The following is a 57,671-nucleotide window of genomic DNA, read 5'->3' as shown; positions in this document are numbered from 1 at the left end:
TTCATGATTCATTATGGTCCAACCATAAAGAAGGAACTCCAGAATATGATCGAGATGTAAGGCAAGGTATGGAATATGCAAAAGAAACAGTAGCTGCAGAAACTGGAGTAAAAGCTGATGCAGTAGTAGCAGTCACAAATGTGGGATTAGATGCAATTTTAGATTCAATTAGACCATTTAAAGTTAATGGAGAAGTTTCTGATCTTGATTCAACAAGCATTATAAGAGAAAATGACAATTATTCAGGTTATAAAGGTAGTAGTAACAGTAAAGGAACAATGTCAAGAGGAGATGCAGTAATGGTATTAATAAAAGCTATTACACAAGCTGCAACAGACCCTTCAAAAAAGAATACAATGATTAAGGCTGCTTTAGATGAATATAATAAAGGAACAATAATCATGGAGCCTCAAGGATCTTTTATGGGTTTATTAGCTTCAAAAGGTCTTGAATCTCTAACAAGTTAGAATACATAAACATAGAAAAATAAAATAAACCTATAAAAATAAAACAAATATACAATAACAAAACAAACAAATCACAATAAATAAACAAACTAAAAAAACAAAACGAACATAAAAGAATAAAACAAATACTTAAAAATAAAATAAACACATAAAAATGAATAAATATATAAAAAAGGTTAATAAAATCAATTTAACCTTTTATTCATTTATTTTTATTTAAATAATATTATTAAAATAAAATTTGGATCTATGATAATATTCAAAGATCTTTATAGAATTAATATTGTATTAGTTAATATTAAATTAATTCAAAATATGACTAAATTAAACCCCATATCTTCTTTCTCTTTGTTGATAATCACGAATAGCTCTTAAAAAGTCAACTTTTCTTAGTTCAGGCCATAAACTATCACAAAAATAAAGTTCAGAATATGAAGATTGCCATAAAAGGAACCCACTAAGACGTTCTTCACCACTAGTACGAATAATTAAGTTAGGGTCTTCAAGTCCTGCAGTATAAAGGTTATCACTTACTAATTTTTCATCAATTTGATCTTCAGTAATTTTTCCATCTTTAACATCTTTAGCTATCTTTTTTATAGCATCTACTATTTCAAGACGACCATCATAACCAATAGCTAAATTAAATAATTTTTTATTATAATGTGCAGTTGATTCTTCTGCTTCTAAAATAGCTTCCCTAACGGTTTCGGGTAAAAGATCAAGTCTACCAACTACTTTAACTTTTACTTCATTTTTATGAATTTTTTCATGAGAAACAATTCTTTTAAAGTTTTTTACAAATAAATTCATCAAACCTTCAACTTCTTCAGCTGGTCGATTAAAATTCTCAGTTGAAAAAGCATAAGCAGTTACTATCTCAATTCCAAGATCAATACTCCAATCAAGAACTTTTTCAAGTGTATCTACTCCAATTTCATGCCCTTTAATAACATTTATATTTCCCTGAACACGAGAATATCTTCTATTACCATCCATGATAATAGCTATGTGTTTAGGCATACTATTTGGATCCAATCCTCTTGAAATCCGCCATTCATATAGTTGATAGATTGGTTTCAGTATATCCATTATTTTCTCCTTAAAATATTTTAATTTATGTAATTTCTTATAATAATTAATTTTTTAAAACAATTTTACAATTAATTTAAATAATTTTAAAATAATTTATATTTTACAATAATTTATAATTATAAAATTATATTTATAAAATTTATATGATTATATTTTAAATGATTATATTCCAAACGATTATAATTATATCTATAAAATTTATATGATTATATTTTAAATAATTATATTCCAAACGATTATAAAATTATATTTATAAAATTTATATGATTATATTTTAAATGATTATAAAAATAATATTTATAAATTTAATTAATAATATATGATAATCTATATTAGATTTATATTAGATTACATTATTATGATTATTTTAATTATTTTAACATCCTATTTTATATAAGTATATGTTAGCATATAAACTTAAATATTCATAAATATTTTTCTAAATTATAAAAATTAAGAGTTTATAAACTTTTATTGACTAAACTCTGTGCAAACTTCAATGCACGAATATATCCTTCTTTTGTTTGATCACGACTAGTATCTATGAATATTTTATCCATTCCAAGAGCAATTGCACCATAACTTTCCCATGAACTTAAAAGAACAAGACTTCTAAATATTATATTGCCTATGATTCCATCAGGAGCAATGATAATATTATTCCCTTCTTTAACAGCTTTTTCTATTAATATATAATAATTTTTCACAGAAAAATCTGAAAGAAATTCTAGATTCAAAAGTGAATTTTCAATTTTTTCTACAAGTTCTTCACTTTCTTCAATTGATTTATCAATAGTTGAGCTTCTTCCCAAATCTTCTTTTCTTCCATCAGCTAAAATAGCTATTTTAGGAACTTTATCAATTTTATTCATGAATTCAGCTGCATAAATAGCTAAATTCAATTTTTCATCAATACTATCTCCTTCATCAATACCTACGGGTCCAAGTAAAAACTCTTGGTTTTCACTGGTATTAGCTTTAATATAACTAGCTCTATATATTGGTTTATTTATTTTTTCATCTGATTTATCAGTTTCATTTAAATCGTTTAAACCATTCAAATTATTCAAATTATTTGAACCATTTAAACTATTAGAATCATTTGAACTATTCAAATCAGTCAAACTATTTGTAGCATTCATATTTAATTCTTTTAGATTTTTTAAAATATTAAAAGATTTTAAGGACCCTCTTATAATAGCATCGAATTTTTCACTTTTTAAACCTTGAATTAACTCTTCATCAGACTTAGCTAATTCAATATTGAAATTTTCGTCCCTATTTAATAATTCTGCTGCTAATAGAGCATTTTTATTCTCACCACAACCTATTAATAAATTCACCATATCTATTTATATCTTTTTTATTATTTTTATAATTATAGAATTTAATAACTTAAGATTTTAGAATTTTAAAAATTTTCAAATATTATAATTTCAAAATTTAATATTTTTCAAAAAAATAGTAAATTTTTGAATATAATAAATTTTAAAATTAATCTATTTTATTAATTCTAACAATAATTAACAATTAAATAATAATGTAAATAATTTATAACTATAAATCTATAATTTAGAAAATATTCAAAAATTAAATAGCAGAAAAAAATATTTAAATAAAAAAATAATGTAAAAAAGAAAGAACAACGTTTATTTCAAGAAATAAAGTATAAATTGTCTAAAAATCAAATGTTATTATTAAAATTATAGTTATGAAAATAAAAAACAAAAAATATCTAATTTTATATATTAATAGAAAAGGTTATATTTAATGAAAACAAATAAATAATGGATAAGTAATATTAGTAGATAATAAGATTACTTATAGTATGATATAATAAAAAATTATATGATTCATTATTAGTATTTATATCAAATTATTTATTATTACTTAATCAATTAATAACTACTTTTAAGATAGTTTATTTTTAAAAATATGGGAAATAAGTTATTTATCCTATTAACCAATTTTCTTTTGTATATTTATAATTAAATTACAAAGTGGAAATTGTAGAGCAAATTAAAAATAAAAAAATAAAAAAAAACTAATCAAAAAAAAGCAATTTTAAATTTACTATTTTAAGTAGGTGGTAACATGGAAAGAAGAAATAAACTTATTATATTAATTATGGTTGTAGCAGCTATTGGAGTACTTGCTATAGTTTGGGGAACTTTTTTAGGAGGCCCTAACTTAGCTCAAGGAGATAAAAGTATTCTAGTATTAGCTGTTGATGAAGGTGAAAAAAGACCAGGTATGGGTGCTGTAGATATGGCATTTGTAGTTGAAATGAAAAATGGAAGTATAGCTAATTATACTCCAGTATATCCACATGGAATGAGGCATCCTACTCAAGCAGAACCTGCCGAAGCGCAAGCTCAAGGTGCAGGATCTAAGCTACTGCTTCACGATTCCCTATGGAGTAATGATACAGAGCAAGGAATGGAATATGCAAAAGAAATTGTAGAAGCCAACACAAATTTCACACCAGATGCAGTTGTAGCAGTTAATACAGAAGGATTAGATGCAGTTATAGCAGCTGCTGGACCAATTAAAGTAGATGGAAAAGAAGCTAATATTAGTGCAGTTGATCTTGTAAGAGAAAACGACCAATTACATGGTGGAAACATGACTCGTGGACAAGCAGTAATGGCACTTGCTTCAGCTCTCTCAACAGCAGCTAATAATCCAACAACCCGTAATGCAATGGTACAAGCTGCTTTAGATCAATTCTCAAAAGGAAACATCGTAATGGTTCCTCAAGGATCCTTTGTTAGCTTAATGGCTTCAAAAGGTCTTGGATCCATTATTGGATAAAAATAAATTCAATTATAAAGTTAGATTAACCTTTAGGTTATTCTTAACTTTAAATTTTAATTTTAATATCTAAATTTTAATTTATATCTTTAATTTTCAATTTAAAAAAAAAAAGAAATTCTATTTTTAATAATCTATTTTTAATATATTTAATTCTAAATATACTATTACTGATTTTTACAATTATTTCCAAGCTATTTTTAAAGAATCTTCAATAGCTATTATCAATTTTTCTAAATCTTCATCATTATGAGAAGAAGATAAAAAATTACATTCAAATTGGCTTGGAGGAATAAATACTCCGTTTTTCATCAATTCATGAAAATAAGTCGAAAATCTATCAGTATCTGATTTTTTAGCTATTTCATAGTTAGTTACTTTTTCTGGATTGAAATATATCTGAAACATTGAAGCTAAACCAACTGGTTGAATATTTAAATCTAATTTTTCAACTATTTTAGATATCTCATCTCTTAAATAATTTCCTTTTTTATTTAAATCCCTATAAAACTCTTGATCCAATTGATTTAAAGTAGAAATTCCTGCAGATACAGAAACAGGATTTCCATTAAAAGTTCCAGCTTGATAAACATTTCCCTGTGGAGCTATCATACTCATAATTTCTTTTTTTCCTGCAAAAGCACCCATTGGGAATCCTCCACCAATAATTTTACCCATGGTAACTAAATCTGGAGTAACAGAATAATAAGTTTGAGCACCTCCACGAGATAATCTAAAACCAGTTATCACTTCATCAAAAATAAGAATTATATTATTTTCTTCTGTAATTTCTCTTAAAAATTTTAAATAACCTTCATTTGGTTCAACACAACCAATATTCCCCATAACTGGTTCCACAATAATAGCAGCTATTTCATCTTTTTCATCAGCTATCAATTTAGTGATAGCTTCTTCATCATTGAAAGGACAACTAAGAGTGTTTTTAGTAGTATCTTCAGGAATTCCAAGAGAATCTGGAAGAGTAGCTGCTCCAGAACCTGATTTTACAAGAACATAATCGTGTGCACCATGATAGCTACCTTCAAATTTAACAATCTTATTTTTACCAGTAAAACCTCTGGCTAAACGTATTGCACTCATTGTAGCTTCAGTTCCAGAATTAACAAATCTAACCATTTCAGCAGCAGGAACTCTATCTATAACCATTTTAGCTAATTTGATTTCATTTTCAGTTGGTGCTCCATATGTAGTTCCATTTTCAATTTGTTTAAATACATTTTCTCGAACCAATGAATTTCCATGTCCTAATATTAAAGGGCCATAACCTAAACAATGATCAATATAATCATTTCCTTCAACATCCCATAAATGAGATCCTTCTGCTTTTTCTACAAAAAAAGGATAAGGTTCAAATGATCTTACAGGCGAATCAACTCCACCAGGCAAATATTTTTTAGATTCTTCAAATAATTCTTTAGAATTCATGATATCTCCATATAATTTTAATAAATATTATTGATATTACTAATTGGTAGTAATTATTTACAATTAGTAGTAATTAGTAGTAATTAATAGTGACTAGTAATAACTAATCATTACTAATCTTATAAAAATCTTATAAAATTTTATAAGATAAATGTTTATAAGACTAATCTTTTTTCATAGTTTGAATAAGAGAATTTACACAAGCTACAGCTACAGGAGTTCCTCCTTTAGGCCCTTCTGTAATAATATTTGGAATTGATGTGCTTTTTAAAGCTTGTTTTGAATCTGCAGCTCCAACAAATCCAACTGGAACACCAACAATAGAAGCAATGTCAAGTTCGCCTAATTCATATAATTCAATAGCTTTGTAAAGTGCAGTAGGTGCATTACCAACAGCTATAATTCCTTTAAAATCATTATCAGCTGCAAATTGGATAGCTGCTGCGGCTCTTGTAATTTTTTGATTTTTAGCTAAATCAATTACTTCCTGATTTTTAATGTAACAATCTACATTACCTTCATATTGAGTAATTCCTGATTTAACCATATTAATATCAGTTAATATATTTTCATTATTCTTCAATGCCTTTAAGCTATTTTCAACAAAATCAGAACTTATTGATACTAGTTTAGCATATTCGGGATCAGCTGTAGAATGAACAATTCTTTCTACAATATCTTGTTCTGCTGGAGAAAGTCCACCAATATCATTTTTTATTAAAGATCTGACAATTTCTCGGCTTTTATTAGCTATATCATATCCTTGCTTAGTAGATGCGCCCATAAACATATTATCACATGTTAAAACAAAAATCATTCTTTTGATTTAAGTGGAAGTAAATTTTTCTTTTTAAAAACTTTCTTAGCTGACATAACCCCATTAATAGCTGCTGGAAATCCTGCATAAGCAGACATTTGCATTATTATTTCAACTATCTCTTCAGGACTATTATCAACATTTAAAGCAGCATTAATATGATCTTCTAATTGAGCCTCAGCTGTTCCCATAGCAGTAAGAGCAGCTACTGTTGCCAATTCCCTAGTTTTTAAATCAACAGTTTCTCTTGTATAAATTTCAGAGTAAGGGAATTCGACTACAAACCTTCCAAGGTCAGGAGCAATGTCCTCTAAACCTTCAAAAAGGTCTTCAATAGCACCTTTATTAGTTATTTTTAGTATTTCCATTCCTTTTTTATAACGATTATCCATAAAAAATCACGATCAATTGATTTAAAAAATTTTCATTTCATTATTTTCATTTTATTAATATTATTTATGAATTATAATATTATTTATGAATTAAATATAATGTATAAATTAATTATATTATGTAAATTTTACATATAATTATTAAATATATTATAAAAATTATTAAATATATTTTATATATTATATTATATGAATTTCTTTTTTAAAAAACATTATTGAAATATAGATCAAAATTAAAGAAATAAATTCTAAAATAAAATATAAAATAAATTATAAATAAATTATAAAATAATTATTTATATTTAAAAAATCAATAATTGTTAAATATATAATATATCCAATCAATTGAAATAATTAAAAATCACAATATTTTAATGATTTAATAGCTTGAGATATGTGAAAAGGATTAAAAATAATTTTATAAATTTGTAAGATTAGGTCATCATATGAAACCTCATGTAATATTAAATGCAGCTATGACACTTGATGGAAAAATAGCTACAAAGACTGGAAGTTCGGAAATATCTGGGAAAAAAGATTTAGAACGTGTTCATAAACTTCGAAAAGAGGTTGATGGAATAATGGTAGGTATAAATACTGTGTTAGCTGATGACCCTAGATTAACAGTTCATAAAATAAATTCAAAAAAATCAGACAACCCTATTAGAGTAGTAGTTGATAATCAATGTCGGACTCCACTATCCTCCAGAATATTAAATGATGATGCTGAAACGATCATAGCAACTTCAGATTATGTAAAAAAAGACGATTTAGCTTTTGAACGTTGCCAAAAGCTTACTAAAGTGGCTGATATATTTTATTCAAATGAAAGTCCTGTGAACTTAAAAGAATTGATGAAATATCTCTACTCAAAAAACATTAAAACTCTTATGTTGGAAGGAGGATCAACTTTAAACTTTTCAATGCTAAAAGAAAACTTAATTGATGAAATAAGAGTATGTGTAGCTCCAATGGTTGTTGGAGGGAAAAATGCTAAAACATTGATTGATGGTGAAGGTTTTGATTTTATGAAAGATGCCATTAATCTTGAATTAAAAAATAGGTACCAATTAGGGAAAGATTTAATACTTGAATATACTGTTTTGCGATTTTAAAAGAAAACAAAGAACATACAACCCTATTTCTATATATAAAACTTTATAAACTATTAAATTTAATAATAGATATGAAGTTAATATTATGCTAGATAATTAAATTCAGAGTAAAAAAATTTATTAAATGAATTTACTTATTCGAAAACATTGATTTTCAATATAAATGAATCAATGCAATGTATATACATAAATGGAATTTTATAAAGTAAAAAATATTTAATGTTCTGATTACAAGCATATTCTTTACATATATAATTTAAGCTATACATTGAATTACATTGAACAAAGTATTCATAAAAAGTTTTCAAATATAAATAGTAATTATAAATTAAGATATAATATAATGAATAAATTCAGATATCAATAATGAATATAAATATTATAAATATAAATAATAATTAAATAATGATTTATTTTAATAAATAACTAATGATTTTTATTATATAGCTAATTTTAATAAATTTATTAATGAATTATTAATGAATATAAGTTATTAATGAATATAAATATTTAATATAATTATACAATTAATATAAGTATAAAAAATATAATTATATTGGATAATTAATAAAATAAACTAATTTAAAAAGATCTAAACCTTAGAATAAGAATAAAAATTTAGGGTTTAAATTAATGAGGTGGAAAAATTAGATTAAGCAAAAAAGCACTTATACTTATTGTATTTAGTATATTTTTCATTGGAATAAGTGCAAGTTATGCTAGTGACGTGAATGATACAATCACTAGTACTACCAATGAAAATGTCGGAGCAACTAACCTGATAAAAACTTCGGATAGTTCTTCAAATACTGATACAAACCAAAATATTACTAAAAATAACAGTTCTGATTCAAATACAAATAAAAATGTTTCTAGTAATAAAAAAGATAATCAAATCAAAGCAGCTGCCGGTGAGCCAAAAACTTTAACTCAAAACCAAATATTAGCTGCTTCTAAAACTGTAAATAGCTATTTAAAAAAATATGGTAAATTACCAAACTATGTAACTATTGGAGGATATAAATTCTCCATGAATGAATATGCTTACATGTTAAGTAAAACTATATACTATAAATACAACAAAAAAACAACAAAAATAACCATAAAGTATGATATAAATAATCCATCAAAACCTGCTGGAGTCAATATATACGGAAAACTTACAAAAGCACAATATTATACTTATAGTAAAAACTTATTCGCTTATATGGATAAATATAAAAAAGCACCAAACTATTCAACAACTAAACTTGGAAAGATACAATACCAAACAGCAGTTTATGCTCTTAATAAAGTTGTATACTATGCAGCAACACACAAAGGAACTTTACCATCAACTTTATCACTCAATGTCAAAAAAACAAATAAAATAAATAAAAATTTACCAAAATATACAAGACCTGATTATACACCTGTAACTCCTCCAGCTAGTGGAGGAAACAGTGATAGCTCATCTAATACAGTGAGTTTATCTGATATAAAAGATGCAGCATCAAGAGTAAATGCCTATGTTAATCAAAATGATGTATTACCTAAGTATGTAGAAATTGGTGGAAAACAATATACTATGCCTAAATTCTTATATTTATTAACAGCAGCTCTTGCAAATATAAATAGTGGATCTTCAAAAGGAATAACCCCAATTTCAGTTAACAATCCAGTTAAACCAACTGGAAAATCAATCAATGGTAAAATGAGCAAAGCAATTTATTTATCTCTTGCAAAAAATATTACAAATTATATTAAGAAAAATAAAAAAGCCCCTAATTATGCAAACTCTCCTCTTGGAACCATACAATATCAAACACTTATATCAGAATTTTCAAAAATTATTGAGTATGTAGCTAATAATAATAAATTACCAAGTTCTGTAACTATAAATGTAAAATCAAGTGATCCTATTAATGGAGGAAGTAGTAACAATGGCGGAGGTGATTCACCTCAAACTACTGTTTTAAATGATAAGTATAATGGAGAATCATTAGCTCAATATTTAGCATCTACAAAAAACTGTCAAGTGACTAACTCTGCTATAAAATCATTAGTAGCTAGTATTACAAAAAATTGTAATACTAATAAAGAAAAGGCAACAGCAATATACAATTGGATGTCAAAAAACATCGATTATAGTTTCTATTATAATAGTAAAAAAGGAGCTACAGGAACATTATCTTCCAAATCTGGTAACTGTGTTGATCAAGCTCACTTATCAGTAGCTCTATACAGAGCAGCAGGTTTAGCTGCAAGATATGTTCATGGCGAATGTACCTTTTCTAGTGGAAGTGTATATGGGCATGTATGGGTTCAAGTACTCATTGATGATACTTGGACAGTTTCAGATACAACAAGTTCAAGAAATAGTTTAGGTGTTGTAAATAACTGGAATCCTTATACTTATAAACTTAAAACTGGAAAAGTTGCTGAAATTACTTTCTAAGTAATTTCTAATTTTTTATTTTATTATTTTATTTTATTTTTTTGTTCTATTCTTTGTTCTATTTTATTTTATAATACTATTTTTATTAACTCATTTTTTATTCTATTCTATTCTATTTTATAATACCATTTTTATTAACTCATTTTTTATTTTATTCTATTTTTTATTTTATTTTATAATACTATTTTATAATACCATTTTTATATCTTGATTTTTTACTTTGACACAAAAATACCATTTTCATGGATATTTCTACAAATAATTATATTTTTAAGACCTAATCCATTAATATGTAATTATTATAAATTATATAATTTATATAAGCAATATTAGTAATATTATTAACAATTCCCATTATATGAAATTTTTTGTAAAGTTATTAAATAAAGTAAAAAATGCCTAAATGGATAAAAAAGGATATATTTATATTGTTTGAAAGACAAAAAAGATAAATACTCACTTTAAGAGTTAGATTATAACGAATTTTAAAAGAAATAAATAAATTTAAAATGAAGTTATAATATTGAGAAATTCTTTAGTGAGAAATTGGAGGTAAAAAAATTTCGAATAGATTAAAAATGTTGCTAGCATTTATTATTCTACTTGTTGTTGCAAACAGTGGATTGATATATGCAGACAGCAACCAAAGTTCTACTGAAAATCTTTTTACTCAAAGTGCGGATGATTTGCCTGGAGATTCAGTAAATACTAGTGAAAATTCTAGCGATAATATTATTAATACAAATGATGCTGATAGCAATAGTGGAAATATTAATAATATTAATCAAACTGAAAATCAAAATAATGTCGATTCTTCATCAAATGATTCAATTGATTCAAATTCAGGAATAAATACAACAGATGATAATTCTGACTATAATAGTCAAACTAACAATTCAAATAATAACATTTCTGAAGAAGCAAATGATGAAAATAACAATACTTTGCCTGTAAGCTTAGCTACAGAGTCAAATACTGTTAATACCCAAGCTGACTCTAACAAAATTACTGTTAAAAGCCTTTCAGCTAGTGTAAATTCAATAAATAAACTCAGCAAAGAGGATATTATTATTGCAGCTATGGCATTAACAGATTACATAGAAAAATTTGGTAAACTTCCAGATTATTTAACTCTATTTGGTGAAAAGTTATCTATGAGTGACCTTTTATATTTACTCTCAAAATCAGTAGTAAATACAAATAGTGGCAGTAGTGCTGATATAACCATAAAAGATGTTAAAGATCCAAGTGGTCCAAGTGGAACTGTAACCAATGGTAAACTTTCTAAATCAGGATATGTTGATTTGGCAAAAAGAGTTGTATCATACATAGAATCAAACAACCGAGCACCAAATTACGGAAGTTCTTCTCTTGGAAATATTAAATTCCAAAGTATGATATATGGATTTGCTAAAATAATAAATTTCGTTGGTACAGAAAATAGATTACCTAACTATGTAACATTTGAAAAAGGAATTTCAACTAGTTTAAACAAAGTAATGCCAAAATATAGTGGTGTTAATGGTTTAATAATTGATGAAGATTCCTCTTCTGATAACAATACTACAAACAATACTGGAAACAACAGTGAAAATAATAACAGTAGCGATGTAAATAATGGATCCAGCAATTCTTCAAATTCTGGAACTATAAGTTTAGCTAATATTAAAGATGCAGGAGCTAGGATAGAAGCATATGTAAATGCAAATGGTGTTCTACCTAACTATGTTGAAATTGGTGGAAAACAATATTCAATGACTGATTTCTTATATTTAGCAGTAAATGCCATTTTAAACATCAATAAAGGTTCTAATAGTGGTATTACAGCTAAAACCTTTAAAAACGCTACAAGTCCAACTGGAAGTTCAATCAATGGAAATATCTATAAAAAAGATTTCGTTGATTTAGCTTCAAGAGTTTCTGCTTATATGCTTAAAAACGGTCAAGCTCCTAATTATGGAAGTTCAAGTCTTGGAAAAATGCAATTCCAAACAATGGTTTTAGCATTTTCTAAAGTTCTTGAATTTGCTAAATCAGAAGGAAGATTACCTAATTACTTGACTTTAAATGTAAAAAGCACATCCTCACTGAATGGTGGAAACCAAAATAGTGGTGGAGATAGTGGAAGCGGATCTATACCAACTGGTCCTTTAAACGAGAAAAATACTTTAAGTGCAAGTGAATTAGTAAAATATTTACAGGCAACTACAAATTGTCAAGTAAATAATGCAGCAATACAATCTTTAGCAGCGAGTTTAACTAAAAACTCTAAAACAGAATTAGAAAAAGCAACAGCAATATTCAATTATGTAAGAGACAATATAGACTATGTTTATTACACTAACACCAAAAAAGGTGCAGTAGGGACACTTAATGCAAAAAGTGGAAATTGTGTAGATCAAGCACATTTACTAATTGCATTATTTCGAGCATCTGGTCTTGAAGCTAGATATGTTCATGCTGACTGTACATTTACAGTAAGTGGAAGAATTGGTCATGTATTTGCACAAGTATTGGTAGGAGATACTTGGGTAGTAGCTGACCCAACTCATTCAGCTAATAGCTTAGGAAAGATTACAAACTGGAATGTTAATACATACACCCTTAAAGGTCAAGGAAAATCAGTTTCTATTAATTTCTAAAAAAAATTTGCAAGAATCAAATAAAAGATTTTCAAAAAATCAATTTTAGAAAAGAGGATTTAATCCTCTTATTTTTTATTTTTAATAATTTTTACTAATTTTTACTAATTTTAATAGTATTTTATTAATTTTTATCAATTTATCATTAAATCATTAATTTATCATTAATTTTTTATTTTATTTATATTATTTTTATTTAACAATATAAAAATGAATAAGCAATAAAATGAACAATAGCTAATTGAATAATATTTAAATAGATAATAACTAACTAAATAATAGTTAACTAAATAAAATAGTTAGAATAAGAATATAATGTAAAATAAGAATAAAATAATAAAATAAAAAATAAAAATAAGCTATAGTTTAAGTGAGTAAAAAATGAGAATCTAGTAAAAAAATATAATATTAAATTAAATATCTTTTTTTAAGAATCTTTATAGGATTTTCAACTAAAGCTTTTTCAAGCTGTTTTTCAGTTAAACCAGCACCTAAACCTATTTTTTTTGCTTCATCAAATGTAATCAAGTTATCTGGAGAATGAGTATCTGTATTAATAACTAAGTCTGCTCCGACTTCATTAGCTACTTTAGCTACATGACCATTAGCTAAAGAATGTCCTGCTCTTGCACTGATTTCAAGGAATATATTATTTTCTTTAGCGATTTCTGCTTCTTCAATAGTTATAAGTCCAGGATGTGCTAAAATATCAACATTTTCAGATTTAACAGCAGTTAGATTTGTTCCTTCTATGACAGGTTCAGCTAAAGTCTCTCCATGAACAACAACAATTTTTGCTCCAAAGTCTCTTGCTTTTTTAGCTACTTTATCAATGACCTCAATAGGAACATGAGTCACTTCAGCTCCAGGAACAACATTAATATCCCAATTATCATTAACATCATCAATAGCATCGATAAGTTTAGCTATAGAACTTACATTAGAAGAGTCAACATGATCAGTTATAGCTATTGTTTCATTATCCAAGACTGATGCTCTTCTAGCTAATTCAGAAGGAAGTAATTCCCCATCACTAAATAAGCTATGCATGTGTAAATCTATTCTTTTGTTCAATATTATTTCTCCTTAAAATTTATAGAAAACATAAATATATAACATAATATATATTTTTATTATAATATAGTTTATTATAATATTTTTTATTATAATATAGTCTATTTCATATTGTTTATAATACAAGATTAATTTTACATTATTGAGTTTAAACATAGATTTTATTATAAAATTTTTATTATAAAATTTTTATAAATTAATTATAAATTTATAATAATTATAACATAATAATAGTTATAATATTTACAATACTTATAATAGCTATTATACTGATAATATAGATTAATTATTTACTAACAACTCATATAGAATTAAGTTCATAAAGTGAATATAATGGAAGTTTCAGTTTTTGTACCAGCACATATTACGGGATTTTTTAGTATATATAATGATGAAAATCCTTTAAAAAAGGGATCCTGTGGAGCAGGAGTTTTAATTAATAAAGGAGTAATTACAACAATTAAAACTAATGAAAAAAAAGAAAAATATGGGAAAAAGGAAAAATCTTCCATAAATATCACCATTAATGGGAAAAAAGATCCTAAAAATGAAATTATAAGTAAAGAAACAATATCACTAATTCAAAGAGAATTTAAATTTGAATTAAACTCCGATATAAATATTAATCATGAAATTCAGATTCCTATTGGATCAGGATTTGGAACTTCAGCTTCTTGTGCATTGGGAGTTTCAATTGGACTTTCAAAATTGTTAAAACTTCCTTTAACAGACATTGAAGCATCACAATTTGCTCATATTGCAGAAGTCAATTTAGGAAGTGGTTTAGGAGATGTTTTATCCCAAACATCAAAAGGAATTGTTTTTAGAAAATTTCCAGGAGCCCCTGGAGTCGGAAAAACTGAAGAGGGAATAAAACCACAAAATAACGGCCTTAATGATATTTACGTACTAACAAAAACTTTTGGAGAAATAGATACATCTTCTATAATCCAAAATCCTCTATATTCAAAAAAAATAAACAATATAGGCCTAGCTATGCAGGAAAAAATGATAGTTGAACCAACTCTAGAAAATTTTATCAAATTATCTTATGAATTCTCAAAAAAAACAGGACTTATGAACAAAGAAATACAAGATATTGTTGAAGAGTTGAATAAAAAAACTATAGGTTCATCAATGGCAATGCTTGGAAATACTGTTTTTGCATTTGTAAAAAAAGAAGATATTGATAATATTAAAAATTTAAATGATTTTACAATATCAAAAATATATAATGATGGAATAAAAATTGAGGAATATTAGATATTAGATTAATATTAGATAATATTAAAGAATAATAGATAAAAATTAGATAAATATTAGAGAATATTAGATAAAATGATAAAAATTAGCTATGATATTAATATATATCGAAAACAACTAGAGAGCATTTTAAAAGAAGAAGATGTTGTTGTTGAATTAGGATGTCATGTGGGGAATACTAGTGAATTGATAGCTAAAAAAATCGTTAATGGAAAATTAATTGCTTTGGACAACAGTCCTGAAGCAATCCCAAAAATGAATAACTTAGTTAATAAATATAAAAATATAGAGTTTATTAGTGGAGATGTACGACTCCATGATGTTTTAGAAGAAGTTGTGAAAAAAATAAAAAAATGTGATGTTTTATCAGTAGATCTTGGAGGAGGATATCATCCAGATACCACTTTTAAAGTTTATTTCATTTGGGCTTCTGCATTGAAACCAGAAATAACATTAATTCGTAATAGAGGCCTTATTGACTTTGTTAGGAGTTCTCAAACTGAAGAAAAAATTGAATCAGAAAAAGGTTGGTTAGAATCTTGTGGAGATGAAGGAATACCTCCTCAAATAAAAGAATTTAAACTTTGGAGCTCTAAATTAAATAAAAAAGAATAAAAGTGACATTAAATCTATTTCTCATTTTATAGTAAGATTGAATTTAGATATTTTCTGAATTCACATAATAATGAAGTTAGTAAAGTATTTATTCTAAAATTTAGTAATTTATAAGAAAATTCATTTATTAAAAAATATTTTATAGTTAAAGAAATAGAAATATATTTATCATAAAAAATTTATGAAAAAATTTTTAAAAAATATTAAAATTTAATTAATAATATTAAATATAAAATTATACTATAAAAAAATTATATTATAAAAAATAAAAGCTAATGGAGATAACTAATATGATAGGAAAAAGGATTCGAATGGAAAGAATCATCGATAGAAAGACAAATAGAACTGTTATAGCTCCTATGGATCATGGAGTGTCTATTGGTCCTATTAGAGGTATTGTAAAAATGAGTGAAACCATAGAAGGTATATCTAATGGTGGAGCTAATGCAGTATTAATGCACAAAGGAATTATTGAACAAGGTCATAGAGGATATGGTAAAGATATTGGCCTTATTATACATCTTTCAGCTAGTACTTCTCTTAGTCCAGATCCTAATAATAAAGTTTTAGTCACATCAGTTGAAAAAGCTATCCAATTAGGAGCAGATGCTGTTTCAGTCCATGTGAATATTGGATCAGAAACTGAAGCAGAAATGTTAAGAGAATTAGGTGAAATAGCTGAAACTTGTAGCCAATGGGGTATTCCACTACTTGCTATGATGTACCCAAGAGGACAAAAAATCAAAAATGAACATGATGTAGATCTTGTTAAACATGCAGCAAGAGTTGGATCTGAATTAGGTGTAGATATAGTTAAAACAAATTACACTGGAGATCCGGATAGTTTCAGAGAAGTTGTTGAAGGTGCTTTAGTTCCTGTTGTCATAGCTGGAGGTCCAAAAGTAGAAACCGATAAAGAACTTCTAGAAATGGTAAAAGATTCTCTTGAAGTTGGTGGAGCTGGTGTGGCATTTGGAAGAAATCTTTTCCAAGCAAAATCTCCTGCTAAAATCACAAAAGCTATTTCTGAAGTAGTTCATAATGATATGGAAGTTGATGAAGCTTTAAAAATCTTAAAATAGTGAACTATACAAAAAAATATAAAATAGAATAATATTAAAATAATAAATTATATTATAATATTGAAGGAGATCTGCCATTGACAGAAAAATTCGCTTGGATAATGTCACCTGATGTTAAATGGGAAGAAAAAAAAGATTTAATAACAACTGCTCTTGAATCTGGAATAGATTATGTTTTAGATTTAAATGACATAGAGAATATAAAGAAACTCGGAAATATAAAAGTTATTAATGAAGAAGAAAATGCAGACATTTTTTTAGTAGGTATTAAAGGAGAAGGTGATGGAACCCTTCGTTTAGACAAAGATACTGATTTAAATAACTCTAAAGATTTAGAAGTAGCTAAAAACTTCAAAAATAAAGGTAAAAAAATAGTAGCTTATGTTGAAATCAACAGTAAGAAACATGAAGAGTTAGCTAGAGTTCTTGGAAAAATTGTTGATTATTTAATCTTAGTTGGTAAAGAATGGACAGTGATTCCACTTGAAAATATCATTGCAGACCTTCAAAAAGAAGATGTTAAAATCATAGCCGCTATAGACAGTATAAATGATGCTAAATTAGCTTTAGAAACACTAGAAACTGGAACAGATGGAGTTATTTTCCAACCTAAAAATTTCGAACAAATTAAAGAAATATCTAAAATCATCGAAGAAGCAAGTCAAGATGAATATGAATTAAAAGAAGCTACTGTAACAAATATTAAACCAGTCGGTAGTGGAGATAGAGTTTGTATCGATACAACTTCTATGTTATCACCTGGAGAAGGGATGTTAATTGGTTCTTATTCAAAAGCTATGTTTTTAGTTCATAGCGAATCTCTTGAAAGTGAATATGTTGCTTCAAGACCATTTAGAGTAAATGCAGGCCCAGTTCAAGCATATGTTATGGTTCCTGGAAATAAAACTAAATATCTTTCTGAGCTTGAAACTGGAGATGAAGTTTTAGCTGTAGACAGTAATGGAGAAAGCAGAACCGTTATTGTAGGCAGAGTAAAAATTGAAAAACGTCCACTTATACTTGTAGAAGCTGAATCTGATGGAGTTAAAATAAAATCTCTCTTACAAAATGCTGAAACAATAAGACTTGTAAATGACAAAGATGAAGCAGTATCTGTATCAGATCTTCAAATTGGAGATAAACTTAAAGTATTTATTGACAAAGGAGCAAGACACTTTGGAATGTCAATAGAAGAAACAATTATTGAGAAATAGCATTATTTCATATCTAATATCTAATATCTAAATGTTGTGAAAATATGGTCAATGAACACCGATGTTTTTTAGCTATTGATATAGAACCAAATCTAGTTCAAAAAATTGAAGAAGTTCAAAAAGAGTTTAAAAAAACCAATAATAATGTAAAATATGTAAAAACAGAAAATTTACATTTTACTCTCAAATTTTTTGGAAACGTGAGCGATACAAAGATTAATGAAATAAAAAAGGCTATTGATAAAGTTTTATCTAATGTTTCCAATAATGATGATAAAGATGAAAATAATTCCAAAACTGAATTAATTATTAAAGGTATTGGTACTTTTCCTAATAAAAATTATATGAAAGTTTTATGGATTGGTACTCAAAACAATAGCTTTTTACTTAATTTACAAAAAGAATTAGATTCAGAATTTACAAAATTAGGATTTAAAAAAGAAAAAAACTTTAAAACTCATCTTACTATTGGAAGAATAAGAAATTTAAAGGATAAAAATGAATTTAAGGAAAAAATCGATGAATTGAAAAATATCTCTATTGGAACAATGAATATTTCTAAAATTTCTCTAAAGAAAAGTGAATTAACTCCAAAAGGACCCATTTATTCTGACATTGAAATTTTTGAGATTTGAGTTTAAAAATTTTAAATAAAATATCGAATTAGACTTTAAATTAAATATTAAATTAAATTCTAATTAAATATCTAAATTAAAATTAAATTATATTAAAATAATTTTAAATTAAATACTAAATTAAATACTAAATAAATACTAATTAAATATCTAAATTTAAAATTAAATTAATATTAAATTAATATTAAATTAAATGTTAAATTAAATATTAAATAAATCTATTATTAATATATGTGATTTTATGAACTATAAAGAAATATTAAAAGAAATAAAACCAACAAAAGAAGAATCAGAAATAGTTCATAAAATAGCTACTGAATCTATCACTTGTATTGATAATATAGCTAAAAGAGAAAATATAAATGTTGAAACACTCCTTGTAGGTTCAATAGCTAAAGAAACTTGGCTTTCTGGAAGTTCAGATATTGATATTTTTATTAACTTCCAATTAAATACAGATGTAGATTATTTAAAAGATAAAGGACTTTTTTTAGGATATGAATGTAGTAAACAGATGAAAGGAATAGCTGAAGAACATTATGCTTCACATCCTTATCTTACAAGTCATATTAATGGGTATGATGTAGATTTCGTTCCATGTTACAAGATAGATTGTGCAGAAAAATTAAAATCTGCAGTTGATAGAACAGTTTTACATACAAAATACATCCAAAAACATTTGAAAGAGGAACAAAAAGATGAAGTTCTTTTACTTAAAAAATTCATGAAAGAAGTTGGAACTTATGGATCTGAATTTAAAGTAGGGGGATTTGCAGGATATCTTTGTGAAATACTTATTTTAAGATATAATACTTTCGAAGAAACTTTAAAAGCTGCTTCTAACTGGAAAAACAAAACTATTATTGACTTAAAAAAATATGGAACTAGCAAATTATTTAAAGATCCATTAATAGCTATCGACCCAACTGATAAAAATAGAAATGTTGGTGCAGCTCTTAGAAAAGAGAAAATGGCAGAATTTATTATAGCTTCTAGAAACTTTTTAAATTCAGATGAAGATAAAAAAATCAAATATTTCAAACCTTTATCTAAAAATATAGACTGTAAAAATATAATAAAACAATTTAAAGATAGAAAAACAAAAACAATCACTATAACTTTTGATATACCTGATGTTTCTGTTGATTCTCTTCATCCACAACTTAAAAAAACTCAACAATCAATTGAAGAAAAATTAGAAAATAACGAATTTTCTGTATTTAAAAGTGATTATTGGACTGATGAAGAAAGCATTGCCGTTTTAATCTTTGAAATGAATGTTTACAAACAAAATAAATATTATATTCATGAAGGGCCAAAAATTTGGGATAAAAAAGCATGCGACAACTTTTTGGCTGTTCATAGTGATAACTCAAATAATTATGATTCTCATACAGAGGATTATTATGTCCTTGAAGATATGATTGTTATAAATAAAGAAAGAGAATTTAGAACAGCAAAAGCATTTATAGAAAATATTTTAACTAAAGAAAATATCCATATAGTAAAAGTTGGTAAAAATCTAAAAGACCTCATTATTAGTAGCTATAAATTAGATAATATTAAAAAATTATTAAAAGAAAATAAATTAAACGAAAATTCTGATTTTTTAAACTTCTTAGATGATTTTTTAAATCCTGGACAACTTTTAAAAAGATTATAAAACTAAATATATTATATATAATATATCAGTCTCTTTCTTCTACAAACTTAGGAACAGCATCTTTAAGTGGGTCAAACCATTCACGGTCTTTTACCTCAACACACTTCATACTGACCTTTGAATGAAGTGAACTTGGTAATCTGAGAATTCTTTTAAGGTCTATAGAAACTTTTGCATCAATAGTAGCTAAATTAACTCGTGCCATACTATTAACCATGTTTTTATATCTTCTAGGACCAATTTTACTTTTAAATATTCCCCATTGATTATCATCAAGAAGATCTCTATTTTTAATTATATCTTTAAGTAATTTTTGATTTATTCCATCTAATTCTTCAGTTCCATTTAAATGTTGAATATTAAACTTTATTCTATCTGTAAAAACTTTAGGATAAGCTATTGGAATGGAAAAATGTTCAAAATTATATCTAGTTCCACCTTCAAGAGCATTAGAATATTCTAACTTTGGAACTTCTGCTCCAGCTGCATATTTCAATATTTCTGATCTAAGGTCACTACCAGAATCCATAATTTCTTCATCTAATATTCTTATATGATATCCTCTTCCAGAATAAACTAAATGAATATTATTTAATCCTAAATCTCTTTCTAATGTATCTATAAGATTATTTACAATTTCAAGAGCTTCACCAAGACATATTTCACAAACACCATCACAATTACAAGAGCGAATTGGTAAATCCTTTGCATCAACATCAAAAACATACTCTGATTTAATCCAATCCCCTCTTCTTCGAGGGTTATTATAAAAAGCTACTGAAATATAAGCTGCAAATGGAGCTTTATATCTTAAAAAACGTCTAAGAGCATCTTTGCCTTTAAAAACTTTATACCTATCATTAGGACCATGCCCCAAATGATCAAATCCAAACTCTCTCTTATTGAGTCCTTCTGTAATAAATTCAGGAAGATCTTTCTCATTCCATTCTTCCCTATAATATCTCCGACGTTCTTCTAAAGTAGCTCCTTCAAAAATAATATCACCATTATCATAATATTTATTGATCTTTATGATTTTTTATAAAATTATTATTTTTATTTATAATTCTTATTATAATTGTTATTATAATTGTTATTATTGTTATTATTATTCTATTTATCTTCAGATTGAATCTCTTCTTCAGTATTTTCCCCTTTTCCATCTTTTTGTAGTTGCCATTTAGCTCTTGAATAATATGATAAAGGATTTCCAATTTTTGCACATAATTTATCTGGTTTACATAATTGAGGCAAATGCATTTTAATCTTTTCACAGCTCATAGGAGTATACCAAGTAGTTTCACCTTCGTGTTCAAGTTCAGGATCATTATACATTCCAAAACCAAGTTTTGAAGTTATATTTATTTTTTCCTGAGGTTGATCATCAAATAAAGGAGGAGAACAATTATCTGCAGCTTCATAAATAAGAGGTAAAATCTCATTTAAAGTTATAGTTAAATTAGGGTCAATATCAGATACTTTTACATCTACTCCCTCATTTCTAAAAATTCCTGGGTAAAGTCTTGCATAAGAGACAAAAGAGGTTAGAAGAAGTACAATTGCATCATTTCTTCCACCAGAAGTAACACCTTCTACTGTATTAGCTATACATGGTGGAAAAGCTTCCCTTAACAATTTTCCAATTTTCATATCTCCTCCAGGACCACCAGTTCCATAAAAACCACTGTATTTTGAAGAAAGTTCTGAGATTGTAGTAGCTATCATATCTGAAAGTTCAGCTATAGCAGGATGAACTTCAATAGTAGAAGACATTTCTTTAATTTTTTCAAGATAATTCTCTGTATTTTGCATTATCATATTAGTTAATATCAACTCTTTAATATTGTCCCCAATAATAATATCATACATTCTATCAGGAGCTCTATCTTTAAATTTGTCACCAAATTTATCTATAAAAGATTCTTTATCTAATATTAAATTACCATTATCAAGAACTAAATCTGTAATAGAAATTTTTTTAGAAGCTACAAGATCTTTTAAATAAGTCCAACTGATATTATCATGAATAATTAGCTGAGATAATATTTTATTAACTATCTCTTTTCTTTCTTGAGGCATTAATTTAACTAAACGTTCCTCAATAAGTTTCCCTTGAGATTCTATAAAAAGTCTAGTTTCACGAGAATTCAGATTAAAATTAGTAGCTATAGCTTGAGAAATTAAATGAAAAGATATGACATCGGATTCAGCTATTTCTTCATTTAAAAGATAGCTAAAATCATCATTATTAAAATCTTTATTATTTTTTCGTTCAATATACCATTGAATCCTTTTAATAGCTAAATCACCATAGTTAACAGGTATTAAAGAATCATCATCAATATTTTGACGTTTGTCATGAGTAACTATATTGATTAATTCTTCATTAGTCTCGAATACACTGTTAAGATCGCCTTTCTCTTTAACAATTTCTTGACCTTCCTCTGATAAAGGATTTATAAATGACAATAAAACCATATTATTTTATTTGTTTTTAAATCTTAAAAGATTATTGTTAAAGTGATTATTTTTTACTTTATTTTTTAATATTAAATTTATATCAAATTTATACTTTATATCAATTCTATAACTTTATATTCAAATTTATTTTTTTATATTGAATTTATATCAAATTTATACTTTATATTAAATTTATTTTTAATTTGTAAATATCTATATTGAATTTTATATTTATTTAATCATAATGATGAAAATTATTAAATAAAATATTATTAAATAAAAATTATTATTTTTAATAAATTAAAATTGAAAAAATGATATAATGATTTTTAAATAACCATTCAAAAGTAATAATATTTAAAAAATTAAAAATAGCTATTTTAGAATTAAATTTAATTATATTCTAAACAATTTTAGAATTAAATCATCATATTTATATAAAACATAAAGTAAAAAATATAACATATTTAATTTTTTAAATATTTGAAGTATTTTCAAAATTTAGAGATACTTTAATTACGATTATATAAATTTTAACCTAATTAAAAAAGAATTAACTAATAATAATTCATCTAATAGGAGGAAAGAAATGTCAAAAATATTTATTTCATGTGCACTTCCTTATGCAAATGGTCCTTGTCATTTAGGACATTTACGTTCAACTTATATTCCTGCAGACATTTATGCCCGTTACAATAGAATGAAAGGGAATGATGTTTTACTTGTTTGTGCAACCGATGAACATGGTACACCAATAGCTGTTAAAGCAGATAAAGAAGGGAAAAAACCTATCGAAATAGCTAAAAGATACCATGATATGATTGCAAAAGACCTTGAATCATGCGATATCTCACTTGATAGTTTTACACGTACTACTGATAAAATTCATTATAAAATAGCTCAGGACTTCTTTTTAGATTTATATGGAAAAAATCTTATTTATGAAAAAGAAATAAAACAGCTTTATTGTGAAAATTGCGAGAAATTTTTACCAGATAGATATGTAGAAGGAATTTGTCCCCACTGCGATAGTGAAAGAGCTAGAGGAGATCATTGTGAATCCTGTGGTAGACATTTAGAACCAACTGATCTTATAAATCCTAAATGTTTAACTTGTGGACACACACCAATTATTAAAGAATCAAAACACTATTTCTTTAGATTAAGCAATTTCCAAAAAAGTATTGAAGAATATATCAATTCAAATAATTCTATGCCAGCTAATGTTAAAAATTATGCTAAAAATTGGTTAAAAGAAGGATTAAATGATTGGATATTAAGCAGAGATATGAGTTGGGGAATTCCAATCCCTCTTGAAGGAGCTGAAGGTAAAATACTATATGTTTGGGGAGAAGCTTTCCTTGGATATATTTCTTCTGCAGCACAATGGTCTAGAAAAACTGGTGAAAAATGGGAAGACTATTGGAATGATACAGCCCTTCACTTTATTGGAAAAGATATTATTTACCATCATGCTTTGTTTTGGACATCACTTCTTGAGGGATATGGGTGTAGATTACCAACTAATATAATAGCTGGAGAATATCTTTCACTTGAAGGTAGAAAAATGTCTACCAGTCAAAATTGGGTTATTTGGGTAGCAGATTTTGTTAAAAAATATGATAGTGATTTACTTAGATATTATCTCACAATAAATGCTCCATTAAACAAAGATACTGATTTTTCATGGGATGATTTTGGAAGAAGAATTAACGATGAATTAGCTGATGTATTAGGAAATTTCTTGCATAGAACATTTACATTTACTAAAAAATTCTTTAATAGTAAAGTTCCAGAATATAAAAATCCAAATGATGATGATAGAGCTTTTGAAGTAGATATTGAGGAAATTCCAAATACTGTTGGACAATTAATAGAAGAATTCAAATTCAGAGAAGGTTTAGTTGAAATAATAAAAATAGCTAAAAAAGGAAATAAATATTTCAATGATCAAGAACCTTGGAAAGCTGTAAAAGAAGATGAAGAACGTGCAGCTAATTGTTTATATCTTTCAAATCAACTTGCAAAAACTTTAGCAATACTTTTAAAACCATATATCCCAAATAAAGCTGAAAAGATAGCTAATATAATGAACATACCTACTGATACAGAATGGAATGATTCTAAACTTTACCTTGAAGTAGGACATGAAATTAATAAAGCAAAACCATTATTTAAGAAAATTGAAGAAGAAACTCTTGAAAAAGAAAAAGAAGACCTTTATAAAAACTTAGAAGATGAAGAAAATACTGATGATAATAATAAGGGAAATATAGATACAAATAATGATGAAAATAATGGTAAAAATAATAATAAAAATGATAAAGGAGTTGAAAATATGAGTGACCAAATTACTATTGATGATTTTGCAAAAATGGACATAAGAATTGGACAGATATTAGAAGCTGAAAAAATAGAAGGATCCAATAAATTATTAAAATTAAAAGTTGATGTAAAGGAAAAAGAAATTCAAGTTGTAGCAGGAATAGGAACTAGATACTCTCCTGAAGAATTAATCGAAAGAAAAGTAGTAGTTTTAGTCAATTTACCTCCAGCTAAGTTATTTGGAGTAAAATCTGAAGGAATGATTCTTGCAACCGATAGTGCAGCTTTATTAACTCCTGATGAATCAGAAGTAGGTGAAAGAATAAGGTAATATATAATTGATTTATAATAAATATTTAAATATTATAAAAATCAATTATTAATCTCATTAATATATTATTTTATATTATTTTTAATAGTCTCCAATACTGTTTAATATTGCATAATATTTTTTAATATTGTCTATTATTATTTATTATTTATTATTATTTATTATTACTCAATATAATTTATATTGATTAATATTATTTATTATTAGATAATATTAATCCATATTACTTAATATTAATTAGTATTACAAATACTTACCAATAATAAAAACATTACCAATAAATCCACATAAATAATCGATGAAATTGGCGTTGATTTCGATTATTATGTTTGATTAAAGTCCTCACGGTGATTTAATGGATGAATCGACACTTATAAGTAAAACTGAAAGATACTTAAATAAAATACAAGAGAAAGAAATAAGTTTTGAAAATATTTCAAAGTTAGATGTATTTAAGTCAGTTTACTGTAAGTTTACACACAGTTTAAACAAATTACAAGAATTAAAAGAAGATATGGATTCAAAAGGTTATACTGCCCCATATCGTTCTTTAAATAGATATGGATCAAGTGCATCTGGAGATGTAGCTTTTGAAGAATTAAGTGAAGTAAATCGACATGGCCAATATTTCAGAATGAAAGCAACAGCTAAAAAAAACATACTTGACCGTGTAAAATCAGCTATTGATGCTCATAAAATTGCTATTGGACATTTAGAAGAATATGGAATATTTGAATGCTCCAAATGTTCAAAATCATACAAGCCTTCTAATTTTATCGAATTACTAAAAAATAACAAAAACATTGAGTTAACCGAGAAAATCAATGAAATTGATGAATTTGGTGAAAATGATGAGCTAAATGAAACCATTGGAACTGCAGAATGTTCCTGTGGAAGTAATGAATTTAATTTTAAGATTAATAAGACTGGAGTTTATCGTTTAGAAATAATTCCCTATTTGCCATTATCTGGAAATTATATGGTTTTAATGTCTGGAATGACAAGTTGGGGAAGAGAATCTTTTAAAAAGGTATTGAATCTTCTAAAACAGGAACGAAAAGGAGTAGTTAAAACTGTTTCTGCTGTTATAAGATTTAAAGAAAATGATAGATGGATTCGTAAAAGGGTTACAATAGATTCAGAACATGTTGATAACTATGAAGAAGAAATAAGAAAACAATATGGAAAAAATGTTAGAATAGAATTTTTACAATTTCATAGAACAAAACCAACTATAATTAATGATAAACATGCTAGAACTGCATTAGCTATCGGATATGTTAAATATGCAGAAAATATTGTTCAAAATAACAAAGAATCTGTTTTTAAAGAAAATATAAGTAATATATATAAATTAGCAAAATATGATGAAATAGTTAGAGATGTTAAACTACAAAGACCCAAATTCATAACTGAAGAAGATTCTTTGGAAGAATGGCAAAGCTTTGAAATTGAAAACAGACTGAAAACTGTAGGATTAATGAGTAAAAGAGAAAATTTAGACCCTCAGCTACTTCAAGATATAAAAAAAAGAGAGTCTGTTGAAAAAGATATATTTTCAGAAGTAGGTTCAACACTTATTTTATGGGATATATTTAAATATTATCTAACAACTTCATATGATAGAAGAAAAAGATATGGCGGTCCATTTCCATATCTTAGAATTGATATAGATAGACAACAACGAAGAATTTTTGAGAATATGAACCGAGATGTTGTAAAGATTCTAAAAAATAATGAAAATGAACATATTGTTGAATTGCATAATATGGATTTATTATTAAATAAAAAATTTAATTTAGAGAAAAAGATAAAAGGTTCTAATATCCAAATTGATAATGTGGCATTAGGAGCAGCTATAATCAGTTCAAATTGTAATATTCCAATTTCTACCTCTGCAAGAGTTTTTAATGTAACAGAAAAAAGTGTTAGAAATGAAATTGATAATATTAATACTTTTAAAAAGCCAAAAAGTAATAAATCTAAAAAATTCTTAGATATGATTAAAAAATAGAAAATAAAGGAAATTATGACTTCAAATAATAATGATACAGATTATATCATAGACGATAATGAAGATGAAAATAATACTATTCATATTAGTTCTCAATTAAGTTCAAAAATGATTGTGGAATTAATGGATGAATATCCTGATTTAAAAAAGATAACTTGCCCCCCTAGTTTATACAAACGAATTTCAAAAAAATATCTAGAAGTATTAGAAGAATTAGGAATAGAAGTTGAAATAAAGTATAATTGGGGAACTAGAAAGAAATATAAAGATGAAATGAAGGAAGAAGTTATTAATCTAATAAAAGAAGGTGAAGACCCTTCTAAAATAGCTGAAAAGTTTAATCTTCCTGTTAAAACTATTTATTATCTTAAAAATACTAAAAAAGATGAAAAAATTTCTATAAAATTAGGGAAAAAAAGCAAATATAGCGATGCTACAATTACAAAAATTAAAAATCTAGCTAAATCTGGAATATCTCCAAAAAAAATTTCTAAACAAGAAAAAATTCCTTTAAGAACAGTTTATTATATTATCAACAAGAAATAACAAATAATAAATACAATTACAAATAATAAATAATTAATTGACTAATTGAATAATAGAAAAAATAAATACTGTTGCAAATAATAGATAATTAATTGATTAATTAAATAATAGAAAAAATAAAGGTGAAAAATTGACTAGTTTACTAATAACAAATCCAGATCTTTCAATTGTGTTAATTTCAGCAGTTTGTGGTGTTTTAGGGTTTTTAGTAACTAGATTTACTATGCCAAGATTAATCCATAAACTCGAAAAAGCAAATATTATTGGAAAAGATATACATAAATCTGCAAAACCAATAGTAGCTGAAATGGGTGGAATTGGAATATTATTTGGTTTTATTATTGGAATATTTGCTGGTATATATTTACATCCTATTTTAACATTTCAATTAAGTATAGTTCTTCTTGTTATTCTTCTTGTAGGAATAATTGGTATGGTAGATGACTTATTAACATTATCATCAAAAGAAAAATTTATTTTACTATTTTTAGCTGGTATCCCATTAATATGGATTGCTCCTCCAAATGTAGGGCTGTTATATCTCATTTTAATCCCAATTGCTCTTTCAATAGTAGCTAACCTCACAAATATGTTAGCAGGTTTAAATGGAATTGAATCTGGTCTTGGTGTAATAGCTATGACCTCATTAACTATTTCATGTATAATTCTTGGAAAGTATGATGTTGCGATTATTAGTATGAGTATGCTAGGAGCACTTATTGCATTTTTACTATATAATAAATATCCTTCTAGAGTTTTTCCAGGAGATACTGGAACTTTAATTATTGGAGCTGCAATAGCTGCAATAGCTTTTATTGGAAGAATGAAATTAATTGCATTCATAGTCCTTATACCAAATATCATTGATGCAGCTATGAAATTTTATAGTGCGGGTATTATGGAAAGACAACAACATAATCCTACCCAAGTTAACGGTGATGGAAAGCTTATAATACCAGATCAAGGTTTCAAATCTTTAATCCGTTTAGTCCTCAGAAAACCAATCAGTGAAAAAGAGGCTGTGAGAATTATTTGGGGAATTGGAATTGTTTTTGGTATACTTGGAATTCTTGTAGCTATAATTCTCCCCGACATAATTGGAAATACAACACTAGCTCAATTTATTAAATATAAAGATGTTTTATATTATTTATTTGATTTTTAGTTATATTTTATTTTTAAAAATTTTTTATAACGTTTTAATTAAATATTGTTTAATCTAAACCCATTGAACATTTGAAGTTGTAAAAACATGATGTTTAGAAAAACAAGGATTATACAAATTATTAGTTAATTTTGACGTGTTAAATGTCATAGTAATACTTTTTCTTACATTATATGTTATTCTATCTCCAGCAGAAACTTTATCTTCATTTTTCACAATCGTTGGAGAAGAGGCAAAAACTCTTAATTGTATACTAGTTCTATTATATCTACTGTCATAACCACGGTTAACTGTCTCTATTTTTACAATTTTAATGGCATTTGGATGAGTTAAAACACTATTGTTATTTGAATATTTGCCATATGCACTTTCTTCATAGATAGCTATTCTATCCTCACTAGCTCCAAGATTTATCCCATTTCTTGCTCCGGCTATAGCTAAATTCAGATCATTATCATAGCTTAAAAAATTAGCTAATGATAAAACTAAAATAAGTCCAAAGCTAATTAAAAATAAAAATTCTATAGCACCTTGTCCTTTATTATCTTTATAAATCATATTACCACATAATCAAAATATATTATAAGATTGAACTTTATAAGATCAAATCTTATAAATTTGAATTATTGTTAAATTATTATCGTCTGAAGATTTTTGAATTTTATAGGATTCAGAAGGATATAACTTGATTTCATTAACAATGTCTTTATTAAAATTAGCTAATCTAATTGGTATTATTGCAGAATCTCCTTTTCTATTTCCAAATTCTATTAAAACCTTGTTTTGATTTATCGTTATAGAAAAAGATCTTTTAGAAACATTTTTTGGAAGAGTAATTTCTTGAATATGTCCAATATTATTTGAATTTACTTCATTTATGGAATTAGCTATACTATCTACAATCATCCTTCCATTAAGTTCTTCTTCCATGACCATTGTATCTTCTAGATTATTTCCAATTAAATTCAAGCCAATGATAAAAATGATTAAACTTAAAAAAATTGTAAATATAAAGTCAACTGTTGATATGCCTCTTGAATCCATTGATAATTAGTTTATTAGAAGATATTAAAAAGTTTTATTCATTTCTAAAGTAAAAATTGATTTATAATTGTTATTTTGACATATCACCAATATTTTTATTACTAATAGAAAAATTGATTCAAAAAAGTAATATTTATTTTAATATAGGATATTGTTTTTATATAATTAAAGTTAATAAAATAAAAAATGAAATAAATGTATTAAAAATAAAAATAAATGGAACAAGATAATAAAAAAAAAATTATAGTAAATAAAATAATATTAAGAATACTATTGAAAATATAAATATATTATAATAATAAAACAAATAACAGCAAAGATAGTGCTAATAATAATGAAAATATAATAAAATATAGTTACCTATATTCATGTTTAAAATTAGGATCATATAGTTTGGATGCTTGGAACTCTCCAGGATTAAGTACATCTCCAACTACTATCATAGCTGTTTTAGTAATATTAGCTTCTTTGACTTTTTCTGCAATAGTTGATAATGTTCCTCTGATAATTAATTCATCTTCCCATGAAGCTTTTCTAACTACAGCTATTGGAGTATCATCATTATATCCTTCTTTTCCATTGTGACCTTCTTTTAGTTCTTTTACTACTTTATCTATCATTCCAATTCCAAGGAAAATACACATTGTAGCTTGATGTGTAGCTAAACTAGCTAAACTTTCTTCTTTTGGTTTTGGTGTTCTACCTTCAGGCCTAGTGATAATTACAGTTTGTGAAATTTCTGGAAGTGTAAGTTCAGCTTCAAGGGTAGCTGCAGTTGCAAATACAGAGCTAACTCCAGGTATTATTTCATATTCAATATTTCGTTTTTTTAACTCTCTTATCTGTTCACCAATTGCCCCATAAATTGAAGGATCTCCAGTATGGACTCTAGCTATACTTTTGTTATTAGCTATTCCTTCTTCTATAATAGCTATTATTTCATTTAAATCAAGTGATGCACTATTATATACTTCTGAATCATCTTTTCTATGATTTAAAACCTCTGGATTAACAAGTGAACCTGCATATATAATAATATCTGCATTTTCAATAGCTTGATAACCACCAATGGTTAATAGTTTAGGGTTACCCGGGCCTGCACCAACAAAAATCACTTTTCCTTTCATTATATCACAAAATATTATAGTAAAATATATAGATAAACTTATGATTATTATAAAAATTATAAAAATCATTAAATGATTATATAAAATTATATATCGATTATAAGTAGATTATATAGATCATATGTACATTATATAGATTATATAGATTATATAAATTATATAGATTGTATATATTATATATAGATTATATACATTATAAATATCAATTATAAAAAATTATAAAATTATAGAATTTATAGAATTATAAAATAGAATAGTATTCTAAAAAATATGAAAAATTATTCTTTTTTAATAGGAACTTTATTATCATAAATATATATTGCTCCATAAGGACATTCATTAACACATATTTCACAAACCCCACAGCTAGCTGGATCTATAACTGCTTTACCATTTTCTCCATGATAAATAGTTTCTACACCAGTTAATACATTAGGGCAAGAATTTAAACATGCATTTTCACATTCTTCTAGTCCTTCACAATCATCAGCATCAACCATAGCAACCCTACAAGTAAAACCTAATGCTCTTTTTATAGCTTCTTTTGTTCTATAGCTAGCTAAGTGAAGTACTGTATCTCCAGTTATGTTATCAGTAGCCATTGAAGCAGAACATGGAAAATTATGGAGTTTATTATTAGCTTCAAATTCTGCATCTTTAACAGAGACCCCTATCAAATTTTCTGCTATAAAATGACTAGCTCCACAAGGAGCTCCTCTAATAACTTTTACAGAACTTATATTACTATCTAAATCTATTTCATCAGAAGGATTAGAGGTTTCGATTTCAAATTCTGGTTTTCCAAATACTTCTGCAAATTCATCTATAAACTTATCTCCTATTGGAGTAAGACTACAAAATGGTTTTGGAAAGACAATAGTCATATCATCATCTAACTCAGATTTTATCTCATTTTGAAGTCCTAGAGGTATTTGTTGTGGATGGTAAATCGGAACAATGATAGATTTAGCTCCAGAAGTTCTAGCTACATCCGGAATAACCATATTTATATCACCAAAGGTTCCAACAGCTATTATCAAATCTGCTTCAGGAATGTTTTTTGGTATATATTCACTAACATCATCAATAAATTCAGGTAAGTCTTCAGATGATGGAAATTCATGTATTCCAACAATATTAGATGCAAGACCATGCGTAGCTATTCCATTGACTATTTTAGAACCATATTCTCCAGAACTAAGTATGAAAATTCTCATATTATCCTCTCAGAAATTATTAGCTATATAATTAGCTATATATCATTAGTTATAATATCACTATTTATATATCCTATTTATATATCCCAGTTATTATACTAATTATATATCCTAGTTATATCATATTTAAAAATTATTTTTAATCTATTTCAATTTTTTATATATAATTGTAGATTTATAGTTTTTACTATTTTTATTTTCAATTTTTAGTATATAATATATAATTTTTAATTATATTAATTTCAATTAAATTTAGAACTATTTTTCACTTTTATTGTTTTGTTTATTTATTTTATAATGAATTAATTCATTTTTCTCAAAAGATTTTATAATACTCATTTCTTCCATTAGAATTAAAAGTTCATTTATCTTTTCAAGGAATCCTTCTTCATTACATATGTTTTCTAAGTTACAATCTTTAAGATTAATAAAGTCAGGTTTGTTTAATAAATGTTTGTTAATCTCTTCCATATTTAAGAGTTCATCTATTTGTAGCTTTTTATATATTTCAAATATTAAAACTACTTTTTCAATTTCTTTATTTTCCATCAATACAGGTTCAATAGATCCTTTAATTTCTTTAGCAAAAGATTTAATTATTTCTTTTTCTTCTTCAGGTACAATAAGAAGAACCTTCATCTCTTCGCTTAAAAAATACATTCCCCTATTTACTTTGAAACTTTCCATTTCAATTATTAATCCACCAACATCATCTATAAATTCTTTAAATTCATCAAATTTATAGACTCCTCCAGTAAATAGTAATAAGTCATACATATTAACATCTGACATCTTTTTAATATATTTATTAAATATAATTATTAATATACTAATAAAATAGAATAATTTGTAATTTATTATAATTTGATTAATTAATTATTTTATATAAATTATATAATTTTTATAAGCTATACAATATTTTATTTTTCAAATTATATTATTTTATCTATATTTATCTAATTTATTATCTATGTTTATCTAAATTCAACTAATTTATTATCCATATTTATTATTTTTAAATATAGAAATTTTATATAAATAAATTAAGATAAAATAATGGAAAAAATAGGATTAAAAATGGGACAAAATAGGTGACAAAAGGTAAAATGATAAAATAAGTAGTAAAATAGATTGTAAAATAGGAGTAAATAGGAATAAAATATTAAAATAAGGTATTTACAAAAAGAAGAAAAGGGGTTTTAATAATGAAAACCACAAATTATCATATAAGCTATTCATTTATTTTATTTTATTCTCTTCTATTTTATTTTAAATGTTTCAGCCATATGAACAACAGTACCTAAGTCTGTAGATAATAACAAAGCAATTGTTTTAGTGTCATCATCAAAGATAGGAATTATGTAAACTGGAATTGTAGCAGTTTGATTAGTAGTATTATAAATAGTACCATTATAATTATATTGTGAACCATCCACAGTTTCAAAACCAGAGAAAGATTCTTTAATTCCACTTTTACTATAACTATATATCTCTTGAGCATAGCTTACAGAAGAATCTACTGAAATTAAGTTAATACTAGTAGAATCTGCTTTTAACATACCGCTTGGATTGATTAATGTAGGAATCATGTCAAATATGGAAATTTCAGTTTCATTAGCCAAATTAGGAATATATGCTAAAGTTTTTACTCCTTCGCTAGTAGTTTCATTAACAACAAAATTAACATCAGATGGTATCTCTACTTGGATATTTTCATCACTAAATGTTTTATAATGAGGAGTTAAAAAATAAACCCCAACAGCCACTGCACATACAATGATTAATATGATTATTAAACCAATAATTTTCTTATTCATTTTAATTACCCCAGATTGATAGTTTATAGTTATTTAATCTTTTGAAAATAGTATGTTATAAATCTTTATATATGATTTCCAAAAACAATGGGATATTTATTATAAATACAAAAAATTATGAATAAAGAACAAAAATATGATTAAGATATTTTCTTATCATCACATATACATAAAAATTTTAACATAAAAATAATTGCTATTTAAAAATAGAAAAATAGAGTAATTAAATTAATATTTGACAAATAAATTATTCTTTTTCTTTAAGATAATGATTTACTAATCCTCCATCATTTAGGATGTTTAACATGAATTCTTTAAATGGTTCTATTTCAAAGGTTTTATTAGTTGATTCATTGATAACAATGCCCTTTTTTAAGTCAACTGACAAAATATCTCCTTCATCAGCTTCGATATCTGCTTTAATCACTGGAAGACCAATATTAATAGCATTTCTATAAAAGATTCTTGCAAATGATTTAGCTATTATAACTGAAATTCCAGCTGCTTTGATAGCTACTGGTGCTTGTTCTCTAGAAGATCCACAACCAAAGTTATCATCAGCTACAATAATATCTCCTTCTTGAACATTTTTTGCAAAATCATCTCTCTCACCAGCCATTACATGGAGAGCAAGATCTTTTGGATCAAATGTTCTTAAATACCTTCCAGGTATGATAACATCAGTATCAATGTTATTTCCAAATTTCCAAACTTTTCCTTCTATTTTATCCATTTAAATCCACACAGAATAATATTAATAATTAATAATTAATAATAAATAATAAATAATAAAAAATTATAAAATTATAAAAAAATTATAAAAATAAAAATAATATATTGATAATCATGATAATATTAAAATATACATACCAAATAACTATTTTTTAAGTTCATAACCATGGTTTTGGGCTTTTGCTTTGAAAACAAAACCATCTTCTCCTAGATACTCTTCAGTAGCTTCAAAAACATCTTTATTATTTTTATCAATCAAGCCATAAACAGCTGGACCAAACGAACTCATTCCTACACCATAAGCACCGAATTGCCGCATATTATCCATTAAGTCTCTGACATTTTGAGCTTGGCGAGTTACTTCAACATTTTTAAAACCAAGTTTTTGAATTCTATTAATTGAATCCCCAACAGACTGTATGTTTTCTTCTAAAAGAAATGGAATTAAGTTCATAAAAATAATATGAGATAACTGTTCAACTTCATTTTTAGGAACAGGACAATATTTTTCAAAAATATCATCTTCTTTCATCCCTGTAACAGTTGTATCTGCCTTTGAAATACCTACAACAACTTCCCAATCCTTTGGAAAATCATATCTACCTATTAATTGAGGTGGTTTAGCAGGGCGAACAGAAGAAGGTAAAACTGATCCTTCTTTGTCTTTTAAATCATGACCACCATCTACAATAAATCCACCATAATCAAAAGCACCCATTCCAATACCAGAACTACCTCCTCTTCCAAGAATAGCTCCAAGACCAATACTATCCATATTAGTATTGTTATATTCACAAATCAATTTAGCTGTAGCTAATGACATTTGAGTTCCAGAACCTAGTCCTGAATGTGGAGGATAAGCTTCTTCAACAGTAAAATGAAAACCTTTCTCAAAATTAAAATGAGAAGTAATTTTTTCAGCAGAAATGCCTATTTTATTAATAGCTTCCTTTTTTATCTCTTCATCAGTGATATTTTCATTAAAATCAATAGTTATACCTTTATCAGCTGATTCACAACGAAGAGTGAAGTTAGGTTTATCTATGGTTAAACCAATACCACCATCTGCTCTGCCATATGACCCATTTAAATCAATGAGTGTCATATGAAGCCTTGATGGAGTTTTAATAATCATCATATAAGCTCCTTTTGGTTGGTTCAGTAGCTAATATAATGTAACCACTCCCTAATAAACTTTTTAAACCTTTTAAAGCTATTAAAACTATTAAAGCAATTATTGATATTAAAGCTATTAGTAAATGTTATTAATATTGAATATTAGCTAAATCAATATGTTCTTAAAGCTAATTAAAATTAATTGAAATATTAATTAATATCTCTTGCATTATGACCTGTTGTTAATTATATGCATTATATTTTAATTATATGCTTTAATTAATTGACTTTATACTTTTACAGTATTACCGATACATAAATCAAATATTTTTTTTTAATTATGAATTAAATTAATTATAAATTAAATATTTTTTAATTATAAAACTAAATTAATTATAAATCAAATATTTTTTTTATAAAATATGAGTAGAATCTAAGATACTATATTTCTCATATTATATTAATTTTTATATTTGATTTAGTACCTATGAACTTTATATTTAATTTAAAACCTATAAAGTTTATATTTGATTTAATATCAATAATCTTTATAAGTTTAAATCATTATTCTTTTTTAAATGGAACTGAAAATTCTTCTTCAATTTCTTGCCTATACATTGAATTCATAGTACAGAATGGTATTATACGACCATCAGGAACTGCATAGTGAATTACACATTTTTTAACCCTATCTTCATCAAAATTAAACGGATCCATGAAATGCATGCAAGAAATAAGTAATGAATTATGGTGGAAGTCTCCTAAAGCTTCGTAAGATCTATCTTTAAATACATTGACTAATATTTTAGATATATCTAATGATTCTGGAGCTTTACTTCTATCTAAAACTTTTGGGATTTCTCTTGTAGCTTTAGCTAATACCCTAGGTTTAATTGCAAACCCACCTTCTTCTAATCTTTCAGCATTTTCATCAAGGAAATTCAAGAATCTATCAACATCAATGAACTTTGTAACTGGAATGATTTTGCCATCATCAATAAAGATATAAGTAGCTATACCACAGTGTTGATGACAATTTAAAGTTACAGATGGTTCTTCACCTTCAAGAGCTCCAATAAAATGAGATATTGGTTCCACTGAAGAAGGAGGATAGAAATCGTCTTCATCAACTTGATTATTACTTTGTTGACTAACTAAATCAATGAAATCAGGGATAGTAATTCTCTGTTCTTCAACTTGATCTTGAGGAGTTCTACCTGCAAATGAAACAGGTTGGAAATTTACTCCATGAATAACATCAATATTTTTAATAGCAAATTGAATTATATCTCCTACTTGATCATCGTTAATTCCTTTAACTAAAGTTGGAACTAAAACTACTCCAAGACCAGCCTTTCTACAGTTTTCAATAGCTTGAATTTTCTGTGGAAGAATATTTTTTCCACGATTATAAATATATGGTTCTTCAGTTACACCATCAAATTGAAGATAAACAGTATTAAGTCCAGCATCAGCTAATTCTTGAGCCAAACTTTCTTTTCTAGCTAATCTTAAACCATTGGTAGCAATCTGAGTGTGAGAAAAATCTTTTTCTTTAGCTAACTTAACAAGTTCAACTATATCATTTCTAACAGTTGGTTCCCCACCAGCATATTGAATTGCAGGAGTAGGAGTAGGTTTGAGATTTTTTAAGTTGTCTAACATCTGTCCAATTTCTTCAAAAGTAGGTTCATAAAGTTTTTTAGAAACAGCAGCATTAGCAAAACATACAGGACATTTAAGATTACATCTATTAGTTACATCAATAAGCCCAAGTACAGTAGATGTTTCATGATCACTACATATTCCACAGTTATTTGGACATCCTAAACCATCTTTATTTGCATTTGCATCTACTTGAGGATTTTTTATTGGTTTTATAGAAGGATCAAAATCATTGACACGTTTATAAAGCTCTGCATTAGTCCAATAAGTATTATCAAAGCTCCCATGTTCAGGACATTCTTTTTTTATCCAAATTTTCCCATCTTTTTCATAAACTTCTGCTTCTACTGGTTTAAAGCAAGTCGGACATAAACTCATTGTTTTTTTAATAAACACCAAAATTATCACCTATGGTCTTAAGTAAGCTTTAAATTGAAATTGATAAATAATCATTAAATTATGAATGTGAATATAATGAATCTTAAGATATTATATTATTATTTCTTATTGTATAATATTATTAATATAATCTTCTATAAATTATAAACAAATTATATTTTTATACAGATTATATATGCTAATTATAATTTTCTACAGATTATAAACAAATTATAATGTATTATTATAATATTTAAATAGATTAATTGAATAAATAATAAATCACAACCTATACCTAAATAATTGAATGAATAATAAACAATATGAATTATAAAGGTATTTTAATATATTATAAACCTACAGTACAAAATAATTTATAGGAATAACTCTTTATAGTACACCATAACTTCTTATTATAAATGAATAAATAAATGAATATATTATAATTATTAAATAAGTATTGTATGTTATAATATAATATTATTTCTATAGTTATAATATAGTTGTAATAGTATATTAAAATATTGAAATAAACAAACAATTTCAATAATAATCATGAATCAAATTAAATTAATTGAATTGTAATATAATAAAATGTCACTAATTTTAATATAATATTAATAATACCATGAGAAATACCATTAACAAAAAATATCCTTAACATAACAATAATAACAATATAATAGTCACTTATATACTGATCATTTAATTTATTATATACAATATCATTTTTATAAAAATCTGATATTATAATTGTTATCTAATAATATTTATATTATATTATATTTATATTTAAGTGTGGTATCAATATAATTTTATTGAATACATAACTTTAAAAAAATAATTAGAAAAATAAATAAATAACTTTATAAATTAAAAGGAAGAAAGTTATAAGAAATTAGATTAAATATTTTTAAAGTATAATAAAGTATAATATTTATGAAAAATGAATTTAATTTAATTAAAACTAATTTAATCAGAATAAATAATTTTAATTATACAACCAAATTTATAATAAATTAAATATTAATTAATATCATATATTTATTATTTAATGTTATACAATTATTATATTTATTTTATATTTATAATTTGTATATGATTTATATAAGGTTATAACTCCATATATTCTATTATAATCCTATTATAAATAATATAACAAATTAAATGTTATTAAAACAAAATACCAATCCATAAAAACTATTAAAATTATTATAAATTATGAATTTATCCTAAATTATTCCAAAAATAGAGGAAAATAATGTCAGATATTACTGCTTTTATTATGACTTGCCTTAGTGCAGTTTACTTTATAATGCCCGCTTATATTGCAAATCTCAGTGGCCTTGCATTTGGAGGAACCACCCCTGTAGACCTTGGAAGAAACTTTCCAGATGGTAAAAGAATTATTGGTGATGGAGTAACTTGGAAAGGCCTTATTTTTGGAACAATTACTGGAACTCTAGTTGGAGCTATTGAAGGAATCTTAATTTGGGATCCTGTCTATGGAATAGTAATAGGATTTTTATTGAGTTTTGGTGCATTGTTAGGTGATGCAGTAGGTAGTTTTATTAAAAGAAGAATAGGTATAGGTAGAGGCAAACCTGCCCCTATATTAGACCAACTTGATTTTATAGCTGGAGCATTAATCTTAGCATCATTATTCACAACAATAACCTGGGAAACTGTATCAATAATAGCTGTTCTTACTTTAATAATACATCTTATATCAAATATAATAGCTTATTTAGCAGGCATGAAAGACGTTTGGTACTAATTGAGTTTAATATCCATAATGACTGTTTCTAACAAACTTTTTTAATATACTTATTTTTTACTATTATTTCAATGTAATTATTCTTTAATATCATTTTAATATCATTTTAATATTTTTTATAATATTTTTTATAATATATTTTCTTTTATAATATATTTTCTAAATATAATTTCTATAATTCCTATTTTATATATTATAAAATAATTATATCAATTTATATCAAAATAATAAAAAATATTGTTTGAAATTGTTATTTATAGAATATAAACGAATTATAAAAAAAATAAAAATAAAATGAAATATAAATGAAAAATGAATGAAATAAAAATGAATGAAATAAAAATAAAATAAATAAAAATAAATAAAATAAAAAATTATTAAATTATATTTTATTCTTTAAAAATTTTTAAATGAACTACTCACCAAATCATAAGATTTTGAAAAAGCTTCACTAAAACTTAACCATTCAGGTATCTCATAAACAAAAAGAGGAGTTCCAGTTGCTACAATAGGATTGTCGACTCTAGTTATTGAAGTACTTTTAGCAGAAGATTCAGTATCTCTCTTATAATATTTAAAGTCAGGAAGATCAGACATTACTTTTTCAGCTAAATTAATTGATTTATAATCCATTGAAGGAGTAGCTATATAAAAACCATCTCCATAACCTTGTTCATGATCATGACCAACGATTACAAGATTATAATTTTCTTTAGCTATATCTTTCACAACAAAGTCATGAACAAGAGTTTCTCCATTAGCCCTACCTACTGCAAAATTTTCAGGATTAGCTAAAACTGTGACTTTATAGTTTACAACTTCAACATTGTTGAAAAATGCATATATTTTTGCAACTTCAGGTAAAACATTAGCAGAAAGAGTTTCACGAGCATGCATACCAGAAACAATAGCTATTTTTTTATCAGAATTACCATAATGAGAATAAGTATCTTTGGTAACATAACCAAGATTATTAGAACCAATATTTTCACTATCATGCATATTTATAAATAAAGTAATCCCTGCTCCTATAGCAAGTATAATCATTAAAATTGCAACAAATTTATGCCATCTTTTCATCTTACCGCCTCAATAAAACTATTTAATATTCTAAATTTTACTTAAATATTCTTCTACCATGACAGCTGTTCCAATAGCTGGAGCAACCACACATTCTTCATCAGTTAAGATTTCATCCATAGATTTAATCTTAAAATTTAATAAATTCCCTGCTTCTTTAGCTAATATATCTTTTCCAAGACCAGTTGTTACAATTAAATCTAAATTTTCTCTTTTTGCTACTTTACTAAGAGAATTAGCTATTTGTTGGACTTGCTTTTTGTGAATATATTTAGAAATTTTAACAATATCATCGAAAGATAGAATATCTAAATCAGCACAAAGAACTCTTGAAATACGTCTTGCAGATTCTTCTTTTGACTTTCCAGCACCATCACAAGTATGGCAAACATAATCATCAATAGTTATTTTATCTAAAACGTTATAGACATCTGCAGTAATGGCAAAAAGCTCTGATGCTACATTAAAATCTTTATCATCAAATTTAATTTCATCTAAAAAGCTAGCTAAGTTAGTTCTAAGAGTTCCAGTATAAACAAGCTCACCTGTAGCTAATCTTTCATAGTCAGACCTACCTTTAGCACATTCTTTTCCATTTTTTACAGGAATAATATCTGTAGTAGTACTTCCAGTATCAATAAAAATACAATTAGGATCAATTTTAGCAGCTATTTCCGCAGTAGCTATCCAATTTGCAGCAGCTATTTCAAGAGGGTTTTTTTGTATTTCTTCTATAGATAAAACATTATTTGTTCCAATGAATGCAATTGGAATGTTTTTTGAGGAAATATTTTCAAAAGCCTCTTTAGTTTTATTAGCTATATCTAAAACTCCTTCTTTTTTAGTTTCATAAGCATCTACAAGCTCAGCAGTCATAGAAATACCAATTCCATCTATAGAATCAATTCCACCATCACTAACATCAGTTTTTTGAATCAGATTCAGTAATGTGTCTCCCAAATCCTCTTTATTACTCCACATAGGAAGATATTCGAAATCAGTAGCTATATTTTTGATTTCATGAGTATTATCATCAAAATCAACAATAGCCAAGTCAGTATTTGCACCACCAATATCAAAACCAGCAATTTTCATAACAACACCTTCCTAAAATCTTTAAACATTAATAACACCAAATAATACTAAATAACTAGAATAACACCAAATATACTAACTAAATAACCAATTAACTAATAACAGAATAACACCAAATAATAAAATTAATACTATTAATTAACACATAATAATGCCAAAGTAACCACAGCTAACACTAATTGACACCAAATAATACTAAATAACATTAAAATAAATATAAGTAAATTTTATAAAATTTCAATATCTAAATCATTACCAATTTTCTTAAATTTAACATAATTAGAATCAATACTATTAGTACATTCTTGTATTGAATCAATAGCTATTTTATTATCCAATAATTTAATTATTGTTCTTCCTATATTAAACTTAGCAATTTTACTTATACCAACATAAGGTGTTGTAAACCTTGAATTTATTTCTAAAAAATAAAAGTCTTTTGTATGATTATTAGAATTATTAATATTATTGGAATTAATAGAATTAATAGGATTAATAGGGTTAATAGGATTATCTAGATCATCATAGTTTTTTACAATTAAATCAACACCAACAAATCCTTTTATACCTTCAATTGACTCAACAGCTTTTTTAGCTATTGAAAATGCAGTTTCTTTTAAAGGATGATTATATGGAAGTTCACCACCAAGATACTTCTGATTTTCATTATTTATCTCTAAATATTGCTTATTTAAAGTAAGGGGAATAGCTGTCTTACCATCAGATATTAAGCTAACACTTAAATTTTCTCCAGAAATAAATTCTTGAACCAATATTTCTGAATTTTCTTCATAAGTTTCAGAAATTTTAGCTATATCCTCCTCATTTGATATAAGAACCATATTTTGACAATCTACACCATGAATTGGTTTGACAATTAGTTTAAACTCATCATCATTACTATCATTATTAGTAGTACTATCATTACCATCATTATTAACATTATTAGCATTATTATCAAAAAATTCTAACATATTTTTAATAGATATTTTCCATGGACTTTCATCACAAACAGTGAAACGAAAGGTTTTTGGTTGATTTACAATACCTTGAAGATATTTAAAAGTTGAATATTTATTAGAACATAATAAAGTAGAATCAGAATCAGAACCATAAATCTTAACATTATTATCTTCAATTAACTTAGTTAAGTTATAAAGATTCATATTTTCTTCAGCAGAAATAAATATACAGCTATCAAAACTACTTATATTTTCTTCTAACCAATTTTCTAATTTTGTATCTATAATAATCTTATTTCCATATTTTTTATTAGAAGATTCACTATTATCAAATTCAGAGTTATTAAATTTTTTATTATTCAATTCATTATTATTATCATTATTATCATTTTTTATAAATCCACAGCTATTTCCAATATCTGCAAAATCATTTGAAACAAGAAAATGGACATCTAAGTTATTTTCAGGTAAAAATGAACTTAAATCATTTAATAAAGATTCAATTAAAGCTACAGCTTCAGATATTATTGTTGGATCCTTTATTCCAGAAGCCGTGTAATATTCAAATACTAATATTGAATCTGATTTTTTTGAATTGTTGGAAACCATAGTTATTACCTTATCATTAATCACATTAAAATATTATTAAAAATACAACTTAAGTTAAATTACTAGAATTATATTATTAAAAATAATATTTAAATTAAATCATTTAAATTATTTTTTTAATTATATAAAAATTTTAATTATTAAAAATAAGTAAATGAAAAAATAGAAAAATAAAATAAAAAATATATTTTTAAAAATATCTAAAAAAAGAAAATATAAAAAAGAAAATATAAAAATGAAGTATAAAAATATAATTTAAATAAGAATTAATTCATAATCCTATCAAATAAGACATATTTTCCTTTTAATTTTAAATTATCCGTTGGGAATTCCATAGTATCTTGTTTTTCACTATATACAATTCGAACAACAGCATTATTTTTCTCTTCAAATTCAGATACATCAATATCATCAATAACTTGTGTCATTTTTGTAACAAAGCTATTCATAATATCATCAGGAGCTTCGATTTTAAACATTTCTAGTTCAAGTTTCTTTTCAATAATATCTAAAATTTGTTTTCCTGAAGTTCCATCACCATAAGGATTTCTAGCAGAAACCATTTTGGAATAAAATTCTTTGTCATTTAAAATTTTATTAGCTGAATCAACAATATTTTCATTATTACACCCCACTAAAATATTTCCTCCTGCTGTAACTGTTTCAGGTCGCTCTGTATTATATCTTAAAGTAAGAACTGGAATATCAAGAGTAATAGCCTCTTCTTGAAGACCTCCAGAATCAGTTAGAATTAATCGTGATTTAGATAATAATAAAAGGAATTCTAAATATCCAAGAGGTTTAATAAGATGAACATTATCAAGTGAATCTAATTTATCATATAAATCAAACTCTGCTAGTTGTTTTTTAGTTCTTGGGTGAATTGGGAAAATAATGTTTAAATCAGTTAGTTCGCTTAGGGCATTAACAACATTAGTCATCCTCTTTTTATTATCTACATTTTCTGCCCTATGCATAGTTAAAGTTAAAATATTATCTAATTTAATTAAATTACCGAAATTTTCATTTTCATTATTATTATTATTATTATTATTATTGTCTTTAGCTAAATCATCTAAGTCAAAACGTTTTTTAGCTATTTTTAAATTTCTAAAACAAGCATCCACAACAGTATTCCCCGTAACATATATATGACTCCTTAAAATACCTTCTAATGATAAGTTTATAGCTGATTCTGTAGTTGGAACGAAATAAAACATTGAACAAACATCAGCAGCTTTTCTATTAATTTCTTCAGGCATAGTATTATCATATGAACGTAATCCTGCTTCTACATGCCCAACAGGAATATGTAATTTTGTAGCTACAAGAGCACCAGCTAAAACTGCATTAGTATCTCCTTGAACTAATAAAATATCTGGTTTTTCAGCTATTAAAACCTTTTCAATCCCTTCCATCATTTTTCCAGTTTGTTTTCCATGAGAACCAGAACCTACACCAATGTTATAGTTAGGAGTAGGTAGTTCTAACTCTTCAAAGAATTGATCTGACATTTCATGATCATAATGTTGACCTGTGTGAATGAGAAGTAATTGATGTCCCCTTAATTTAATTTCATCGATGATTGAAGCCATTTTAATAATTTCTGGTCTTGTTCCAAGTACTATTGATATTTTCATAATATTCAACCTAATTATATTTTTACTACCTTTATTTACTATCTTTTATATTAATTAATATTATTGATTAAAGATTGATTAAAGTTCTCTTTTTCGTTCAACTCTATATTCATTAATAACATTTAATAAATTATCTTGGGCTTTTTTAGCTATTTTTTCCTTTGATTCAAATTTCCACTGATTTATCTTTTCTTCTAAAACTTTTGAATCAGCAACAGCATAATCATCAAAAAATTTAATATCCAAATCATTTTCACTGAAAATTGGAATATTTTCCTTTTCAAATACGTCCTCTGCTTGAGAAGGAATTTCTTCATTTTTGTTATTAATAATAGCTTTGATTCCTAAATCAGTTAAGAACTTGGCAGTTTGTGAGCCTCCTCCTTTGGAAGAAGCTAAATATATAACATCTCCTCTTTTTAACTTGAATAGTCGATTTGCTTCATTTAAACCGTTCTTTGTAAAGGAATCAATTATTTTAATAGGAGTAAATATAGATAACTCATTAAAATCATCAATTTTTAATCTTTTATTTAATTTTTCTTCAAGAGATTTTCTAAGTTCTTTTTCTTCTTTATATTTATTTTGTATTGATTTCAAAAGTTTTATTTTTGAATTTACTTCTTTATCTTTTAAAATAGCTTTAGATTCTTTTAATTTAGATTCTTTTAATTCTTTTTTTATTTTTAATAATTTCTCATTTTTTTCATTTAATTCTTGAGATAAGGAATTATTTTTATTTTTTATATTTTCAAGTATTTTATCCAGATTTTTAATCTGTTTTTCTTGAGATTTATTGATATTTTTTAATTTATCCAATTTTTCTTCTAATAAATATAAATCTTCATTATTATTCTCATTTGAACCATTACCAGAATCATTATAAAGATTATTATCAAAATTATTATTATTATTATTATTATTATTAAAATTATTAGAATTATTTCCTAAATTATTCCTGATATCACTTACAGAATCTTTAATAGGAATTTTATTTTCAGAACCTACTAAATTATCGCTTTCACTACCAACAAGATTATACATCTCAAATGCCATGGCTATAGAGGAACTAATAGGATTGTCATTTATTAAAAATGACTTAGCTTGGTTTAAAATAGCATAATAATTTTCATTAATAATATGTTCCTTATCAATCGAATTAAGACCAATTTTAGCTTCTAAAAACTTCTTTTCAAGTTGGTTTAACTTTTTTTTATAACTATTGTATGCAAGAATAGCTGCAGACAATGAATCTCTTTCATGAGCATCAACAGAAGCGTTATTAAAATTATTAGAAATAATAGGATTATTATTAAAATTATTATTAGAACTAAAAGAAATATCATTTTCATTCTTCAAAAATTCATTAACGATTTCATTTTTATAAGAAACCGAAATATCATTTTTTGGGGAAAATATCTTTGCATTTAATGAACTAGCTAACTTTTTTACAGCTTTAGGAGGGTTTTCAACATCAGCAGCTATTAAAATAGTTTTCCCATATTCCATAAGTGTAGTTATAATCTCTGATTTAGGTATTTCTTTAAAACTTTTTAAAAAAAGTAAATTACCATTTAAATCTAATATAGCTAATCCTACTGTTAATCCTGGATCAAATCCTACTATAATTGGAGTTTTCAAATTATCTACCCTATTAACAAATTATATATGTAAATTTTGTTTTTTTGTTTTTTTGTTTAAAACTATGTATTCAACTTTTAACCCTTAGTTTGACTATTATAATCAATTATTATTTAATTATAATATTTTCATTGTTATCTATTATAATTATTTATTTCATTTTTTTTTATTTAAATAGATACTATAAATTAAATGATTAAATATAAATGATAAATTAAAAAAGTAAATTTAAAAATAAATTAAAAATTAGATTAAAAACTAAATTAAAAAAGTAAATTTAAAAATAAATTAAAAAATAAATTAATTAATAAATATAAGATTATATAAAATAATATATTGAATAAAATAATATATTAATCAATATATTTCTTATTAAGGTGTTATTAAGAAATATTTTTATTTTTTGAGGTCTTTTAGACTAGTTAAAATGCTGTTTTCTATTGAAAGCTTTAATTTATAATCAAAAAGATTTTCAATAAGTGTTCTTTTAAATCCTTCAAATGCATAATCATCATATTTGAATTTGATGTTATTATATTCAATATTCATTAAAATAAGGTTTTCTGGATTAAGAGGTTTGATATTATATCTTTTATCAGGATTTAACATATCTTTAACAACATCTACATCCATTTCATTTTTTCCAACAAATAAGAATATTCTCATCATTTTTCTAATCATATTCCAAAGAAAACTTTCTCCAAAAATATCAATAAAGATAGGATTATAAGAGGATCTGTCAAAATTTACATTTTCAAAGTTTTTATTAAATCTTCCAATAGATTTAAGTTCACCAACATAATTAGAGTCAATAAAATCTCCAGAATCTTTTAAATCTCCATTATATCTACGAGAATGTTTAAAGTTTTGAGAATCTTTAAAATATTCAGAATCATCTAATTTTTGAGAATAAGTATCAAATTGAGTTTTAGAGTCAGTATTAAAGTCATTATCTGGTTGATTATTAGATTCATTATTATAATCTGAAAATACTATTTGAATATCATCAATAGTTCTCACAGTAGTTTTTTGTGATTCATTTCTCTTAGAAAAATTAACAAAGTCATGTTGACCTTTAAATAAATCAGTTAATTCATTCATAGCTGAAATATTCAAATCATTTTCAAAAAATACATATCGATAATGTTTACTTTCAGCATAACGAGGTTTAAAGCCATAACGAACAGGAGCTTTAGCTATTATTTGAATATCATCAGGAAGATTGTGGTTTATTTGATTTACAATAACTTCTCTTTCACTCATGAAACTAATTACATTTCCAAAACTATGGACCCCCTTATCAGTTCTTCCAGCTATTCCAAATTTGGAATCAGCTAAATTGTCAATATATCCAAGACTTTTTAAAGTATAAATTAGCTCTCCTTCAACTGTTCTATGATTTGGTTGACGCTGAAAACCATGAAAATTAGTTCCAATATAAGCAATTTTTAAAGCTACTTTTTTCATATAAATCCAAACAAAATTTTAACAATCCAAATATAAATTTAAGACATTTTATAATTAATTAAATAAGTTTAAAATATAATTAATATAATAAATAATTTTGATATAGAATATAATATAATTATAATATAATTATTAAATAATTATTAAATGCATTAAATATAATTATATTAAAAATATAAATAATTAGATAATAGTCTTACATTATTAATTATATTAATACTATAAATATGTATTAGTTATATTTTTATTAATTTATATTTTATATTATTATATTAATGTTAATATTGATATTATTGATATTAGATAATTAAATATTAAATAAATAATCACAATTAACTAGATTAACTAATTATTAAACATTATAAAATTTAATATTTAATAATTTAATATTAAGTTAATATTTAATGTTTAATGTTTAAATTTATATTCAAGAATCATTTATAAATAAACCAATTAAGGTGTTATTATGGGTATTATAAAATATGGGGTACTAGGAGTTTTACTAATTGTAATCGTCCTATTTGGGCTGAATTTCATTACTAATGAGATGAATGCAGTTGAAGATAATTTTTTAGGGAAAATAACTAATTTTACTGGAAATGAAGTGGAAAATATTTCAGGCAATATTACAGGAACTGTTTATAATTACGGAAACTCAAAGATAAATTATGTTAAATCTCAAGCAAATGTTGAACCATTTATTGGAGAAGTTAAAAATAATCCTAATTTAACACAAATTAGCATACCTAACGCCCCTAAAGATTCAATAGCTTTTAAAACAAGTAATGGTCAATATGCACTTTTAATTATTAAACCAGATAAATCTGAAGCAGTTTTAATACAATCTCCAAATCAAAAAGAGTTAGTTGAAGCAGCTAACAAATTAAATACTGGTGGAGAAATTATAGATCAAATAACTGCTGGATTGAACAATATTAAATTAGATAAAAGTCAAATAAATCTAGATAATATCCAAATATAAAAATATTAGGTGCTTTAATGTCTTTTGAAGAAAATAAAATGCTAATAATGCCTGCTGTTGATATAAAAAATGGAAAATGTGTTCAACTTGTCCAAGGAAAACCAGGGACAGAACAAGTAATAATCGACAACCCAGAACAAGTAGCTAAGAAATGGGAAGAAGATGGTGCTGAAATAATCCATGTAATAGATCTTGATGGAGCTTTTGAGGCTAAAGATAATTTAAATACTATAAAAGATATACTCGATGAAGTAAATGTTCCTATTCAATTAGGTGGAGGAATTAGAAGTGTAGATTATGCAAAACAGCTTTTAAATCTTGATATTGAACGACTTATAATAGGAACAATGGCGATTAAAGACTCAAACACAATAAAACAGCTTTCTGAGGAGTTCGGATCAGAACGGATAATGGTTTCATTAGATAGTAAAGATTCTAAAGTTGTAATAAAAGGTTGGAAAGAGAAAATTGATAAAACAGCTACAGAAATCAGCCGAGAATTCCAAGAAGCCGGAGCAGGAAGTATTTTATTTACAAATGTAGATGTTGAAGGATTGTTAGAAGGTTTTGATATTCAACCAGCTATTGATCTTGTAAATTCTGTTGATATACCTATTGTATACTCTGGTGGTGTGACTAATCTTGATGATATTAAAAGTCTTACAAAAACTGGAGTTAAAGGAGTAGTTATTGGATCTGCACTATATAAAGATAAAATAAATCTTAAAGATGCTTTAAAATTACAAACTATACAATAATATAGTAATATAATAAAATAATAAAATATAATACTATAATACTATAATAAATATTTAAAAATAATAAATATCATAAATCAATCTAATCAAAAGGTGGAATAATGAAAATAGTTATGGCAACTGGAACATTCGACTTATTACATCCAGGACATGGATTATATCTTCAAAAATCCAAAGAACTTGGAGGAAAAGATGCTAAATTAATAGTTGTCGTAGCTAGGGATTCAACAGTCCGGAGAAAGAAAAGAATTCCTATAGTAGAAGAATCTCAACGATTAGAAATGATAAAAATGTTAAAACCTGTAGATGAAGCTTATTTAGGCCATCCCACAGATATTTTTAAAATAGTCCGAGAATTAAAACCCGACATCATATCTATTGGATCTGATCAAAGTTATGAAATAGATCAGCTGAAAAAAGATTTAAAAAATCAAGGGATTGATTGCGAAGTTAAAAGAGTTAGTAACTATAGAAGAGCAAAATTAGATAGTACTTGTAAAATAATAAAAAAAATAAGACATTCTGATTTTTCAGAAGAAAGTTTAAAGGATTGCTAGATTAAATTTATTTAAATTTCTAATTTTTATTCTTATTTTTATTCTTTATTTTTATAACTTTTATAACTATCATTAATTAAAATTACATAATAATTATATAAATTAATATTTTTTATCAATTTATACCTATATATTCATTATATATCTAAATATTATTAAAATATTCAGTAATTATTAAATTATTTCTTTTATTTTCATTAAAAATTAGAAAAAAATAGTAATCATTTGATTTAATTGTAAATAAATTGTTTTTGTTCATTTTCATGATAATTAAGTAATACTTAAATTATTTATACTAAAAATTCCATAAATATAATATTATTAAAATATTATTAAACATTAAATAAAATTTAGGTTAATTAAATAAAATTTAGAAGTTTACTATTGTTGATATATAATATTAATATCAATTTTTTAAAGATTTAATGTTTAAAACATATAATTTTATGTTTATAACTATTTATTAAAGGTGTTTGGATGACAGAGATAGCTATCGTTGGTGGAAGTGGATATACTGGTGGAGAACTAATTAGATTATTGCAGAAACACCCAGATGCAGAAATAAAGAGTATTACTTCAAGACAATATAATGGAACACCTGTTGATAAGATTCATCCCCATATAAGAGGTTCTAATCTTATATTTGAAGATATTTCTCCTAAAAATCTTGATGCAGATATAGTATTTACAGCTACACCTCATGGGGTTTCTATGAATATTGTCCCAGAAATATTAGAAGTTGGATCAAAAGTAATAGATCTTAGTGGTGATTATAGGTTTAATGATATAGATAACTATGAAAAATGGTATAATATAAAACATATAGCCCCAATTGAAGCTGTTTATGGCCTTCCTGAAATTCACAGAAAAGAAATTAAAAAAGCTAAACTTGTAGCTAATCCAGGTTGTTTTCCAACAGGAGCTATCTTAGCTAACCTTCCATTGTCAAAGGAAGAATTGGTAGAGAATATAATTGTTGATTCAAAAACTGGAGTTAGTGGAGGAGGAGTTAATCCATCCACAGTTTTTCATTATCCTAATTGTGCAGATAATGTCGTTCCATATAATTTAACACGACACAGACATGGACCTGAAATTCAGCAAGAATTAGGGGCTTTTTCTAATGTAAAAGTTTCATTTACCCCTCATTTGGTCCCAGTTATTCGAGGAATACTTACAACAAGCCATAGCTTCTTAAAAAGCTTTAATGATAATAATAATAACGTTTCCATTGCAGATAATCTTAAAGAAGAAACAGAAAAAGAAATAATTGACATCTATAAAAAACAATATAAAAACGAACCATTTGTTAAAATCCTAGATGATGGTGAAATTCCTACTTTAAATTCAGTTCGAGGATCTAACTTTGCTCATATAGGAGGTTTTGAGATTGATGATAACGGCAGATTGATTGTTATATCAGCAATTGATAACTTAGTTAAAGGAGCTTCTGGACAAGCTATTCATAATATGAATTTAATGTGTGGTTTTAAAGAAGAAACAGCCATAGATGGTTATGGAATGCGACCTTAATACTCAAAAATTCAAAATAGCATTGAAAAAAAAGATATTTAAAAATAAAAATAAATATGGAATCACTAAACATTAGAAACAAAAATTATTGTTAGATATTAAAATAACAAACCCTTAGAATATTTTAATATTTAGAATATATTAAAATAATGTTATAATAATATTAAATGATATATGAATATATTATATATATGATAGATATGTTATAGATATGTGAACTATATATAAAACAAAAAGATGATAAAATGAAAACAGTAATAATATATTTTTCAGAAAGTGGAAAAACAAAAGCAGTTGCAAAAACACTTTCAAAAAATTTAGATACTGATTTAATTGAAGTAAGAGACTTAAAAAATAGAAATGGTTTTGTTGGTAAGGTCTTCTCATCGATTGATGCTTTTAGAGAAAGTAAAACAAATACCGTTCCTTCACGTGTTGATTTACAAAACTATGGCCTAATTTATTTCGGAACTCCAACATGGGCAGGAAATGCAACCCCTGCGATAATCACTATAATTGACAAATGTGATTTAAGAGGAAAAGATATTGTTTTATTTGCTACTATGAATAGTTCTGGAGGACGAAGTGCAATTAATAGAATGAAAGAAAAAGTTGAATCTCGTGGAGCTAGAGTTGTTGAAACTTTCACTATTAAAACTAAAGATAAAAGTGTTGAAAAAGTTGGAGAAGATAGTGAAAATATCGCCAAATTATTAGATTTAAGTTTATACAATTATTAAAATATTAAATCTGAATTTTATATAATTAGGTGTATTTATTTAGATATATTTATTTTGATATATTTAATTAGATATATTTAATTATAATTAGATTAAATTATCAAGTTTAAGTTATATATAAACTAATAAATTTAAATTATGCAACATAAAGTAATAGATTTAAATTCATATAATTATCAAATTAGATTTAAATCTATAAATTTATTATAATTATTAAAATTTATAAAATTACAAATATACATTACAAAAAAATAAAATATTAAATGTTAAATAAAAATTAAGATTAAAAATAATAAAAACTATAATATTAAATAAATTATTAAAAAATAAATAAATTAAATATGAATAAATTAAATATGACTAGATTATAAATAAAAAAAAGAAGAAAATGAAAATGAAAATAATGGTGCTTTAATGTTAGAAAAATTTATGGAAAATTATAAACTACTAATTATAATTCCTGTGATAATTACCATTCTATCGGTTGTATTAATAAGTGTCAACGGAATAGATGAAGGTATAGAATTAAAAGGGGGTTCAATAGCTGTTTTAAAGATGAATGAACCAATTAGTTCATTGGCTTTAGAAGATCAACTGAAAACATCTTTTAATAATCAAGGAATTAATGTTGAAGAAGTTGATGTTATAAGTAACAGTGGAAAAGACATAACTGTTCAAATGGGAAGTGAAATAAACTCAACGACGTTTGATAATGCACTTGCCAATAAAGGAAATGTTACTAGTTATAATGCAATAGGGCCCGTTCTTAGTGAAGAAGCTATGACTCAAATTTATTGGGCTTTAGCATTTGCATTCTTATTTATGGCAATAACTGTTTTCATCATATTTAGAGAACCAATTCCTTCACTAGGAGTAATTTTAGCAGCTGCCAGTGATATTATCATAGCTGTTGGAGGAATATCATTGTTTAATATTCCATTATCAATAGCCTCTGTTGGAGCACTTCTGATGTTGATTGGTTACAGTGTAGATACAGACATTCTACTTACAACTCGAGTATTGAAAAGAAAAGAAGGTAGTGTAACTGAAAGAGCTAAAAAAGCTCTGGAAACCGGAATGACAATGTCTATTGCAGCTATTGCTTCAATGGTTGTTCTTTATGTTGTAACCATAACTATAATCCCTGCAGCATCAACATTAAGTAATATTGCAGCAGTTTTAATAATAGGACTATTAGCAGATATTATAACAACATGGCTTATGAACCTTGGAATCCTTAGATGGTATGTGGAGTGGAGAAGATGAAGACAAGGTATATAAAAGAATTTTTAAAAGACAAAAGAGTCTTATTAATGATAATATTGGTTGTAGCTAGTGCAATTAGTATCTCCACACTTGGAATTCAACAAGGTCTTGATTTGAAAGGAGGATCAATGATACAGCTACAGCTTGAAAAACCTGTAGATAAAGAAACCATGGATATTGTAACTACTGTTCTAGATAAACGTCTTAATTTATATGGTGTACAAGATGTTAAGGTTAGATCCAGTGGAAATCAACTTGTTATGATTGAAATGGCAGGTGTATCGCCAGAAGAAGTTGAAAAACTAATAGGATCTCCTGGAAAATTCGAAGCACGAATAGGTAATGAAACTGCCCCTGTCGCACTTACTGGAGCAGACATTACGTCGGTAGATATGTATGAAGTAACAGACACTCAATGGATGGTTCCTTTTAAGGTTTCGCCAAGTGGAGCTCAAAAATTTGCAGAATTAGCTAAAGGAAAAGGTGGAGAAAAAGTTTACATGTTCTTAGATGGTAAACTTATTGATAAAAACCCTCCAGAACTTGCTCCAGAGTTAGCTAATGGAAAAGGAGCTACTGAGTTAAGTGTTACTGGTGGAGCTTCAACCCCAGAAGAAGCTAAATCTCAAGCTGAATCTGTTTATACTGTGTTAAAAACAGGATCCTTACCAGTTCAAATTAAAGTTGTTGGTGCTAGTACGGTTTCCCCAGAATTAGGAGAACAATTCTTAAATGGAGCTATAGTTGCAGGACTTTTAGCAATATTGGCTATTTCAATAATAATATTTATTAGATATAGAAGACCCCTCTTGGTTATACCAATTTTAATAACAAGTGTTTCAGAAGTATTGATTGTTATGGGAATTGCTTCAGTAATTCATTGGAATATAGATCTTTCAGCTATTGCAGGGTTAATTGCATCGGTTGGAACTGGAGTAGACGATCAGATTATTATTACTGATGAAGTTTTAAATAAACAAGCTAGTGGTGAAACAAATAAAAAACGTGTACGGACTAGAACAAGAATGAGTGTTAAAAATGCATTATTTATTGTATTTGCATCAGCAGGTACTCTAATTGCAGCTATGTTACCACTTGCATATGTAGGATTTGCAAGAGGAAGTAGTGGTATTGGAACCTTAGCAGGTTTTGCATTTACAACTATTCTCGGTGTTTTAGTAGGAGTATTCATTACTAGACCCGCTTATGCAAAATTCGTAGAGATATTTTTAAGATAAATACTATTTCTAAAATATTTCTACATATATTTTATTTTAAAACAAAAAAATCATTTATTTTTATTTTTTTATCTTTTAATTTTAATTTATTTTTAATTTTAATTTATTTTTCAATCTTAATTTTTAATCTTAATTTTTAATCTTAATTTTTAATCTTAATTTCATACTAATCATTATTTTTCCTATTTATCCTTATCTATTAATTCCATATATAATTAATTAATAAAAAATATAAAAATAAATTGAAAAGAAATAAAAATAAATATAAATATATAATAAAAAAATGAATAAAAAGAATACTAAAATGAATACTAAAAATAAATAGAAATAAATAGAAATAAATAGAAATAAATAAACAAATAATATATAAAAAGAATACTAATTAATAATAAAATAATTATAATAATAATTATGTTAATCATTATTAATAGAATAACCTTTATCTTCTAAAGCTTTTTTAAGTAAATCCATAGCTAACTTATCTTCTTTACTTCCAACTTTATTAATAATTCGTTTTGATTCAAGAAATCTATCTAAAAAATAGTCTTTTTTTTCTTTATCAACTATATCTATTCTTGTAAAATTAACCAAAGACTCGACTAAAGAGTAAAATCCTCTATTTGCAGCTTTTGTACATTTATTATTCAATACTATATCAACAACATCAGATATAATAACCTTTGCTTCAGATTTCCTAATAGGGTCACTTTTTTTAATAGCATCTTTTATTTTAATTACTTTACATTTCAAATAAGCATCTGTATTCTTTAAATTTACTAAAGAATCAGAATCTGAAATATTACTTTTATCAAAGAGATCTTCAGGAATATTTCCAGTAGTAGCAAGTGTAAATAAAATAGGATCTAAAGTTATATTAACAATAAATTCCTTTTGATTGATTATATTATCTAAAGTAGTGCTTCCTTCAAATATACGGCACATAATCTTATCTTTATCTTTACAAATGACTCCAATTGGAGCAGCATTTTTATCCTTATCCTTATTTATAGTAGTTATTATAGTTTCATATTGTTGTCCCTTTTCCATACCAACAGAACTTAAATCAATATTCATAGTAATAATTTTATATTTCTCAATATATAATTATAATTATTTAGTTAAATTAATTATATCAAATAAAAAGATAATAACTAAAATAGGAAATAAAAATCTATTAATAATCTGAAGTTACTAATACCTCCAAATTAAACTCATAATATTTAAATAATATAAATAACAAATTTATTTAAAATAAAAAAAAATCATGATTTTCTAATTTTAAAAGCTAAAACTTTTAAAATAAAGGAAAATTTCATTTTTCTAAATTTAAAAGCTAAAACTTTTAAAATAAAGGAAAATTTCATTTTTCTAAATTTAAAAGCTAAAACTTTTAAAATAAAGGAAAATTTCATTTTTCTAAATTTAAAAGCTAAAACTTTTAAAATAAAGAAAAAATTCAAAAATTTTAATTTAAAAAACATCAAAAACAAGGAGATATCATGGAATACAAAATGTACAGTGAAGTTTTTGAACAACCGGATTCAATTAGAAAAACCTTTGAAATGGAGCTAGATAATATGGAAGAAATATCTTCTAAACTAGCTAAAGTCGATAAAAT

47 protein-coding genes (1 of these 47 running past the window's edge) are annotated in these 57,671 nt (G+C 25.3%); 23 read left to right on the top strand and 24 right to left on the bottom strand.

The genetic code is table 11. The features are described 5' to 3' along the window. Positions 1–467, top strand: partial view of a DUF4012 domain-containing protein gene (locus KQY27_RS08150; RefSeq protein WP_224426084.1) — the 3' portion only. The gene continues 292 nt to the left of window position 1, outside the view; 467 of the gene's 759 nt are visible here — the last part of the coding sequence; its start codon lies off the left edge, out of view; it ends in the stop codon at positions 465–467. Between the two features lie 324 nt (positions 468–791). Here the strand turns inward: KQY27_RS08150 and uppS are convergent, their stop codons facing one another. Together uppS and mtxX are read right to left on the bottom strand one after the other, a co-directional pair. Beyond that, entirely contained in the window at positions 792–1,559 is a 768-nt protein-coding gene (gene uppS, locus KQY27_RS08145) for a polyprenyl diphosphate synthase (protein ID WP_224426083.1), read from the bottom strand. A 464-nt stretch (positions 1,560–2,023) separates the two neighbouring features. Beyond that, positions 2,024–2,905, bottom strand: coding sequence for a methanogenesis marker protein Mmp4/MtxX (gene mtxX / locus KQY27_RS08140; RefSeq protein ID WP_224426082.1), 882 nt, complete (start codon positions 2,903–2,905; stop codon positions 2,024–2,026). A gap of 751 nt (positions 2,906–3,656) precedes the next feature. On the opposite strand from mtxX, the gene KQY27_RS08135 reads away from it, so the two are divergent. Beyond that, positions 3,657–4,376: a DUF4012 domain-containing protein gene (locus KQY27_RS08135; RefSeq protein WP_224426081.1), complete on the top strand. Its 720-nt coding sequence runs from the start codon at positions 3,657–3,659 to the stop codon at positions 4,374–4,376. Between the two features lie 183 nt (positions 4,377–4,559). Here KQY27_RS08135 and hemL read toward each other — a convergent pair whose 3' ends face one another. The 3 genes from hemL to KQY27_RS08120 all read right to left on the bottom strand — a co-directional run bounded on the left by hemL (position 4,560) and on the right by KQY27_RS08120 (position 7,031). Next, a complete protein-coding gene (gene hemL / locus KQY27_RS08130; protein ID WP_224426080.1) occupies positions 4,560–5,822 on the bottom strand; it encodes a glutamate-1-semialdehyde 2,1-aminomutase in 1,263 nt (420 codons plus the stop codon). Positions 5,823–5,985: 163 nt separating this feature from the next. Beyond that, complete coding sequence (locus KQY27_RS08125; protein WP_224426079.1) at positions 5,986–6,612, bottom strand: cobalt-precorrin-8 methylmutase; 627 nt, start codon at positions 6,610–6,612, stop codon at positions 5,986–5,988. 23 nt (positions 6,613–6,635) lie between these two features. Then, positions 6,636–7,031 carry a carboxymuconolactone decarboxylase family protein gene (locus KQY27_RS08120; protein ID WP_224426078.1) on the bottom strand — a complete coding sequence of 132 codons (396 nt, stop codon included), beginning with the start codon at positions 7,029–7,031 and terminating at the stop codon, positions 6,636–6,638. A gap of 446 nt (positions 7,032–7,477) precedes the next feature. Between KQY27_RS08120 and KQY27_RS08115 the strand changes: the two genes are divergently transcribed. From KQY27_RS08115 to KQY27_RS08105, 3 genes are all read left to right on the top strand, one after another. After that, the gene (locus tag KQY27_RS08115; RefSeq protein WP_224426077.1) at positions 7,478–8,146 is read left to right on the top strand and encodes a 2,5-diamino-6-(ribosylamino)-4(3H)-pyrimidinone 5'-phosphate reductase; all 669 of its coding nucleotides are present in this window, start codon (positions 7,478–7,480) and stop codon (positions 8,144–8,146) included. Between the two features lie 727 nt (positions 8,147–8,873). Further along, positions 8,874–10,583, top strand: coding sequence for a transglutaminase domain-containing protein (locus KQY27_RS08110; RefSeq protein WP_224426076.1), 1,710 nt, complete (start codon positions 8,874–8,876; stop codon positions 10,581–10,583). Positions 10,584–11,161: 578 nt separating this feature from the next. Beyond that, on the top strand, positions 11,162–13,225 hold the full coding sequence (locus KQY27_RS08105) for a transglutaminase domain-containing protein (protein WP_224426075.1): 2,064 nt from the start codon (positions 11,162–11,164) through the stop codon (positions 13,223–13,225). Positions 13,226–13,633: 408 nt separating this feature from the next. Here KQY27_RS08105 and KQY27_RS08100 read toward each other — a convergent pair whose 3' ends face one another. Next, on the bottom strand, positions 13,634–14,299 hold the full coding sequence (locus KQY27_RS08100) for a histidinol phosphate phosphatase domain-containing protein (RefSeq protein WP_224426074.1): 666 nt from the start codon (positions 14,297–14,299) through the stop codon (positions 13,634–13,636). A 333-nt stretch (positions 14,300–14,632) separates the two neighbouring features. Here KQY27_RS08100 and KQY27_RS08095 point away from each other — a divergent pair, with 333 nt between their 5' ends. From KQY27_RS08095 to cca, 6 genes are all read left to right on the top strand, one after another. Next, the gene (locus KQY27_RS08095) at positions 14,633–15,562 is read left to right on the top strand and encodes a pantoate kinase (protein ID WP_224426073.1); all 930 of its coding nucleotides are present in this window, start codon (positions 14,633–14,635) and stop codon (positions 15,560–15,562) included. A gap of 75 nt (positions 15,563–15,637) precedes the next feature. Continuing rightward, positions 15,638–16,177 carry a class I SAM-dependent methyltransferase gene (locus KQY27_RS08090; protein WP_224426072.1) on the top strand — a complete coding sequence of 180 codons (540 nt, stop codon included), beginning with the start codon at positions 15,638–15,640 and terminating at the stop codon, positions 16,175–16,177. 290 nt (positions 16,178–16,467) lie between these two features. Next, entirely contained in the window at positions 16,468–17,259 is a 792-nt protein-coding gene (locus KQY27_RS08085; protein WP_224426071.1) for a 2-amino-3,7-dideoxy-D-threo-hept-6-ulosonate synthase, read from the top strand. A 77-nt stretch (positions 17,260–17,336) separates the two neighbouring features. After that, positions 17,337–18,473, top strand: a complete 1,137-nt coding sequence (locus KQY27_RS08080) for a 3-dehydroquinate synthase II (RefSeq protein WP_224426070.1) — start codon at positions 17,337–17,339, stop codon at positions 18,471–18,473. Positions 18,474–18,517: 44 nt separating this feature from the next. Then, positions 18,518–19,108, top strand: coding sequence for an RNA 2',3'-cyclic phosphodiesterase (gene thpR / locus KQY27_RS08075; protein WP_224426069.1), 591 nt, complete (start codon positions 18,518–18,520; stop codon positions 19,106–19,108). Between the two features lie 241 nt (positions 19,109–19,349). Then, the gene (gene cca, locus KQY27_RS08070) at positions 19,350–20,771 is read left to right on the top strand and encodes a CCA tRNA nucleotidyltransferase (RefSeq protein ID WP_224426068.1); all 1,422 of its coding nucleotides are present in this window, start codon (positions 19,350–19,352) and stop codon (positions 20,769–20,771) included. Between the two features lie 25 nt (positions 20,772–20,796). On the opposite strand, the gene priS is transcribed toward cca, so the two are convergent. Together priS and priL are read right to left on the bottom strand one after the other, a co-directional pair. Continuing rightward, positions 20,797–21,768, bottom strand: a complete 972-nt coding sequence (gene priS / locus KQY27_RS08065; RefSeq protein WP_224426122.1) for a DNA primase catalytic subunit PriS — start codon at positions 21,766–21,768, stop codon at positions 20,797–20,799. A 116-nt stretch (positions 21,769–21,884) separates the two neighbouring features. After that, complete coding sequence (gene priL / locus KQY27_RS08060; protein WP_224426067.1) at positions 21,885–23,249, bottom strand: DNA primase large subunit PriL; 1,365 nt, start codon at positions 23,247–23,249, stop codon at positions 21,885–21,887. 523 nt (positions 23,250–23,772) lie between these two features. Between priL and metG the strand changes: the two genes are divergently transcribed. The 4 genes from metG to KQY27_RS08040 all read left to right on the top strand — a co-directional run bounded on the left by metG (position 23,773) and on the right by KQY27_RS08040 (position 29,612). Further along, positions 23,773–25,887, top strand: coding sequence for a methionine--tRNA ligase (gene metG, locus KQY27_RS08055; RefSeq protein ID WP_224426121.1), 2,115 nt, complete (start codon positions 23,773–23,775; stop codon positions 25,885–25,887). A gap of 355 nt (positions 25,888–26,242) precedes the next feature. Then, positions 26,243–27,901, top strand: a complete 1,659-nt coding sequence (locus tag KQY27_RS08050) for a DUF530 domain-containing protein (protein ID WP_224426066.1) — start codon at positions 26,243–26,245, stop codon at positions 27,899–27,901. Positions 27,902–27,916: 15 nt separating this feature from the next. Beyond that, complete coding sequence (locus KQY27_RS08045) at positions 27,917–28,447, top strand: resolvase (protein WP_224426065.1); 531 nt, start codon at positions 27,917–27,919, stop codon at positions 28,445–28,447. 223 nt (positions 28,448–28,670) lie between these two features. After that, positions 28,671–29,612 carry a glycosyltransferase 4 family protein gene (locus KQY27_RS08040; protein WP_224426120.1) on the top strand — a complete coding sequence of 314 codons (942 nt, stop codon included), beginning with the start codon at positions 28,671–28,673 and terminating at the stop codon, positions 29,610–29,612. Between the two features lie 54 nt (positions 29,613–29,666). Here KQY27_RS08040 and KQY27_RS08035 read toward each other — a convergent pair whose 3' ends face one another. From KQY27_RS08035 to tes, 9 genes are all read right to left on the bottom strand, one after another. Further along, entirely contained in the window at positions 29,667–30,170 is a 504-nt protein-coding gene (locus KQY27_RS08035) for a hypothetical protein (RefSeq protein ID WP_224426064.1), read from the bottom strand. A 45-nt stretch (positions 30,171–30,215) separates the two neighbouring features. Next, positions 30,216–30,656, bottom strand: coding sequence for a hypothetical protein (locus tag KQY27_RS08030; protein WP_224426063.1), 441 nt, complete (start codon positions 30,654–30,656; stop codon positions 30,216–30,218). Positions 30,657–31,012: 356 nt separating this feature from the next. Continuing rightward, positions 31,013–31,783, bottom strand: coding sequence for a precorrin-4 C(11)-methyltransferase (gene cobM, locus KQY27_RS08025; RefSeq protein WP_224426062.1), 771 nt, complete (start codon positions 31,781–31,783; stop codon positions 31,013–31,015). A 278-nt stretch (positions 31,784–32,061) separates the two neighbouring features. Then, complete coding sequence (locus tag KQY27_RS08020) at positions 32,062–33,000, bottom strand: DUF166 family protein (protein ID WP_224426061.1); 939 nt, start codon at positions 32,998–33,000, stop codon at positions 32,062–32,064. 258 nt (positions 33,001–33,258) lie between these two features. Continuing rightward, a complete protein-coding gene (locus KQY27_RS08015; RefSeq protein WP_224426060.1) occupies positions 33,259–33,792 on the bottom strand; it encodes a methyl-coenzyme M reductase family protein in 534 nt (177 codons plus the stop codon). 467 nt (positions 33,793–34,259) lie between these two features. Then, the gene (locus KQY27_RS08010; RefSeq protein WP_224426059.1) at positions 34,260–34,817 is read right to left on the bottom strand and encodes a hypothetical protein; all 558 of its coding nucleotides are present in this window, start codon (positions 34,815–34,817) and stop codon (positions 34,260–34,262) included. Positions 34,818–35,064: 247 nt separating this feature from the next. Then, entirely contained in the window at positions 35,065–35,550 is a 486-nt protein-coding gene (hacB, locus tag KQY27_RS08005) for a homoaconitase small subunit (protein ID WP_224426058.1), read from the bottom strand. A gap of 144 nt (positions 35,551–35,694) precedes the next feature. Continuing rightward, the gene (locus tag KQY27_RS08000; RefSeq protein ID WP_224426057.1) at positions 35,695–36,687 is read right to left on the bottom strand and encodes a beta-ribofuranosylaminobenzene 5'-phosphate synthase; all 993 of its coding nucleotides are present in this window, start codon (positions 36,685–36,687) and stop codon (positions 35,695–35,697) included. Positions 36,688–37,229: 542 nt separating this feature from the next. Beyond that, on the bottom strand, positions 37,230–38,726 hold the full coding sequence (gene tes, locus KQY27_RS07995; protein ID WP_224426119.1) for a tetraether lipid synthase Tes: 1,497 nt from the start codon (positions 38,724–38,726) through the stop codon (positions 37,230–37,232). Positions 38,727–39,969: 1,243 nt separating this feature from the next. On the opposite strand from tes, the gene KQY27_RS07990 reads away from it, so the two are divergent. After that, positions 39,970–40,485 carry a CDP-2,3-bis-(O-geranylgeranyl)-sn-glycerol synthase gene (locus tag KQY27_RS07990; RefSeq protein ID WP_224426056.1) on the top strand — a complete coding sequence of 172 codons (516 nt, stop codon included), beginning with the start codon at positions 39,970–39,972 and terminating at the stop codon, positions 40,483–40,485. Positions 40,486–40,881: 396 nt separating this feature from the next. On the opposite strand, the gene KQY27_RS07985 is transcribed toward KQY27_RS07990, so the two are convergent. The 6 genes from KQY27_RS07985 to truA all read right to left on the bottom strand — a co-directional run bounded on the left by KQY27_RS07985 (position 40,882) and on the right by truA (position 48,979). Beyond that, on the bottom strand, positions 40,882–41,565 hold the full coding sequence (locus tag KQY27_RS07985; RefSeq protein WP_224426055.1) for a hypothetical protein: 684 nt from the start codon (positions 41,563–41,565) through the stop codon (positions 40,882–40,884). A gap of 30 nt (positions 41,566–41,595) precedes the next feature. Then, complete coding sequence (locus KQY27_RS07980; RefSeq protein ID WP_224426054.1) at positions 41,596–42,660, bottom strand: hydantoinase/oxoprolinase family protein; 1,065 nt, start codon at positions 42,658–42,660, stop codon at positions 41,596–41,598. Between the two features lie 227 nt (positions 42,661–42,887). Continuing rightward, positions 42,888–44,231 carry an ATP-grasp domain-containing protein gene (locus KQY27_RS07975; RefSeq protein WP_224426053.1) on the bottom strand — a complete coding sequence of 448 codons (1,344 nt, stop codon included), beginning with the start codon at positions 44,229–44,231 and terminating at the stop codon, positions 42,888–42,890. A 266-nt stretch (positions 44,232–44,497) separates the two neighbouring features. Next, positions 44,498–45,871, bottom strand: coding sequence for a UDP-N-acetylglucosamine 2-epimerase (non-hydrolyzing) (gene wecB, locus KQY27_RS07970; protein WP_224426052.1), 1,374 nt, complete (start codon positions 45,869–45,871; stop codon positions 44,498–44,500). Between the two features lie 78 nt (positions 45,872–45,949). Beyond that, positions 45,950–47,512, bottom strand: coding sequence for a DUF460 domain-containing protein (locus tag KQY27_RS07965; protein ID WP_224426051.1), 1,563 nt, complete (start codon positions 47,510–47,512; stop codon positions 45,950–45,952). 396 nt (positions 47,513–47,908) lie between these two features. Further along, positions 47,909–48,979, bottom strand: a complete 1,071-nt coding sequence (gene truA, locus KQY27_RS07960) for a tRNA pseudouridine(38-40) synthase TruA (protein ID WP_224426050.1) — start codon at positions 48,977–48,979, stop codon at positions 47,909–47,911. Between the two features lie 466 nt (positions 48,980–49,445). Here truA and KQY27_RS07955 point away from each other — a divergent pair, with 466 nt between their 5' ends. The 7 genes from KQY27_RS07955 to KQY27_RS07925 all read left to right on the top strand — a co-directional run bounded on the left by KQY27_RS07955 (position 49,446) and on the right by KQY27_RS07925 (position 56,053). Next, the gene (locus tag KQY27_RS07955) at positions 49,446–49,961 is read left to right on the top strand and encodes a hypothetical protein (protein WP_224426049.1); all 516 of its coding nucleotides are present in this window, start codon (positions 49,446–49,448) and stop codon (positions 49,959–49,961) included. A 17-nt stretch (positions 49,962–49,978) separates the two neighbouring features. After that, positions 49,979–50,719, top strand: a complete 741-nt coding sequence (gene hisA, locus KQY27_RS07950) for a 1-(5-phosphoribosyl)-5-[(5-phosphoribosylamino)methylideneamino]imidazole-4-carboxamide isomerase (protein ID WP_224426048.1) — start codon at positions 49,979–49,981, stop codon at positions 50,717–50,719. Positions 50,720–50,820: 101 nt separating this feature from the next. Then, entirely contained in the window at positions 50,821–51,276 is a 456-nt protein-coding gene (locus KQY27_RS07945; RefSeq protein WP_224426047.1) for an FAD synthase, read from the top strand. A 477-nt stretch (positions 51,277–51,753) separates the two neighbouring features. Continuing rightward, positions 51,754–52,809, top strand: a complete 1,056-nt coding sequence (gene argC, locus KQY27_RS07940) for an N-acetyl-gamma-glutamyl-phosphate reductase (protein WP_224426046.1) — start codon at positions 51,754–51,756, stop codon at positions 52,807–52,809. A 245-nt stretch (positions 52,810–53,054) separates the two neighbouring features. Beyond that, positions 53,055–53,549 carry a flavodoxin gene (locus KQY27_RS07935; RefSeq protein ID WP_224426045.1) on the top strand — a complete coding sequence of 165 codons (495 nt, stop codon included), beginning with the start codon at positions 53,055–53,057 and terminating at the stop codon, positions 53,547–53,549. A gap of 414 nt (positions 53,550–53,963) precedes the next feature. Next, positions 53,964–54,815 (top strand): protein translocase subunit SecF, encoded by an 852-nt coding sequence (locus tag KQY27_RS07930; protein WP_224426044.1) that lies wholly within the window; start codon positions 53,964–53,966, stop codon positions 54,813–54,815. Further along, positions 54,812–56,053 carry a preprotein translocase subunit SecD gene (locus tag KQY27_RS07925; RefSeq protein ID WP_224426043.1) on the top strand — a complete coding sequence of 414 codons (1,242 nt, stop codon included), beginning with the start codon at positions 54,812–54,814 and terminating at the stop codon, positions 56,051–56,053. Before KQY27_RS07930 ends, KQY27_RS07925 begins: the two co-directional genes overlap by 4 nt. Positions 56,054–56,467: 414 nt before the next feature. Here KQY27_RS07925 and KQY27_RS07920 read toward each other — a convergent pair whose 3' ends face one another. Then, positions 56,468–57,127, bottom strand: coding sequence for a DUF447 domain-containing protein (locus KQY27_RS07920; protein WP_224426042.1), 660 nt, complete (start codon positions 57,125–57,127; stop codon positions 56,468–56,470). Positions 57,128–57,671: the final 544 nt, after the last annotated feature.

Origin of the sequence: Methanobrevibacter sp. TMH8 (assembly GCF_020148105.1) — an archaeon.
Classification (GTDB): domain Archaea; phylum Methanobacteriota; class Methanobacteria; order Methanobacteriales; family Methanobacteriaceae; genus Methanobinarius.
This window is presented reverse-complemented; position numbering and strand designations above follow the sequence as displayed.

Bases quoted from the DNA above. Each gene is read 5' to 3' on its own strand.
- uppS (WP_224426083.1), bottom strand. From the start codon at position 1,559: ATGGATATACTGAAACCAATCTATCAACTATATGAATGGCGGATTTCA.
- KQY27_RS08135 (WP_224426081.1), top strand. From the start codon at position 3,657: ATGGAAAGAAGAAATAAACTTATTATATTAATTATGGTTGTAGCAGCT.
- hemL (WP_224426080.1), bottom strand. From the start codon at position 5,822: ATGAATTCTAAAGAATTATTTGAAGAATCTAAAAAATATTTGCCTGGT.
- KQY27_RS08125 (WP_224426079.1), bottom strand. From the start codon at position 6,612: ATGTTTATGGGCGCATCTACTAAGCAAGGATATGATATAGCTAATAAA.
- KQY27_RS08120 (WP_224426078.1), bottom strand. From the start codon at position 7,031: ATGGATAATCGTTATAAAAAAGGAATGGAAATACTAAAAATAACTAAT.
- KQY27_RS08115 (WP_224426077.1), top strand. From the start codon at position 7,478: ATGAAACCTCATGTAATATTAAATGCAGCTATGACACTTGATGGAAAA.
- KQY27_RS08105 (WP_224426075.1), top strand. From the start codon at position 11,162: ATGTTGCTAGCATTTATTATTCTACTTGTTGTTGCAAACAGTGGATTG.
- KQY27_RS08095 (WP_224426073.1), top strand. From the start codon at position 14,633: ATGGAAGTTTCAGTTTTTGTACCAGCACATATTACGGGATTTTTTAGT.
- KQY27_RS08090 (WP_224426072.1), top strand. From the start codon at position 15,638: ATGATAAAAATTAGCTATGATATTAATATATATCGAAAACAACTAGAG.
- KQY27_RS08085 (WP_224426071.1), top strand. From the start codon at position 16,468: ATGATAGGAAAAAGGATTCGAATGGAAAGAATCATCGATAGAAAGACA.
- thpR (WP_224426069.1), top strand. From the start codon at position 18,518: ATGGTCAATGAACACCGATGTTTTTTAGCTATTGATATAGAACCAAAT.
- cca (WP_224426068.1), top strand. From the start codon at position 19,350: ATGAACTATAAAGAAATATTAAAAGAAATAAAACCAACAAAAGAAGAA.
- priL (WP_224426067.1), bottom strand. From the start codon at position 23,249: ATGGTTTTATTGTCATTTATAAATCCTTTATCAGAGGAAGGTCAAGAA.
- KQY27_RS08050 (WP_224426066.1), top strand. From the start codon at position 26,243: ATGGATGAATCGACACTTATAAGTAAAACTGAAAGATACTTAAATAAA.
- KQY27_RS08045 (WP_224426065.1), top strand. From the start codon at position 27,917: ATGACTTCAAATAATAATGATACAGATTATATCATAGACGATAATGAA.
- KQY27_RS08040 (WP_224426120.1), top strand. From the start codon at position 28,671: ATGCCAAGATTAATCCATAAACTCGAAAAAGCAAATATTATTGGAAAA.
- KQY27_RS08035 (WP_224426064.1), bottom strand. From the start codon at position 30,170: ATGATTTATAAAGATAATAAAGGACAAGGTGCTATAGAATTTTTATTT.
- KQY27_RS08030 (WP_224426063.1), bottom strand. From the start codon at position 30,656: ATGGATTCAAGAGGCATATCAACAGTTGACTTTATATTTACAATTTTT.
- cobM (WP_224426062.1), bottom strand. From the start codon at position 31,783: ATGAAAGGAAAAGTGATTTTTGTTGGTGCAGGCCCGGGTAACCCTAAA.
- KQY27_RS08020 (WP_224426061.1), bottom strand. From the start codon at position 33,000: ATGAGAATTTTCATACTTAGTTCTGGAGAATATGGTTCTAAAATAGTC.
- KQY27_RS08015 (WP_224426060.1), bottom strand. From the start codon at position 33,792: ATGTCAGATGTTAATATGTATGACTTATTACTATTTACTGGAGGAGTC.
- KQY27_RS08010 (WP_224426059.1), bottom strand. From the start codon at position 34,817: ATGAATAAGAAAATTATTGGTTTAATAATCATATTAATCATTGTATGT.
- hacB (WP_224426058.1), bottom strand. From the start codon at position 35,550: ATGGATAAAATAGAAGGAAAAGTTTGGAAATTTGGAAATAACATTGAT.
- KQY27_RS08000 (WP_224426057.1), bottom strand. From the start codon at position 36,687: ATGATGATTATTAAAACTCCATCAAGGCTTCATATGACACTCATTGAT.
- KQY27_RS07990 (WP_224426056.1), top strand. From the start codon at position 39,970: ATGTCAGATATTACTGCTTTTATTATGACTTGCCTTAGTGCAGTTTAC.
- KQY27_RS07985 (WP_224426055.1), bottom strand. From the start codon at position 41,565: ATGAAAAGATGGCATAAATTTGTTGCAATTTTAATGATTATACTTGCT.
- KQY27_RS07980 (WP_224426054.1), bottom strand. From the start codon at position 42,660: ATGAAAATTGCTGGTTTTGATATTGGTGGTGCAAATACTGACTTGGCT.
- KQY27_RS07975 (WP_224426053.1), bottom strand. From the start codon at position 44,231: ATGGTTTCCAACAATTCAAAAAAATCAGATTCAATATTAGTATTTGAA.
- wecB (WP_224426052.1), bottom strand. From the start codon at position 45,871: ATGAAAATATCAATAGTACTTGGAACAAGACCAGAAATTATTAAAATG.
- truA (WP_224426050.1), bottom strand. From the start codon at position 48,979: ATGAAAAAAGTAGCTTTAAAAATTGCTTATATTGGAACTAATTTTCAT.
- KQY27_RS07955 (WP_224426049.1), top strand. From the start codon at position 49,446: ATGGGTATTATAAAATATGGGGTACTAGGAGTTTTACTAATTGTAATC.
- hisA (WP_224426048.1), top strand. From the start codon at position 49,979: ATGTCTTTTGAAGAAAATAAAATGCTAATAATGCCTGCTGTTGATATA.
- KQY27_RS07945 (WP_224426047.1), top strand. From the start codon at position 50,821: ATGAAAATAGTTATGGCAACTGGAACATTCGACTTATTACATCCAGGA.
- argC (WP_224426046.1), top strand. From the start codon at position 51,754: ATGACAGAGATAGCTATCGTTGGTGGAAGTGGATATACTGGTGGAGAA.
- KQY27_RS07935 (WP_224426045.1), top strand. From the start codon at position 53,055: ATGAAAACAGTAATAATATATTTTTCAGAAAGTGGAAAAACAAAAGCA.
- KQY27_RS07930 (WP_224426044.1), top strand. From the start codon at position 53,964: ATGTTAGAAAAATTTATGGAAAATTATAAACTACTAATTATAATTCCT.
- KQY27_RS07925 (WP_224426043.1), top strand. From the start codon at position 54,812: ATGAAGACAAGGTATATAAAAGAATTTTTAAAAGACAAAAGAGTCTTA.
- KQY27_RS07920 (WP_224426042.1), bottom strand. From the start codon at position 57,127: ATGAATATTGATTTAAGTTCTGTTGGTATGGAAAAGGGACAACAATAT.